Here is a 57,671-nt window from a genome sequence, read left to right as displayed (position 1 = left end):
GAATATGACCAAATTAAAATTACAAGATGCTCAATTTGATTTGGATTTAGAACGCGTTCAATTGAAAAATAAAATCAATGCGCAGCAAGCAGAAATTACTTCATTGGAAAAACAAAAAGGCTACATCGACCAATTAGTAACCGATTATACCACAATGCTTAACTCCGAAGAAAGACTTTTTTCATTTGGCGAAAGCTCCATTTTTTTGATAAATAGCCGCGAAAATAATTTGGTCTCAGCACAACTATCACAGCTTTCTGTTGAAAATAAAATCTTTGAATCCAATGCTTCGTTGTTCAAAATCATGGCAAATCCGGAATAATGATTAAAAATAACTACTTTTGCAGACTGAAAAATTAGAAAAATGATTATTCCAAAAACCTCAGAAGAGATTGAATTGATGCGTCAAAGTGCTTTATTGGTTTCTAAAACCTTAGGCATGATTGCTACCGAGATAAAAGAAGGTGTAACCACTTTAGAACTTGATAAAAAAGCCGAAGAATTCATTAGAGATAACGGTGGAATTCCGGGATTTCTTGGTCTTTATGGATGTCCGTCAACTTTGTTAACTAGCGTTAATGAGCAAGTTGTTCACGGTTTACCAACCAATCGTCCAATTGAAGATGGCGATGTTGTTTCGGTAGATTGTGGTGTTTTGATGAACGAATTTTATGGCGATCACGCTTATACTTTTGAAATTGGAAACGTTGCTCCAGAAACCAAAAAGCTGTTAAAAGTAACCAAAGAAAGTCTTTACATCGGAATTCGTGAATTCAAAGCTGGAAACCGTGTGGAAGATGTTGGAAATGCTATTCAAAAATATACAGAAAGCTTTGGTTATGGTGTTGTTCGCGAGTTAGTTGGTCATGGATTAGGAAAGAAAATGCACGAAGGTCCAGAAATGCCAAACTACGGAAAACGCGGTCGCGGAAAATTATTTATCGAAGGAATGGTTGTTGCCATCGAACCGATGATTAACATGGGAACCAAAAATATCAAAACCCTAAAAGATAATTGGACAATTGTTACTGCCGACAAAAAACCAAGTGCGCATTTTGAACATAATGTAGCTTTAGTCAATGGAAAACCAGAATTACTTTCTACATTTCAATATATTTATGATGTTTTGGGGATAAAATCTGAGGAAGAAAATGAATTTAGAAAAAATCCATTGGTTTTATAATTTATTACACTAATTTCACTAATTCGCACTAATTTATTTTTGCGCTCGAATTTCACAAATTTAGTTATAATGGAAGAACTATATTTTAAAGAAGAAGTCTATAAAATTATTGGTTTATGTATGGAAGTACATAAAATTTTAGGAAAAGGACATAGTGAAGTTGTATACAAAGATGCGTTAGAATACGAATTTAAAATAAATGGAATTCCATTTGAAAGAGAGAAAGAATATATAATCCAATACAAAAACATTATTCTTCCAAGAAAATATGTAGCAGATTTTGTGGTTTATGATGAAATAATTTTTGAAGTAAAAGCAATTTCTCAACTCACAATAAGTGACACTAAACAAACACTAAACTATTTAGCTTCTTCTAAAAACAAACTTGGTTTATTAGTTAATTTTGGAGAAGATAGTTTGAAATATAAACGAATAATTTTATAAATCAATTTCCACACGAATTTCACAAATTAACACTAATAATATAAAACGAAGTTTTAAGATTAGTGAAATCAAACAACCAAAACTAATTTGTGAAAATTTGTGAAATTAGTGTAAAAATCAACCAAATGAAAAAAGCATTCAAATTTATATTAAACACCATTCCAAGACCAATCCTTATTCGTTTGAGTATTGTAGTTCGTCCGATTTTGGCATTTCTGTTAAAAGGAAATCGATTTACCGATCCAATTGATGGAAAAAGTTTCCGAATGTTTTTGCCTTATGGTTATGGAACACAACGAAACAATGTTTTATCTCCTAGCACACTTTCATTAGAAAGACATCGCTTGCTTTGGTTATATCTTCAAAATGAAACTGATTTTTTTACTTCAAAAGAAAAGAAAAAAGTTTTGCATTTTGCTCCTGAACAAGAATTTTACAAAAGGTTCAAAAAGCAAACTAATATTGAGTACACAACAACTGATTTACTTTCGCCGTTGGCAGATGTAAAAGCAGATATTTGTAATTTACCGTTTGAAGACAACAGTTATGATATTATTTTTTGCAATCACGTTTTAGAACATATTCCTGATGATACTAAAGCGATGCAAGAATTATATCGCGTTTTAAAACCTGGTGGAATGGGAGTCTTTCAAATCCCACAGGATTTATCAAGAGCAACAACTTTTTCGGATGATAGTATTGTTGATCAAAAAGAACGTGCCAAAATTTTTGGGCAATACGATCACGTTCGCGTATATGGACGAGATTATTTTGACAAACTGAGAAGTATTGGTTTTAAAGTTGTCGAAGAAGATTATACTAATAAAATTTCAGCTGATTTAGTAGAAAAATACTGTTTGGCAAAAGGAGAAATTATTCCGGTTTGCTTTAAGTAATATACTTTTTTGGCACAATTTTAGTTAAAAAAATTACTATATTTACCATTCTGATTTTTATTAAATTATGTCAAAAATATCATTCTTGTCAATTCTGCTTTTTTTAATAAGTTTAATTTCATTTGCTCAAGCAGAAAAAGAAATTGCACCACCATATAACATCAAAACAGTCACTTTTGTTCAAAATAATCAAAATACTATTCCAATTTTTAGACTTGGAGATAGTTTTGAATTTCAATTCGATGATTTATATGGAACAGAAGCCAATTACTTTTATACCATTACGCATTGTGATTATGACTGGAAACCATCACAGTTAGTTAAAAATGAATATTTAATTGGATTTGACGACCAACGAATAATTGATTATTCAAATTCATTGACTACGCTTCAGTTGTATTCTCACTATAAATTGGCTTTCCCAAATCGATTGACACAATTTAGAGTTAGCGGAAACTACATCATCAAGATTTTAAACGATGATAAAGAAGTCGTTTTTGCTCGAAAATTTATCTTGTATGAAGAATTAGTTTCTGTTCCAATGCAGGTAAAAAGACCACGAAATTTATCGGTTATTGACCAAAAACACAATCTTGAATTTAGCATAAAATCGGCAACTATTAATTTTCAAAGTCCATTACAAAATGTAAAAGTTATGTTGTTGCAAAATGGAAGATTTGATACTGCAATTACCAATATCAAACCACAATACACTATTGGTAACGATTTGATATATCGATATGATTCTGAAACGCAATTTTGGGCTGGAAATGAATTTCTTTTCTTTGAAAACAAAGACATTCGCGCTGCCAACAACAATATTGCGCGGATTGACACCAACGGCGGAATTTATAATTCTCATCTTTACACCAATCAAGCCAGAGCAAATGTTCCTTACACCTATTTTCCTGATATAAACGGAAATTTTGTAGTCAAAAACATCAATGCACAACGCGATGAAATCGAAGCCGATTATGCTTGGGTTTTCTTTACGCTTTCGGCTCCAAACTATTTTGGCAAAAAATCAATTTACATCAATGGAATGTTCAACAATTTTGCCATTGGTGACGAAAACAAAATGGATTACAATGCCGAAAAAGGAGTCTATGAAAAAGCTTTGATGATTAAGCAAGGTTTTACCAATTATCAATATGTAATTTCAGACAGTAAAAAAAATATTGACGAAGAAAATGCAATTGATGGAAACTTTCAACAAACTGAAAACAACTACATTGGATTAGTTTACTATAAAGAAAACAATCAGCGATACTATCGAATTATTGGTCGAGGAATTGCTAGTTCGGTTGACATGACCTATTAAAAAATTAACTTTAGTTTGACTTTACAGATTGTATTTTTTTGTAATTTTGACATCGTTATTCAATTTTGTTTATGGTTACTCAAATAACGCGAGGCATAAAAATTTCTGTCACTACTAGTTTTGAAGGTACATACTTCAAAAACTACAAGATTCATTTTGCCTTTAGTTATGAAATTACAATCGAAAATCACAGCAAAGATTCTGTTCAATTAGTAACTCGCCATTGGGAAATATTTGATTCACTAAATAATCTTGAAGTTGTTGATGGCGAAGGTGTTATAGGGAAAAAACCTGTTTTAAAACCAGGAGAATCACATACTTATAGTTCTGGATGCTTGCTTTCGTCTCCATTTGGTGCAATGCGTGGTCATTTTAATATGGTCAACTTTACTTCTACCCGAAATTTTAAAGTGATTGTTCCTACATTCAAATTAAGCGCACCTTTTGCTTTGAATTAATTTCAATTGAAAGCAAACAATCTTTGATTTCTTCTTAACAATAATTCAAAAATTCCTTTGTACTTTTGTATAAAATTAAATTATTCTCAATAATTGAGTAATCTAATTATCTAAAGTCTAACATTTTTAAACCAAATATTATGCTAAAAGGATTTTTTAATGTCCCAAAAGCGGTCAATGAACCCGTAAAATCATACGCACCTAATTCACCCGAAAAAGCAGCAGTTTTAGCGGCTTACAAAAAAATGTGGAATGAAACAATCGACGTTCCAATGTATATCGGGAAAGAAGAAATTCGTACTGGAAATACCAAAACTATGTCTGCGCCACATGATCACCAACACATTGTTGGAACCTATCATTTGGCAGAAAAAACTCATGTTGAAAAAGCCATTTCATCAGCACTTGAAGCAAGAACTGCATGGGCAAATTTAGCTTGGGAACAACGTGCTGCGATTTTCTTAAAAGCTGCCGAATTAATTGCTGGTCCATATCGTGCTAGAATTAATGCCGCAACAATGATTGCACAATCAAAAACTATTTTTCAAGCTGAAATCGATGCTGCATGTGAATTGATTGACTTTTTGCGTTTTAACGTAGAATTCATGACACAAATTTATCAAGATCAACCAAAATCAGTTTCAGATGTTTGGAATCGTGTAGAATATCGTCCGCTTGAAGGATTTATTTATGCCATTACACCGTTTAACTTTACAGCGATTGCTGCCAATCTTCCGGCAAGTGCAGCTTTGATGGGAAATACTGTCGTTTGGAAACCTAGTGATAGCCAAGTTTTTTCGGCAAAAGTAATCATCGATGTTTTCAAAGAAGCTGGCGTTCCAGATGGTGTAATCAATGTAGTTTTTGGCGATCCAGTGATGATTACCGATACTGTTTTGGCACATCCAGATTTTGCTGGAGTTCATTATACAGGTTCGACATTTGTATTCAAAGAAATTTGGAAAAAAATTGGAAACAACATTCATACGTATAAAACCTATCCAAGAATAGTTGGTGAAACTGGCGGAAAAGATTTCGTCATGGTTCATCCAAGTGCTAACGTAAAACAAGTTGTTGCTAATACTATTCGTGGTGCATTTGAATTCCAAGGACAAAAGTGTTCCGCTGCTTCGAGAGCATATTTCCCAAAATCACTTTGGAATGACATCAAAGAAGAAATGGGCAAAGAATTAGCTTCAATCAAAATGGGTTCACCAGAAGATTTTAGCAATTTTGTAACGGCAGTTATTCACGAAGGTTCTTTCAACAAATTGACTTCGTATATCGACCAAGCCAAAAAAGATGCTGATGCCGAAGTTATTTTTGGTGGGAATTATGATAAATCAAAAGGTTATTTCATTGAACCTACGGTTATTTTAACAACCAATCCAAAATATACAACAATGGAAACTGAACTTTTTGGTCCGGTTTTAACGGTGTATGTTTATGAAGATGCAAAATGGTCAGAAACATTGAAATTGGTTGATCAAACATCAGAATATGCTTTAACTGGAGCAATTTTCAGTCAAGATAGATATGCCATTGAAGAAGCAACTATCGCTTTACAGAACAGCGCTGGAAACTTCTATATAAACGACAAACCAACTGGAGCTGTTGTTGGTATGCAACCCTTTGGTGGCGCAAGAGCTTCGGGAACAAATGATAAAGCAGGTTCAATGCAAAATTTATTACGCTGGGTTTCTCCAAGAACTATCAAGGAAACATTTGTTACACCAGTTGATTACAGATATCCGTTTTTGGGAGAATAAAATCAATTTTGTCTTTATGACGAATAAAACCTAAAAGTTCAAGTGAAAGCTTGGACTTTTTTTATTGCTTTGAAAATGAAATTTTTGTACCTTAGATTAAAATTTAAGACTATGAAAACAAAACTACTTTTACCGCTATTTATTATTTCATTTTTAAGTTTTGCGCAGAACCCGATTAACTCGTTTTATGGCGCTGACAACTCTACGTTTGATATCGTATCGAGTACAAATCCTCTAGATCATGCTGCAACTGGCGCTAATCAAACATGGAATTTTACTAATTTAACTTCAATTGGTAATTCCATACGAAATTATGAATCTCCAACTTCTAGCGAACTCACAACTTATCCAGGAACCACTTTGGTAATAGTAAACAATAGTTCCGTTGGAAGCACAAACAACATTGGTTACATGTATACCAAAAATACAGCTAACACTATTTCTATCACTGGGATTTCTGCCGATGATTTAATTGTTAATTTTGCTACAAACAACGCTACTTTAGGTTTATTTCCAATGAATTTTGGCTATTCTAACAGCGATACTGTTGCTGGAAATTATACCTATACAACCTATTCGGGAACTTTTACTGGAACATTAGTAACAACCGTTGATGCTCATGGAACTTTGAATTTAAACAACACAAGTGGCGGATTTTACACTGGAAACATTACTCGATTAAAAACCGTTTTAAATCTTTCTTTAAACTACAGTTTTTTCAATAATGCTGGAACTGTTACACAGACAACCTACAGCTATTATGCCGATAATCTAGGAAATAACAATCCGATTTTTAGAAGTATAAAAACCGACGCAGTAGTTTCGCTTTTAAATATAAATGAGAGCAATACTACATTAGAACTTTTTGCAGGTTCACTTCTAGAAAGTAACAAAAACAAATTAGAAAACATTTCAATTCAAAACCCTGTAGCAGATTACATTACAATTTATTCTCCGCAAAATATTGATAATGCAACCGTTCAAATAATCGATATGCTTGGAAAAGAAATTATCACAAAAACAAATCAAACTATTGATGAAAATTATCAAATACAAACCAATTTAAACAAAGGAATTTACTTAATAAGAATTTTTGACCAGGAAAAAAGCATCACAAAAAAAGTTAACAAACAATAAAAAAACGCTCGGTTGAGCGTTTTTTTATGCTTTAAACTTTAGCGGCAAATGAACCACTTTTTTAGTTTCAAAAAATTCATCTGAGAAAAAATTTGAAATATTATATTCAGTAGCTTTAGGGAAAGCAGCCAATTCTTCGGTTAAATCGCCGCCTTTTAGATATAGGATTCCGTTTTTTAATTCGTGTTTATTTTGCTTTTTGATTTTGTCTTTAACCCAAGAATAAAAATCGGGCATATTCGTCACAGCACGACTTACAATAAAATCAAAATCGCCTTTTACATTTTCAGCACGCAGCTGTTCTGCTTTTACATTTTTTAGTTCCAATGCATCGGCAACTGCTTGAACCACTTTTATTTTTTTGGCAATAACATCAATCAGGAAAAATCGGGTTTCCGGAAATAAAATCGCTAACGGAATTCCAGGAAAACCACCACCAGTTCCAACGTCAAGAACAAATGTTCCGGGTTCAAAGGGTTGAACTTTTGCAATAGCCAACGAATGTAAAACGTGTTTGGTATATAATTCGTCTATATCTTTTCTAGAAATCACATTGATTTTAGCATTCCAATCGTGATATAATGCTTCTAGTTTTTGAAATTGTTGTACTTGATTATCAGTAAGGTTAGGAAATTGTTTGATAATTTCTTCCATGAATTCTATTTTTCAACAAAAATACTGTTTTAGTTGATAAAAAATGACTAATATCAGTTTTAAAAAAATTATAATAATTACATTTGGGAAAAATTTTGAATACACAATATGAATAACACATCACCTACATTTTCAACTAAAGACAGCTTAAAATTCTTTAGAACGTTGAATTCTCGTGTAAACGCATACTTTAAAGAAAACAATTTAAAAAAGACTGGAAACTGGAAACTGCATTTAAAAACCATAGTGATGTTTAGCATTTTCCTAACGCCATATTTCTTTTTATTGGCAATGGATATGCCTTTTTGGGTTTACTTGTTATTAAACATTGTTATTGGAATTGGAATGGCTGGCGTTGGAATGAACGTAATGCACGACGGAAATCACGGTTCCTACTCTAGTAAATCTTGGTTAAATAAAATCATGGGCGGAAGCATTTACATTCTTGCTGGAAATGTTTACAATTGGCAAGTACAACACAATGTTTTACACCATACTTACACCAATATTCTTGGTCACGATGAAGATTTAGAAGCAGGAAGAATTCTACGTTTTACCAAAGAAGCAAAATGGTACAAACACCACAAATTTCAACATTTCTATTCTGTTTTTCTTTATGGTTTATTAACTTTCAATTGGGCAATCACTACTGATTTCCTTCAAATGAAACGCTATTTGAAAAGAAATTTATCGTATGGTGAATTTAAAAAACCTGCTATCCGTTGGACAACTTTAGTGATTACAAAAGTTATCTACTTCTCAATTTGGTTAGTTATTCCAATGGTATTAGGAATTACATGGTGGAAAGTTTTACTAGGATTTTTAGTAATGCATTATACCGCTGGAGTTATCCTTAGTGTTGTATTTCAATTGGCACACGTTGTAGAAGATACGCACAATCCTATTCCTGATGAAAACGGAGAAATGGAAAACACTTGGGCAATTCACCAATTATACACCACCGCAAATTTTGCTCCAAAAAATTGGTTAATCAACTACTATACTGGCGGATTAAACCACCAAATTGAGCATCACATTTTCCCAAATATTAGTCATATTCACTACGGGAAAATAGCCGAAATTGTAAAACAAACAGCCAAAGAATGTGAACTTCCTTACTACGAATTTAAAACAACACGAGAAGCTATCATATCACATTTCAAACATTTAAAAGAACTTGGAAAACAGCCACAGTTAGCTTAATAAGGACAAAAAAAATTACAAACCATTAAGAATGAAGTCAATAAGTTCAAACCTTACCTTTCTTACATTCTTAATGGTTTACTATTTAAACAATAATTTACAACAACACAACAATGAGCAACGGATTATCAGACAGAATTAACAATCTTTCTACATCTCAAACCTTGGCAATGGCAGCATTGGCAAGAGAATTAAAAGCACAAGGAAAAGACATCATCAGCTTAAGTTTGGGTGAACCCGATTTCAATACACCCGATTTTATCAAAGAAGCTGCCAAAAAAGCCATCGACGAAAACTACTCAACCTATTCACCCGTTGATGGTTATCTTGAATTAAAAGAAGCCATTTGCAGAAAATTCAAACGCGATAACAATTTAGATTACAAACCGGCAAACATTGTAGTTTCTACCGGAGCAAAACAATCGTTATACAACGTTGCTCAATGCATGATTAACGATGGCGACGAGGTAATTCTTCCTGCACCATATTGGGTTTCCTATTCAGAAATTATAAAAATGTCGGGCGGTATTCCTGTGGAAGTGTCTACTTCAATAGAAAACGATTTCAAAATCACACCACAACAATTAGAAGCAGCAATCACACCAAAAACTAAAATGATTTGGTACAGTTCGCCTTGTAATCCTAGTGGTTCTGTTTATTCTCGCGAAGAATTTACAGCCATTGCCGAAGTCTTGAAAAAATACCCAAACATATACGTTGTTGCCGACGAAATCTACGAACACATCAATTTCTCGGGAACATTTTGCAGCATGGCTTCCATTCCTGGAATGTTTGAAAGAACGATTACCGTAAACGGAGTTGCCAAAGCTTTTGCCATGACTGGTTGGAGAATTGGTTACATTGGCGCACCAGAATTTATCGCAAAAGCTTGTACCAAAATGCAAGGACAAGTAACCTCTGGAGCCAATTCTATCGCACAAAGAGCTACCATTACTGCCGTTGATGCTGATCCAAGCGTATTGAACGAAATGGTTGCCGCCTTCAAAAGCCGTCGCGATTTAGTAGTGGGATTAATCAAAGAAATTCCGGGATTGAAAATCAACGTTCCCGAAGGTGCATTCTACGTTTTCCCAGATGTTTCCTCGTTTTTTGGAAAAACATTGCGCGGAACAGTAATCAACAATGCCGACGATTTCTCGATGTACTTACTATCCGAAGCTAATGTTGCCACGGTAACTGGAGACGCTTTTGGCAATCCAAACTGCATCCGTTTTTCTTATGCCACCAGCGAAGAACAACTTACCGAAGCCATGAGAAGAATAAAAGAAGCTTTAGCATAAAGAGACATAATTTTCACAAACAAAACCAATAAGGTATTAAGTTTCATTAAGTGTAAAATCTTAATTTTCTTAATACCTTAATGGTTTAAAATAATATCCAAATGTCAAAAATACTACTACTTGGCTCAGGCGAACTTGGAAAAGAATTCGTCATTGCAGCACAACGCATTGGGCAAACCATTATTGCAGTTGACAGTTATGAAAACGCTCCAGCTATGCAAGTGGCTCACGGGTTTGAAGTCATCAACATGCTTGATGGAGCAGAACTCGACCGAATTGTAGCCAAACACAATCCCGACTTTATTGTTCCCGAAATTGAAGCCATAAGAACCGAGCGTTTTTATGACTACGAAAAACAAGGCATTACCGTAGTTCCATCGGCAAAAGCGGCCAATTTTACTATGAACCGAAAAGCCATCCGCGACCTTGCAGCTAAAGAACTAGGACTTAAAACTGCCAATTACCGCTATGCCACCTCAGCCGAAGAGCTACAAAAAGCCGTGGCAGAAGTTGGAATTCCGTGTGTGATTAAACCCCTAATGAGCTCATCAGGAAAAGGTCAATCGACTATAAAATCTCAAGAAGACATAATCAAAGCTTGGAACTATGCTGTAGAAGGTTCGCGCGGCGATGTGGTTGAAGTTATCGTGGAAGCGTTTGTAAAATTTAATTCAGAGATTACCCTCTTGACCGTAACCCAAAACAACGGTTTGCCTACGCTTTTTTGCGCACCCATTGGTCATAGACAAGAACGCGGTGATTATCAAGAAAGTTGGCAACCCGCTAGAATTTCCGACAAAGACTTGTTCGAAGCCCAAGATATGGCAGAAAAAGTAACCGAAGCCCTTGGCGGCGCAGGAATTTTTGGGGTAGAATTTTTCTTGGCCGATGACGGTGTTTATTTCTCAGAATTGTCACCAAGACCACACGATACCGGAATGGTTACACTGGCTGGAACTCAAAACTTCAACGAATTTGAACTCCATCTTAGAGCTATTTTAAGTTTACCAATTTTTGAAATTACCTTAGAAAAAAAGGGTGCCAGCGCCGTGATTTTGGCAGCTGAAAACTCAAACCATCCCACCTACGCGGGGATTGATACCGTAGCTGCACTACCTAAAACCGATTTTCGTATCTTTGGAAAACCTACTTCAAGACCATACAGAAGAATGGGCGTTGTTTTAACCAGCGACACCTTGGACACTTCTATTGAAGAGGTAGTAGAACGAGCCAAAACAGCAGCACAATTAGTAACCATAAATTCATAAACCATGAAAAAAATAATAACTGTTGCCTTCTTCCTTATCGGAACGGCATCGATGAATGCACAAGAAAAAAAGACTGAACAAAAACCCCAAGTAGTGGAAGCATCTTGCGGGCAATGCCAGTTTGGGATGAAAGACAAACCAGGATGTGACCTTGCTGTTCGAATAGACGGTAAAAGCTACTTTGTAGAAGGAACCGACATCAACAAGCATGGCGATGCCCATGCACACGATGGCTTTTGCTCCGCTATCCGTCAAGCCGAAGTTGTGGGCGAAGTAAAAAACAACAAGTTTGTAGTGTCGCAGTTCAAATTACTTCCGCAAAAGAAATAATTTTGGCACAAATCCTTGAAAACATCAACAAAATAGTAACGCTTTCTCCCGAGGAAGAGTTACTTTTTTTGTCTAAAATAGAAATTAAAACGTATAAGGCTAAAACCGTCCTTGTAAACGCTGGGGAGATAAGCCAGTATTCTTTTTTCGTCAATTGGGGTTTGTTGCGCAGTTTCAACATCAATGATAATATAGTAGAACACGTGTTGAGTTTTGCCTGCGAAGGCTGGTGGATTGGCGACATGTATAGTTTAATTTCCCAAAAACCCGGCAACCTTTTCATTGAAGTTCTTGAAGATGCCGAAGTAGTTTTACTTTCAAGAGAAAACCAAAACGAACTCTTTACTCAAATTCCAAAGCTAGAACGCTTCTTTAGAATTCTTACCGAAAACTCGCTCGTAGCCCACCAAGAACGATTGATGGACAACCTTAGTCTTACTGCCGAAGAACGTTTTGATAAATTTTGCAAACGCTACCCAACCATCATTCAGCGTGTACCTCAGAAACAAATTGCGTCCTATATAGGCGTTACCCCAGAGTTTTTTAGCAAAATGAAAAGCCGACTGTTAAAAAAATAACACCTTTGGGTTACGCCCCGAGAGTTTCGGGTTACGCCCCGAAGGTTTCGGGTTACGCCCCGAGAGTTTCGGGGAACTCCCCAAAGGTTTCGGGTTACGCCCCGAAGGTTTCGGGGAACTCCCCAAAGGTTTTGGTATCAATACCGTAGCTTTGGGGATAAATACCGCTGGCTTCGGGATGAATACCGCTAGCTTCGGGATGGATACCGCTGGCTTGGGGATAGATACCGCTGGCTTCGGGAAGCATCCCGAAATATTGCAATATTATGATTAAGTGAGTGTTTATGGGTAGAGCGATTTTTTTTGATTAAAAAAACTTGGGCAAGGCTGTTGTATTACTTTGGAAAAAAATAGTCTGTAGTAGTGTTTTTATTAGCAAAACGCTGGGTTATTTTTAGGCTTATACTAATGATTTTTGCTGGCTTTCTTTACTTTCTTAATCTAGGTTAAGTACAAATGGATAGTGGCGGGTGTACCTTTGTATCATAATAATTAATACCTTTATATATTATGAAAAATACAGTTTTACACAAAGCCAATACTCGTGGTCATGCTAATCACGGATGGTTAAATGCCTATCATAGTTTCAGTTTTGCAAGTTGGTACAATCCGGACAGAGTTCAGTTTGGAGTGTTACGCGTTTTGAACGACGACACTGTTGCTGCTGGAATGGGTTTTGGAACGCATCCGCACGATAATATGGAAATTATTACAATTCCATTAGAAGGTGATTTGGCTCACAAAGACAGCATGGGCAATGCGGCTACGATAAAAACGGGCGATGTTCAGGTGATGAGTGCTGGAACGGGTATTCAACATAGTGAGTTTAACCCCAATGCTGACCAGCAGACTAAGTTGTTTCAAATTTGGTTGTTTCCAAAATACAGAAATGTGGAGCCACGCTACCAACAAATTACGCTTGACGTAACAAAACAAAAAAATGATTTTGCACAAATTCTTTCGCCAAATGCTGATGATGAAGGCGTTTGGATACATCAAGATGCGTGGTTCTTTTTGGCTGATTTTGATAAAGATTTTGCTAAAACGTATCGGTTGAAAAAAGCGGGTAACGGGATGTATGTTTTTGTGATTTCGGGAACCATTACTGTTGACGGACAAGAATTAGAAACCCGCGACGGACTGGGCATTACCGATTTTGAGACCTTAGAGATTAAGGCTTCTACCGATGCCAAATTTTTGTTGATGGAAGTTCCGATGGAGCAGTAAATAGTGTTCAGTAAACAGTTTTTAGTATTCAGTTAAAAAACAAAACAAATAAGTAACAAAATGGACAACAAAGCACAACTAAAAATAGAAGGTAACAAAGGTTATTTCTATATAGAAGTAGCAGGAAAACAAGAAGCTAAGATGACTTTTGTTTTTGCTGGTGAAGATAAAATCATCATTGACCACACTGAGGTAAACCCCGGCAATAATGGCAAAGGTTTTGGTAAAATGATGGTGATGAAAGCCGTAGATTTTGCCAGAGAAAAAGGAATAAAGATATTACCCTTGTGTCCATTTGCTAAAAGTGTTTTTGACAAAACTCCCGAAATTAGAGACGTATTATAACAAAAAGAAACAAACCTGCTAGGTTGAAAAGCCTTGCAGGTTTATGGTTTAACGCTATGGAAACACTATTAGAAAAAAACATCGAAGGCAGTATTGGCACACAAAAATACTTGTGTACAATCAATTGGCGCAATGGTCAATTGATAATGGACGAAACAACCCGTATTGAAGGCAAAGACCTTGGTCCTGATCCTTATACTACTCTTTTAGCCTCGCTCGCGGGATGCACACTATCCACTTTACGAATGTATATCGATAGAAAGGGATGGGATATTCCGGAGATAAAAATTTCGATGAACATGTATCAAATCAACAACCCAGAGCTGGAAACGGTAATGACGCGAGATATTTCTTTTTCAAACGAGGTAGATGAAGATACCAAACAACGATTATTGATAGTAGCCGAAAAATGTCCGGTTTCCAAAATATTAAAAAACAAAATCACCATACCAACAACCCTATAATTATGGACGCTAATAACCTAACCAAAGAATATAGCAATGGCGAAGTAACCATTGTTTGGCAATCGAGCAAGTGTATTCATGCTGCCCAGTGTGTTAAAAATAACCCTGCGGTGTTTAAACCCAAGGAAAAGCCGTGGATTATTCCCGAAAATTCTACCACCGAAGCGATAGTAGAAACGGTAAAAAAATGTCCTTCGGGTGCATTAACCTATTATTTAAAATCATAAACCATGAAAAAAATACTGGCTTTTGGAGCTTCCTCAAGTAGAAATTCCATCAACAAACAATTAGCAACTTATGCTGCAAGTTTATTTCGAGATGCCACCGTGGAAGTATTGGATTTAAACGACTATGAAATGCCTATCTATTCTATTGATAAAGAGAAGGAAAATGGCATTCCTCAACTAGCTATTGATTTTTATAATAAAATTACCAATACCGATTTGCTGGTTGTATCTATGACGGAACACAACGGCGGATATTCTAGTGCTTTTAAAAATATTTTGGACTGGACATCGCGTTACAACAATGCTGTTTTTCAAGAAAAGACCATGCTATTGATGGCAACTTCTCCGGGTGCACGAGGCGGAAGTTCAATATTGGATATTGCAAAGAACCGTTTTCCAAGAAATGGTGCCAATGTTGTTGCTACTTTTTCTCTACCAAGTTTTAACGATAATTTTAGCAAAGACAACGGCATTATCAATGAAGATTTAAAGAGCCAATTGGTAGCTATAGTAAACGGTATTGATAGGTAAGCCAATACTAAAAGTAACTCGAGAAGCCTATTGAAACGTATTAGCCCTGATTGGCGCAATCCGCCGTGCGGTGCAGAAAGCAGGAAAATGGATAGCAAAAAGGTAGAAGCCATTGCGCTGCTAAAAAAATTAGTATTTTTGCGACTTTAAGTAGTTTTACTTATTCTTTTAAACACGAAATATTTAATTTATGAAAGCATACGTTTTTCCAGGACAAGGCGCACAATTTACCGGAATGGGTAAAGATTTATACGAGAATTCGGCAGAAGCCAAAGCCTTATTTGAACAAGCCAACGAAATTTTAGGCTTTAGAATAACCGACATCATGTTTGAAGGCACCGCCGAAGAGTTAAAAGAAACCAAGGTAACACAACCGGCAGTTTTCTTGCACTCAGTAATATTAGCAAAAACCCTAAACGTAAAACCCGATATGGTTGCTGGACATTCGCTAGGCGAATTTTCGGCGTTGGTAGTAAATGGTGCATTATCATTTGAAGATGGATTGCAATTGGTTTCAAAAAGAGCGTTGGCCATGCAAAAAGCTTGCGAAATTACACCAAGTACTATGGCTGCGGTATTGAATTTAGACGATAAAATTGTAGAAGATATTTGTGCTTCTATAGATGGCGTTGTTGTAGCGGCAAACTATAACTGTCCGGGACAATTAGTGATTTCTGGCGAATATAAAGCGGTAGAATTGGCTTGCGAAAAGATGAAAGAAGCTGGCGCCAAGCGTGCTTTAATTTTGCCAGTTGGTGGAGCATTTCATTCCCCAATGATGGAACCAGCCAGAGAAGAACTAGCTGCAGCAATCGAGGCAACAACATTTTCAACCCCAAGCTGTCCGGTATATCAAAATGTAACAGCAAATGCCGTTTCGGATGCAGAAGAGATTAAAAAGAACTTAATTTCTCAACTAACTGGTGCCGTAAGATGGACACAATCGGTACAACAAATGATTGCCGACGGCGCAACAAGTTTCACCGAAGTTGGACCAGGAAAAGTATTGGTTGGATTAGTAAACAAGATTAATAAAGAAGTAGAAACGATTTCGGCTTCACTTTAAAATTTATTTAGTATAAAAATTTATTTTTATCATTAGCCTTAGTAACAGTACTGGTTTCGTGTAAAGAAGAAACCAAAGAAAAGCTTGACGCAGCCAAAGATGCTGTAACCGAAGAAATGAAAAACAATATTGATTCGGCAAAAATAAAAGCCGCTATTGAATTGGATAGTTTGAAACAAAAAACCAAATCTAAAGTAGATAGCTTAAAAGTAAAAAGCGCCGAACAAATGGAAGAAACGGCAAAAAAGCTAAAAGAAAGCGTAAAGAAATAAAGCAAAAAAGTCCTCAAGTTGAGGACTTTTTAATTTATAATAACTATTGCAAATTAACTTCTAATTTTCTGTTCCCATTTCCAGGCAGAAGCCAGACTTTCTTCTAGTGAAAGTTCTGCTTTCCAGCCCAAAACTTGGTTGGCTTTATCGGTATTAGCATAAGCTGAAGTAATATCGCCTTCTCTTCTACCCACGATTTTATATGGTAATTTTTTGCCCGATACTTTTTCAAAAGCATTGATCACTTCCAGCACTGAACTTCCTGTTCCGGTTCCAAGATTGAAGGTTTCTACTTTTTCAAGGTTTTTATTTTCCACCAATCGGTGCATAGCTACAACGTGTGCTTTTGCTAAATCAACTACGTGAATATAATCACGAATTGCCGTTCCATCTGGTGTTGGATAATCATCGCCATAAACCGAAAGTTGTTCGCGAAGTCCAATTCCAGTTTGCGTAATAAACGGCACTAAATTTTGTGGAACACCAATTGGCAATTCACCTATTTCAGCACTTGAATGTGCGCCAACCGGATTGAAATAACGCAATAAAATGGCTTTCACGGAAGAAACTTTGGCAACATCGTTTATGATTTCTTCGCCAATTTGTTTGGTATTTCCATAAGGAGAAGCTGCGGGTTGAACGGATGCATCTTCGGTAATTGGCATTTTTTCGGCTTGACCATAAACAGTACACGACGAACTGAAAATAAAGTTTGCCGAAGGCATTTTAGTTAATTCTTGTAAAACATATACTAATGCATTGATGTTGTTTTCGTAATACAATAATGGATTTTCAACGCTTTCACCAACGGCTTTACTAGCAGCAAAGTGAATAACACCTACAACATCGTTGTATTTTGAAAAGAAACCTTGTACTGCTGATTTATCTCTTAAATCAAGATTTTCAAAAACTGGTTTTTTACCAATAATTCGTTCTATTCCATCTAAAACTTCTATTGAAGAATTAGATAAATTATCAATAATAATAGCTTCATATCCTGCATTGTGTAGTTCTACAACGGTATGCGAACCTATGAAACCTAATCCGCCAGTTACTAATACTTTTTTCATACTTTAAAAGATTACAGTAATTATGATTATTTAAAAAACTCTAAAACACTATTGGTGATGAATTCAATTTGCTCATCGTCAAGTTCTGTATGCATTGGTAATGAGATTACTTCTTTTACCAATTGATTGGTTACTGGAAAATCTTCTTCTTTGTAGCGACTATCAATATACGCTTTTTGGCTATGCAACGGAATTGGGTAATAAATCGCACATGGAATGCCTTTGCTTTGCAAATGTTCCATTAACTGGTCGCGTTTTCCGTTAGTAATTCGCAATGTATATTGGTGGAAAACGTGACAATCGCAAATATCACAAATTGTTGGTGCTACAATATTAGCATGACTTTCAAAAGCTTTTGAATATTTACGTGCAGCATCTTGACGCGCTTGACTGTATTGATCTAAAAATGGTAATTTAGCATCAAGAACTGCTGCTTGAATGCTATCCAAACGCGAATTTACACCAACAACATCATGATGGTAACGAACGTACATTCCGTGGTTTACTATTCCGCGAATTTTGTGTGCTAATGCATCGTCATTGGTGAAAATTGCTCCGCCATCGCCATAACATCCTAAGTTTTTACTTGGAAAAAATGAAGTTGAAGCAACATGACCAATAGTTCCAGCTTTTTTCTTTGTCCCATCAGAAAATTTACAATTGGCTCCGATAGCTTGTGCATTATCTTCGATTACATATAAATTATGCTCGTTGGCAATGCGCATAATCGCTTCCATATTTGCCGCACGACCAAACAAATGCACCGGAACGATGGCTTTGGTTTTTGGTGTGATTGCTTTTTTAATCGCATCAATGGAAATATTCATATTTACTAAATCGACATCGACTAAAACTGGAGTTAATTGAAGCAACGCAATCACTTCAACTGTTGCAGCAAATGTAAAATCGGCTGTAATAACTTCGTCACCAGGTTTTAAATCCAATCCCATCATGGCTATTTGCAAGGCATCGGTTCCGTTTGCACATGGAATAACATGTTTTACATCAAGATATTGCTCCAGATTTTTTTGGAATTCGTGAACTTTTGGTCCGTTAATGTATGTTGTTGTGTCTAAAACTTCTTGGATAGAAGCATCAACGGTAGCTTTTATTTTTTCGTATTGACTTTTTAAGTCAACCATTTGTAATTTTTTCATTTGGGAAAATTAATTGTGAAGCAAAACTACTAATTTAATGACTTATTCCAATGAAAATTCTACAAACTGATGTATTTTAGCGACACAATTAAAACGATATGCTTTTTCTCTATTCGATAGTAACCCAAATTGTACAATTTTTACTTCCTATTTTTGGTTTTTTTAGTCCAAAAATGAAACTTTTCATTGATGGTAGAAAAACGGTTTTTGGAACTTTGGAACAAAAAATTAATTCTTCTGATAAAACGATTTGGTTTCACGCTGCATCACTTGGCGAATATGAACAAGGTTTGCCTGTAATGGAAAAAATCAAAGAAAAATTTCCCAATCATAAAATTGTGGTTACCTTTTTTTCGCCATCGGGATATGAAGTTCGAAAAAACAACAGCATTGCTGATGCAACGGTTTATTTGCCTTTGGATACCAAATCGAATGCAAAACGTTTCTTAAAACTTGTTCATCCTGAAATGGTGTTTTTTATCAAATATGAATTTTGGCCCAATTATTTGAATGAGTTAAAAAAATCCAATGTTACAACGTATCTAATCTCAGGAATTTTTAGAGAAAATCAGGCGTTTTTCAAATGGTATGGCGGATTTTATCGAAAAGCGTTAAAAACGTTTGAGTACTTTTTTGTGCAAAATGAAAGTTCCAAAAAATTACTTCAAAGCTTAGGATTTCAGAATGTAAAAATTTCGGGCGATACACGATTTGATCGAGTGGTTGCTATTTTGGAAAAAGATAATTCGCTGGATTTTATTGCAAATTTCAAAGACAACAAAACGACAATTGTCATTGGAAGTTCGTGGCCAAAAGATGAAGAATTATTGATAAATTACATCAATCAATCTTCGGAAGAAATTAAATTTATTATTGCGCCACATAATATAAAGGAAGCACAAATTTCAAATCTCAAAACACAAATCACAAAAAAAACAGTTATATTTTCAGAGAAAAACAACCTTGATTTATCAAATTTCAATGTTTTCATCATCGACACTGTTGGAATTTTGACCAAAATTTATTCCTATGCTGATATTGCTTATGTTGGCGGCGGATTTGGAAATCCTGGTGTTCATAATCTTTTAGAACCGGCAACTTTTGGTATTCCGATTATTGTTGGACCAAATTATTCTCATTTTGCCGAAGCAACGGCTTTGGTTCATCAAGAAGGTTGTATTTCAATTAACAATCAAAACGAACTAAACGAAGCTTTTGACAATTTGATTTCCAACGAAGATATTCGTCACGAAAAAGGACATATTTGTGAAACTTTTGTCCAAATGAATAAAGGTGCTACACAAACCATAATGAGTCATATCCAACAATAGTCGAACTTAAATTCCTTAGATGGTTCAATTTAAATCTTTGCAAAAATCAGATATAGAAATCGTTACCAAAATGATGCAAGATTTCTATGCGATAGACAACTATCCTATTGACATTGAAACTTCAAAAAAATTGTTTCACGAATTCATTGCTGATGAAAATTTGGGTAAATGTTGGCTTATTTATCATGAAGAAGAAATTGTAGGTTACGTAATTTTAACTTTTATCTTCAGTTTTGAATACAAAGGTCGAATTGCTTTTCTGGACGAATTATATCTAAAAGAAACCGCTCGTGGCAAAGGAATTGGTAAAATTACTATTGACTTCATAAAAGAGCAAGCGACTATTTTAAATGTTAAATTAATCTATCTAGAAGTCGAAAATCATAACGAAAAGGCGCAAAAATTGTATCTTGCCAACGATTTTGAAATTCATAATCGTAAAATTTTAAAACACAAACCACACTAAACAAATATGAAATACATTAAATTACTTTTATTGTTCGTTTTCATTCAAACACAAGCGCAACAAGGCGGAATGTGGATTCCTTCTTTATTAAAAGGAATGAACGAAAGTGAAATGAAAAATCTTGGTATGAAAATTTCTGCCGAAGATATTTATTCTGTAAACAAGTCGAGTTTAAAAGATGCCGTTCCTCACTTTGATGGCGGTTGTACTGCCGAAATGATTTCGGATAAAGGTTTGCTTCTAACCAATCATCACTGTGGTTTTGACAACATTCAAAGCCATTCTTCGGTTGAAAATGATTATCTGACCAATGGTTTTTGGGCTTATAAAATGGACGAAGAATTACCAAACAAAGATTTATTTGTAACCTTCATTATCAGAATTGATGATGTAACAACAAAAGTTTTGGAAGGAACAGAAACAATGACTTCTGAAGGTGAAAAACAGAAAAAAATTCAAGCAAACATCAGTTCATTGACTAAAACTTCGCCTAAAGAATCGTGGCAAGAAAATAGTATTAAAACATTTTATGACGGAAATCAATACTTATTATTTGTAACCGAAAAATATACTGATGTTCGTTTGGTTGGTGTGCCGCCAAGTTCGATTGGAAAGTTTGGTTCAGATACTGATAACTGGGTTTGGCCAAGACATACTGGCGATTTTGCTCTATTTAGAGTTTATGCTGACAAAAACAATCGTCCAGCGGAATATTCAAAAGATAACGTTCCATACAAACCAAAACACTTCTTCCCTATTTCTGCTAAAGGAATTTCGGAAAATGATTTCACGATGGTTATGGGTTATCCTGGAAGAACTCAGGAATATTTACCTGCTGTTGCTGTGGAACAAATTGTAAACACAACAAATCCAGCAAAAATTGAAGTTCGCGATGCCGCTTTAAAAGTGCAAGATGGTTTTATGCGAAAAGACAACGCTATTAAAATTCAATATGCTTCCAAATATGCAAGTGTTGCTAATTACTGGAAAAAATGGATTGGAGAAACGAAAGGTTTGAAAAAATCAAATGCAATTGGTGTAAAACAAAAATTTGAAAAGGAATTTCAAGAAAAAGTTATCAAAACCGGAAAACAAGCTGAATATGGTAACTTATTGAGCGATTTTGAGAAAAATTATGCAGAAATAAAAGATTATGCTTTGGCTCGTGATTTATTTTCTGAAGTTGCAATGCGAAACACCGAATTATTGCAAAATGGTTATCGTTTATACCAATTAGAGCAGTTATTGACCACCAAAGGCGAACAAGCTTTTACCGATAGAAAAAATAATTTATCAAAAGGAATTGATGCATTCTACAAAGATTTCAACCCAACAGTTGACAAAAATGTATTCGAACAATTGATTACTATTTATGCTAAAAGATTGCCAAGTCAATTTTTACCAAATGAATTGAAAAATTTAGATGCCAATAAATTAGCAAATGATATATACACTAACTCAAAATTACTTAATCTTCAAGATTTCAGAAGTTTGTTAGAAGGCGACTCCAAAACAGTTTTAGAAAAAATAAACAATGATAAAGGTTATCAAATTTTGAAAGCGATGGCCGATTCTTACACAAAAAGTGTGGTGCCAAAATATGACGAAATCAATTTGAGAAATATTGCTACACAAAGAACCTATATGAAAGCTATTTTGGAGTTAAGTCCAAAATCTGATCGAATTTTTCCTGACGCCAATAGTACTTTACGTGTAACTTATGGAAAAGTAAAAGGATACAAACCAAGTGATGCTGTGACTTATGAACCTGTTACTTATCTTGATGGTGTAATGGAAAAATATATTCCAGGCGATTATGAATTTGATGTTCCAAAGAAATTAATCGATTTGTATAACACAAAAGATTTTGGAAAATACAGTCACAAAGGAAAAATGCCAGTTTGTTTTATAGCAACAAACCACACGACTGGAGGAAATTCTGGAAGTCCAGCTTTGGATGCCAATGGAAATTTAATTGGCTTAAATTTTGATAGAGTTTGGGAAGGAACAATGAGTGATATTTATTATTCGCCTGAAATTTGTCGAAACATAATGGTTGATGCTCGATACATTTTATTTATCATCGATAAATTTGCTGGCGCTCAGAACATTATAGACGAATTAAAAATAATTTACCCAAAATCAAAAAAATAATTTAAAAAATAGAGTTTGGCACAATTATTGTTACATAAATAATCGGAATTCGAGGATAGAATTTTTAAAAAAAGTTAAATAAAAATTTTTCCGATTGAAAAAATTTATATCTTTGCTCCGAATTAATAATTAACCTTTTATAATTAAGTAAGATGAAAAAAGTATTTTTAAGTTTAGCTGTTGTTGCTACATTAACTGTAGTATCTTGTAAACAAGCTGATGCTGCTCCAGCTGATGCTGTTGACACTACTGCTACTGAAGTAGTTGATACTACTGCTGCTCCAGCTGTTGACACAACTGCTGTTGACACTGCTGCTGCTCCAGCTACTGAAGCTCCAGCTACTGAAGAAGTAAAAAAATAATTAGAAATTAATTTCTAATTTTAAGCTCTGCAATGCAGAGCTTTTTTTTTGGAAAAAAATTACTCACTTCCAAAAATCTCCTCCGCAGGAGGAAAAGCAAAATCTTGTACACTAAAATCCAATACTTCCGATTTTGCTACACTTCTAGTTATTTCGTCAATTCCTTTTTGAAGTAACAACTGCGTAGTATATTTTCGACTAACTGCTATTTCTTTTTCTTTTAGAATAATTTTAAAAAAGAACTTTCCGTTTTTTGACTTAAACTTCATAAAAAAAACAGCTTCAATATTGTTACGAAATTCCTCAATTGCATCTTCGCATTCAAATCGCAATTCAAAATCATCGCTCATAAAAATGGTTTTACCTTTCCTAGAGGTAAATTCATATTTATAATATCCATTCTGTCTTTTCGTAATTACAAATGTTCCCATTAAAAATTCAGCTGCTAATTGCTATAAAAATTCATTAATTCCACTCTCATCTCTAGAGAAAATATTGTACCGCAAATTCGCAAATTAAAAATGCAAAACAAAATGTTTTATTCCTTTACTATGAAAAATTAAAAACAAAATGAAAATAAACAAAAAAAGCTCCAAACATAGTTTGAAGCTTTTGTACTCAAGGCGGGACTTGAACCCGCACGGGCATTACTACCCACTGGATTTTAAGTCCAGCGTGTCTACCAATTCCACCACTCGAGCATATTGCCTTTGTTTTGATAAAACTAATTTTTAGAAAAAATTAATTAAATATATCACCACTCGAGCATTATATAGTAGTTGAGCGAAAAACGGGGTTCGAACCCGCGACCTCGACCTTGGCAAGGTCGCGCTCTACCAACTGAGCTATTTTCGCATTATCAATTTTTGTTAGAACAACAATACTTATCCCGTATTGCGGATGCAAATGTAACACTAAAAATGAATATTGCAAACCTTTTTAGAGAAAAAAAATTCAATATTTTATAATCCATTGATTGCAAAAAGAATAGAACTTATTTTTTCAACAACATTCTTTTCAGTTCGTTCAATTTCATCAATGCTTCCACTGGCGTTAGCGTATTAATATCCAAACTCAAAATGTCTTCTCTGATTTCTTCCAACAGCGGATCATCCATACTGAAAATGTTGAGTTGCATTTCGTCCTTAGCTGATTTAATAGTATTCAATGCATCACTAGAATGATTTTTCTCCAGTTTCTTCAACAATTTTTGTGCTTTTTGAATAACCGTTTGCGGCATTCCAGCCATTTTTGCTACATGAATTCCAAAACTGTGCGCGCTTCCACCTTTTACCAATTTACGAATAAACAAAACATTATCTTTTAATTCCTTCACCGAGACATTATGGTTTTGAATTCGAGGCAAAAGTTCAGACATTTCATTTAATTCGTGATAATGTGTTGCGAACAATGTTTTTGGTCGGGCTGGATTTTCGTGTAAAAATTCGGCAATTGCCCAAGCTATGGAAATTCCGTCATACGTGCTGGTTCCACGACCGATTTCGTCTAACAAAACCAAACTTCTATCGGAAATATTATTCAAGATTGAAGCCGTTTCGTTCATTTCGACCATAAAAGTAGATTCGCCCATCGAAATATTATCGCTTGCTCCAACTCGGGTAAAAATTTTATCTACAATTCCCATTCGAACTTTTTCGGCTGGAACAAAACTTCCCATTTGTCCTAACAATACAATTAAAGCCGTTTGTCTTAAAATTGCCGATTTACCCGACATATTTGGTCCAGTAATCATAATTAGCTGTTGCGTTTCTCTATCCAGAAAAATATCATTTGCCACATAAGGAACGCCAACTGGAAGCTGTTTTTCAATAACTGGATGTCTTCCGTTTGTAATTTCCAATTCAAAAGTATCATCCAAAATTGGACAAACATAATCGTTCTCAATAGCCAACTGTGCAAACGAAGTCAAACAATCTAATTGTGCTACCAAATTAGCATTCATCTGAACTGGTTTTATGTAAGTTCCAATCCAAACTACTAATTGTTCAAAAAGACGGCTTTCTATTTGATGAATTTTTTCTTCGGCACCAAGAATTTTCGTTTCATATTCTTTTAACTCTTCGGTGATATATCGTTCCGCATTAACCAAAGTTTGTTTTCTAATCCATTCGGTTGGAACTTTATCTTTATGTGTATTTCGAACTTCGATATAGTAACCAAAAACATTATTAAACGATATTTTTAGCGATGAAATTCCTGTTCTTTCTGATTCGCGTTGTTCAATTCCTTCCAAATATTCTTTACCTGAAAAAGCAATGTTTCGCAATTCATCCAACTCAGGATGAACTCCTGTTGCGATTGCATTTCCTTTAGCAATAGCAACTGGCGCATCTTGATTAAGTGTTTCTTTAATTTTTTCGCGAAGCAAATCACAAGCATGCAAACTATCACCAATCACACGAACGGCTTCTTGCTCACTTTCAAGTGCAATATTTTTTATTGGGATAATTGCATCCAACGATTCTTTAAGATAAATAACTTCTCTTGGTGAAATTTTACCCGTTGCCACTTTTGAGATCAATCGCTCCAAATCAGAAATTTGCTTAATCTGATATTGGATTTTCTGTAAAATTTCGGTGTTTTCCTTTAAATAAGAAACCACTTCGTGACGACTTCTTATCTTATTTATATCTTTTAAAGGCAATGCCAACCAACGTTTCAACAAGCGTGAACCCATTGGGGAAATAGTTTTATCGATTACGTCCAAAAGTGTTACTGCATTTTGAGAATGGCTATGATACAATTCTAGATTTCTAATAGTAAATCGATCCATCCAAACATAAGCATCTTCTGCTATTCGATGAATGTTTGTGATATGTTGTACTTTATTATGTTGCGTTTCGGATAAATAATAAAGTATCGCACCCGAAGCTATAATTCCATCGGGTAATTCTTCTATCCCAAAACCTTTCAAAGAATTTGTTTGAAAATGATTGGTTAATGTTTCAACTGCATAATCTTCTTTGTAAACCCAATCTTCCAGATAAAACACATTAAAATCTTCACCAAAAGCCGATTTAAAATCAGATTTATTGTTTTTTTGAATTAAAATTTCACTCGGCTGAAAATTTTGCAAAAGCTTGTCAATATATTCCTGATTTCCTTGAGAAGTTAAAAATTCTCCTGTAGAAACATCCAAAAAAGCGACACCAAGCTGTTTTTTACTAAAATAAACCGATGCTAAAAAATTATTCGATTTAGAATGCAAAACCTCATCATTCATCGAAACTCCAGGCGTAACCAATTCCGTTACTCCACGTTTCACAATGGTTTTGGTCATTTTTGGATCTTCCAATTGGTCACAAATCGCTACTCGAAGTCCGGCTTTTACTAATTTTGGCAAATAAGTATTCAACGAATGATGCGGAAATCCAGCCAAAGCGGTTTCGGTTTCACTTCCTGCGCCACGTTTGGTTAAAACAATCCCTAATATTTTTGAAGCTCGAATAGCATCTTCTCCAAAAGTTTCATAAAAATCACCTACACGAAACAATAAACACGCATCGGGATATTTACTTTTTATCTCGTTGTATTGTTTCATCAACGGAGTTTCTTTTGGTGCTTTATCTTTTGATGCCAATGTAAAATAATATTAAAATGATTTTGTGACAGCGAATTTAATTATTTTTGAAACGATAGCCATTTTAAATTTTAATTTAATATTAAGATTAAAAAAAGGAGGCGAATATTTTTTTTAAATAGATTTGTACCATAATCATAAAACACAATAAAAATGAAAAAAATAATTTTACTTGCTGCAATCACTTTCTTCGGTGTTGCTACTACAAATGCTCAAACTGCAAAAAAAGCAGTTAAAAAAGAAGTTACTAAAACTGAAGCTCCAAAAGTTGACGGTGCAGGATTAGTTTTCGAAAGCGAAACTATCGATTATGGAACAATCCAAAAAGGTGCTGACGGAAAAAGAGAGTTCGTTTTAACTAATAACGGAAACAAACCATTAACAATCACTAATGCACAAGGTTCATGCGGTTGTACTGTTCCAACAAAACCTGATGGTCCAGTTGCTCCAGGAGCAAAAGCTGTTATTGGTGTAAAATATGACACAAACAGACCTGGTCCATTTACTAAAACAATTACTATTACATCAAATGCTTCAGAAACTCCAAAAGTATTGACTATTAAAGGAAATGTAGTAGATTCTGCTCCAGCTGCTGAACCAGTAAAAAGTTAATTATTAATTACTGATTTTTTATAAAATCTCGTCTCGTTGTAAAAAATGAGACGAGATTTTTTTTGAATATCTTTGCAAAAAATTTCAAAATGAGAAAGCTCGAAAACAAAGAACTAGAACGCAAAACTGTTGATGATTTTAAACAAGCCGAAAAAACGCCCATTATTATTATTCTTGACGACATTAGAAGTTTGCACAACATTGGTTCAGTTTTTAGAACTTCGGATGCATTTCTTATCGAAAAAATATATTTATGTGGCATAACAGCAACTCCGCCAAACAAAGAAATACATAAAACAGCACTTGGCGCAACTGAAACCGTAGCTTGGGAATATCAAAAAGATGTACTTTCAGTTATAGAAAAATTGAAAAACGAAAGCGTAGAAGTCTTTGCCATTGAACAAGTAGAAAATGCTGTTTTTCTTCAAAATTTTGAAATCGATAAAACTAAAAAACACGCTTTAGTCTTTGGAAATGAAGTCTATGGTGTAAACCAAAAAGCGATTGAAATTTGCAATGGAACTATTGAAATTCCTCAACTTGGCACAAAACATTCACTAAATATTTCGGTTAGTGCAGGAATTGTGGTTTGGGATTTATTTCAAAAAATAAAATTCTAACAAATCTTTAGCAAACTATAAGTCTAAATTTTTCTATTTTTAAGCCATGTATAAAAAAATCATTCTAGCCTTAATTTTCATTTCTTCAATTTTTGGATACAATTCATTTGCTAATCCAATAAAGTTCAATAATGAAAATCCAGTTTTTAGACAAAAAAAACAGAAAAAGTTTATTCTAAATAATGCTCCTGTTTTATCTGCTACTGGAAATCAAATTTATTGTCCACAAACCCAAATGAAAATCGTCACTGATTTCAATATTGTTGACGATGATCCAGGAATTGATGCTATTTATGTTCAAATTTCTTCGGGATATGTAAGTTCGCAAGATGTTTTACTTTTAACCGGAAATCATCCAAACATTACCACATCTTGGAACCAAACTACCGGAAAATTAACACTTACTGGAGTTTCTGGACAACCAACATATCCACAAATTATTGCAGCTGTTAAAGACATCGTTTATCAAAATAATTCTGCTAATCCGCAAGCTAACACTAAAACATTTTCTATAACCGTTGGTCAAGCGAATTATTTACCTTCCAACGGACATTATTATCAATACATTCCAAACGTTGGGATAACTTGGTCTAGTGCAAAAACTGCTGCAGAAAACAGTACTTACTATGGACTTCAAGGTTATTTAGCCACAATTACCGCTGTCGATGAAGCACAACTTTCAGGCGAACAAGCAGCTGGCGCAGGTTGGATTGGCGGAAGCGACGAAGCTACCGAAGGTGTTTGGCGATGGATGACTGGACCAGAAACAGGAATGATTTTTTGGAATGGCGGCGTAAATGGTTCAAGTCCAAATTTTGCCAATTGGAATAACGGCGAACCTAACAACATGAACAACGAAGATTATGCTCACGTAACAGCTCCAGGTGTTGGAATTCCTGGTTCGTGGAATGATTTATCAAATACTGGAGATGTAAGCGGCGATTATCAACCAAAAGGTTATATCGTGGAATATGGTGGAATGCCTGGCGATCCAGTTTTGAGTATTTCAACTAGTACAACCATTACAATTCCTGCTATCAATCCTGTTTCGACTTATGCCATTTGTAATTCGGCATCGGTAAACATGTCGGCAACCGCAACTGCTGGAACGATAAATTGGTATGATGTTTCAACTGGCGGAACCGTTCTAGCTTCAGGAAATAATTTCATAACACCTACATTAACAACTACCACAACCTATTATATTGACGCATTTCCGATAGGTTGTACAACTGGAACTCGAACTCCAATAACGGTAAATGTAAACCAAACACCATCGGTTACTGCACCAAGCTCAACTTCAACTTGTGAAGCTACATCAGTTACATTAACCGCATCAGCAACTACTGGAACTATTCACTGGTACAACAGTCTAACTTCTACAACGCCAATTGTCACTGGAAACACATTTACAACACCAACTTTAACACAAACAACAACTTACTACATCGAAGCCAATAACAACAATTGCATTTCAACACCTAGAAATTCGGTAACTGTTACAGTAAACCCAAAACCTGCAACTATTGCTGATAGTGAAATAGCCATTTGCGAAGGAACAAGTACAACTTTAACCGCTGGAATTTCAGGAATGGATTATGATTGGACAACTGGAGAAACTACTCAAAGTATTCCAGTTTCAACGCAAGGACAATATTCAGTTGAAATGACCAATGTTTTTGGCTGTTCGTCCACACAAAATTTTACCGTTAATGTAAAAGCAAAACCAATAATTTCAGATGTAATCATTACAGGAAATACAGCAACAATTTTAACCAATTCTGGGGATTTCGAGTTTTCAATTGATGGAGTTAACTATCAGTCTTCAAATGTTTTTCAATTACAAAGTGGTGGAATTTACATGGCTTATGCAAAAGATAAAGATTTTTGTGGAAATGATGACTTTCAATTTGTCTATATAACTTATCCAGCATTTTTTAGCCCAAATGGTGATGGCTTTAATGATTTTTGGACAATTAAAGGAATGAGTTTTTATCCTAATCCAGAAGTAACCATTTTTGACCGATATGGAAAAGTGATTGCTTTTATTAATATACAAAATCCTATTTGGGATGGAACTTATAACGGAAGACAACTTCCTGCTGATGATTATTGGTTTGTTGCCAAAGTAAGCAACATTTTACCCGAACACAAAGGTCATTTTAGTTTATTACGATAAAATTAGGATTGTAATTTCTTTTGAATTTCGTCTAAAATAAAAGCATAATCCGATTGATTTTCGACAAAATCTTTATCAGAAACATCGATGATTAAAACATTCAAATCCTTTTGAGATTTGATGTAATCAAGGTAACCGCTATTTATTTTTTCAAGATATTCTGCTGGAATTTCCTGTTCGTAACTTCTTCCTCGTAATTTTATATTTTGAAGTAATCGTTCGGTATTTTGATACAAATAAATATACAAATCGGGTTTTGGCATTTCTTTATAAATGATATCAAACATCGTTTTATATAATCGAAATTCGTCTTCAGCAAGGGTAACTTTAGCAAAAATCAAGGATTTAAAAATATGATAATCGGCTACGACAAAATCTTTAAATAAGTCAAATTGCGCTAAATCATCTGAAATTTGTTGATATCTATCGGCTAAAAAAGACATTTCGAGCGGAAAAGCATACCGACTTTGATCTTCATAAAATTTTGGTAAAAACGGATTATCCGCAAAACGTTCCAAAACCATTTTAGCATTAAAATCTTCGGCTAATTTATTGCTCAACGTTGTTTTTCCAGCACCAATATTTCCTTCGATAGCGATATAATTAAAATTGTTTAAAGGAATTTTTGTAATTGGATTTTCAAGCGATTGAATTACTTTAATATTACTTTTATCTTCGGAAAGCAGTAATAATTCATGAAGATATTTTTGTAAAATTGGATGACGCCAATCTAAATTCAAATCGCGCATTGGAACTAAAACAAACAATCTGTTTTGCATTTCAGGATGTGGAACTTTCAATTTTTCTGAAGCGATAATTTCTTCATCAAACGAAATCACATCAATATCGATAATTCTGGCTTGATAACCTTCAACATCGGAACGAATTCTACCCAAAGCTTCTTCGAGCAACAACACTTCGTCTAAAACCTGATGTGCTGATTTATGAGTATGAACCACAACCGCACAATTATAAAACGGTCCACTTTCAAAACCCCAAGCTGGCGTTTCAAAAAGTCGTGAAACCTTGATAACTGCGCCAATTTCACGATGAATTGATATAATGCAACGCTCAATATTCTCAAGGCGATTTCCTTGATTACTTCCTAACGATAAAACGACTTGATGCTGCTTATTCATACCAAGCGCAAATTAAATAAAACTATTTTAGAATAAAAGAAAAAACAAACCCGCTGTTGATAACTATTTTTTTACGCTAGAAATCATAAAACTAACCTAAATTTTATACAGCATTAGTCAAAAAGGCACTATTTTTGTAAGTATCATTGTAACAAAATTATTCGTTATGCTAAAGAAAATTTTAAAAATCGTTGGAATTGTTCTTCTATTATTGGTTGTTGCAGCTTTTGCAATTCCTTATTTTTTTAAAGACCAAATCAAAGCCAAAATCCTTACTTCCATCAATGAAAATGTAGATGCAAAAGTTGCTTTTGCCGATGCTGATTTGAGTTTGTTTAAAAATTTTCCAAATGCAAGCGTAACTATTGATAAACTTTCAATTATCAACAAAGCACCGTTTGAAGGCGATACTTTGGTTTCTTTTGAAGAATTAAACCTTAAAATGTCTATCAAAGAATTATTCAAAGGAGAAAATGAACCGATGAATATTGACGGAATTTCATCCAAAAACGGTTTGATAAACATTATTTTCAATAAAGATGGCGTTGGAAATTTTGATATTGCTTTGAAAAACAAAAAAGAAGACCAGAAAGACGACAATAAAAGCAAACCTTTAGCCTTAAAAATAAAAGAATACGAAATCGAGAATTTTAGATTTCAATTTTATGATGAAAAGTCAAAAATGAAAATGGTTCTTGATAGCATTAACCACGAAGGAAAAGGCGATTTTACTTCAACAAAATTAGATTTAGATACCAAAACTACAACCAAAGTTTCACTTTCGATGGATAAAGCCAACTATATGAAAAATGTGGCGCTTTCGTTGGATGCTGTTTTGGGAATTGATTTAGAAAAAAGCAAATATACGTTCAAAGAAAACAAAGCAAAAATCAACGAATTGCCATTAGAATTCGACGGTTTTATTCAAATTGTTGAAGCCGGACAAGAATATGACTTAAAGTTCAAAACGCCAACTTCGTCGTTCAAGAATTTCTTAGGATTAATTCCGGCGCAATATGCTGCGAGTTTGGATAATGTAAAAACCACTGGAGATTTTACCGTTGCAGGTTTTGCTAAAGGTTTATATTCTGAAACTACTGTACCAAAATTCAACATCGAAATTGCTTCCAATAATGCTTCATTCCAATATCCGGATTTACCAAAATCGGTTCGAAATATTGTGATTGACACCAAAATCATCAACGAAACTGGTGTCATGAATGATACTTATGTGAATTTGGACAAATTATCATTCCAAATTGACCAAGATGTTTTCAATGCGAAAGCTAACATTAATAACATAGCCGAAAATGCTTTGGTAAACGCTGATTTGAAAGGAACAATCAATTTGGCTAATGTAACAAAAGCTTATCCGGTAAAGCTTGACAAACCTTTAAGTGGAATTTTGAAAGCCGATGTAAAAACGGAATTCGACATGCAATCGGTAGAAAAAAGCGATTATGCACGAATTAAAAATGCCGGAACAATCGATTTGTCAGGATTTAATTATACCGATGAAAATGGCAAAACGATAAATATCAGTAAAGTTTTAGTGGCTTTCAATCCAAACACTGTAAACTTACAACAGTTTAACGCTAAAACAGGAAAAAGTGATATTGCTGTGAATGGAGTTTTGGAAAATTTCTACGGATTTGTATTCAAAAATCAAGAGTTGAAAGGAAATTTTAACCTGAATTCTAACCAATTAGCGGTTAATGATTTTATGACAACGGAACCTGAAACCGATAAAAAAGAAGAAGCTAAAAAATCGGAAGCCATGAAGATTCCAGCGTTCTTAAATTGTTCTTTAACGGCAAAAGCCAATATGGTTTTATACGATAATTTGACATTGAAAAATGTTTCTGGAAAAATCATCATTAAAGACCAAAAAGCAACCTTACAAAACGGAAAAACCGATATTTTTGGCGGTTCGATTGCATTTGATGGCGATATTTCTACCAAAGAAAAAACACCAAAATTCAATATGGATTTAGGATTGAATACCGTTGATATCATGCAAACGTTTACCCAATTGGATATGATGAAAAAAATTGCACCAATTGCAGGCGTAATTAATGGAAAATTGAACTCAAAAATTCATTTATCAGGTAATCTGAATGAAACCGAAATGACACCTGTTTTAAGTAGCTTATCTGGAGATTTATTAGGACAATTGCTTTCAACGACTGTGAATTCTAAAAATTCAACATTATTATCAGCATTAGACAGCAACCTGAATTTTGTGGATTTGACTAAGTTAAATTTGAATGATTTAAAAGCTGCTGTCACTTTTAAAGACGGAAAAGTAAACGTAAAACCTTTTGATATTAAATACCAAGACATCAAAGTGAATGTTGGCGGAACACACGGTTTTGACCAAAACATGAATTATAATTTAAAACTAGATGTTCCAGCAAAATATCTTGGAACCGAAGCCAATAATTTAATCGCAAAATTATCGCCAGCCGATGCTCAAAAAGTAGAAAGCATTCCGATTAATGCTATTCTTGGCGGAAGTTTTTCGTCGCCAAAAATCACTACCGATGTGAAACAAGCCACAACTAACTTGGTAAATAATTTGGTAAAACAACAAAAAGACAAATTGGTTACAGGTGGAAAAGATGCTTTGAGCGGAATTATTTCTAATGCTACAAAACCAAAAACAGACACAACCAAAACCGATGTCAAAAAAGATGTTCAAACCAAAGCCAACAGTTTGATTAAAGACATTTTTGGTAAAAAGAAAAAAGAAGAACCAAAGAAAACGGAATAGTTTTTTTAACCACTAAGACACAAAAAAAGCACAAAGTTCACTAGAATTTTGTGCTTTTTTTTACTAAATGATTGTCATTCCGTAGGAATCTCAAAATTGCTATGAGATTCCTACGGAATGACAAAGTTTAAGGTTATAATTTTATTTTTATATCGAAATCTTCACTACATAACCTTCAAAAGTTCGAATGTTAAAAACTGTTCCGTCATCAAAAATTAAATATTGCCCTTTAATTCCTGTTAGCTTTCCTGAAAAATTAGGAGATTTATCCAAATTCAAGCTAGTTACTTTCTTAGGATATTCTAAAACTGGAAAATGCAATTCGTATAAATCGTTTTTATCAACGTCATAATATTCCTGAACTTCTTTTGGTATCAAATATTTTAATGATGCTTTTTCTTTTAGCAAATCTACATTTGGAATATCATTTTTCAACATTTTTTGCCAATTGGTTTTATCGGCAAAATGATTTTTCAATGCGACTTCGGTAATTCCTGCCAAATAACGATTGGGAACTTCAACAATTGGAATGGCTTGAATTGCACCTTGATCTATCCAGCGTGTTGGTACTTGAGTTTTTCGCGTCACACCAACTTTTACTTCACTCGACAATGCTAAATACACGATATGTGGTTGTAATTGCACTTTTTTTTCATACTCCAAATCGCGATCTTCAATGTCTAAATGTGCTGTGGAAAGCTCGGGTTTCATAATCCAATCGCCAGCCGAAGCCGAACTCATGAAACAATCATAGCAAAATCCTTGTCGGAAAATTTTTTTCTTTTTACCACAATTCAAACATTGATAACCCACGAAATTGATTTCCATCGATTTGTCTAAAAGTTGGTTTAAGCTCAAAAAACTATTCTCAAATACCAAATAATATTGAATTGGATTTAAAAATTCGGTTTGCATTTTGGTAAGAACGCCTTCGTATGTCATACTATCGATTTTCAGATTTTTGGCTAAATTTATAATAATTTTAGTATTTTAGCGTCATTCAAATAGTATTAAACCAAATTTTGAACCATGAAAAAACTACTTATTTTGTTTTGTTTTGTTGTTATGTCTTCGTTTTCAATACAATCAGACTTGAGAAAACTTCCTGACGGAAATTATGTTGCTGTATTGGACAAACAATACAAAGACAATGGATTAGTGGATTATGAATTCACCATCAAAAACGATAAGTTTATCATCAAAATTGGGAATACCACCGAAATGCTAGACATCAATTGGATTGATGAAAACTCATTTATTGTAAAAGGTTATACCGAACCTTCATCACCTTCAAAAACCACAAAAAATGTTGTATCAGCATACAGAATCTCTTTCAATATTACCAAACAAGAAGGAAATGAATATCATTTCAACTTAGGTAAAGAATCTGAAAATGATCCTGTTTATTCCGGAAAGTTTGTAAAATTTAACTAACCAAAATCCCTAACCATGAAAAAACTATTCAAAGCTTTACTTCTCGTTGTTGCTTTTGCAACCGTTTCGTTTATTTCTTCTGAAAAAGAAACAATTACCGTGGTTGTCGATGCTGGTCATGGCGGACATGATTTTGGCGGAAAACACGATGATATGCTAGAAAAAGATTTGGCTAACGCTATTTCTAAAAAAATTGAAGCGCTAAATTCTGATAAAAATATCAAACTTCTTTTTACTCGTGATGACGATAAATTTGTAGAATTAGCTGAACGAACAAACTACATCAATAGCGTAAAACCCGATTTAGTTTTGTCGTTACACGTCAACAATAATAAAAATATAACAACTAGTGGTTTTGAAATTTTTGTTTCCGATAAATCGGTTGCTTATGAAAAATCAAACGAATTGGCACAAAAATTAGTTTTAGACTTCGAAAAAAATATTCCACTAAAAAATCGCGGTGTAAAAACAGCACCTTTTTTCGTTTTGTCAAAATCAGAAGTTCCAGCATTAACGCTAGAAATGGGTTTTATTTCTAATCAAAATGATAGAAACTACATTACTAGCGAAGAAGGTCAAAACCAAATTGCACAAACAATTTTAAACTTTGTTTCTGGTTTGAAGTAATTAGTAAATAGTTGACAAAATTCTAAATTTAAAACATGTTCTATCCAATAATAAATTCGATTGCTTCATGGGTTTTGAAACAGCGCATTCATCAGATTGAGTTGTTTTTAAAATATCCTAATGAAGTTCAGGACGAATTATTGATGAACTTGCTTCGCCAATGTGAAGAAACAGTTCTTGGAAAAAAATATGATTTTGAAAGCATAAAATCCTATCGAACTTTTGCCGAACGAATTCCGATTTCTTCCTACGAAGATTTGGAACCCATGATTGAAGAAACGCGCAAAGGTTATCAAAATATTTTTTGGAACACACCCATAAAATGGTTTGCCAAGTCAAGCGGAACAACCAATGCCAAAAGCAAATTTATTCCCGTGAGTAACGAAGCTTTGGAAAATTGTCATTACAAAGCTAGCAAGGATTTGCTTTGTATGTATTTGAACAACAACGAAAACTCCGAAATGTTTTTGGGCAAAAGTTTGCGTCTTGGCGGAAGTTCACAAATCCACGAAAATAACAATACGTTTTTTGGTGATTTATCGGCGATATTGATTGAAAATATGCCAATGTGGGCAGAATTTAGCAGTACGCCAAGCAATAAAACATCGCTAATGAGCGAATGGGAAAGCAAACTAACGGCAATCATCAACGAAACCAGAACCGAAAACGTAACCAGTTTTGCTGGCGTTCCATCTTGGATGTTGGTCTTGTTAAACCGAATTTTAACCGAATCAGGGAAAGAAAATCTTTTTGAACTTTGGCCAAATTTAGAAGTCTATTTTCACGGTGGCGTAAGTTTTGAACCTTATCGCGAGCAATACAAAAAGATTTTACCAAATTCTAAATTCAAATATTACGAAATCTACAATGCTTCCGAAGGATTTTTTGCCATTCAGGATTTGAATTATTCCAATGATTTATTGCTGATGTTGGATTACGGAATTTTCTATGAATTTATTCCGATGGATACTTTTGGCACACCAAATCAAAAGATTGTTCGTTTAGCCGATGTAGAATTATTCAAAAATTATGCGGTTGTCATCACTACCAATGCTGGTTTATGGCGATATCTGATTGGCGATACCGTTCGATTTACCTCATTAAATCCATACAGAATTCGAGTTTCAGGACGAACGAAACATCACATTAATGTTTTTGGCGAAGAATTAATGGTTGAAAATACCGATTCGGCAATTGCAAAAACGTGTTCTACTTTACACTGTGAAGTAAAAGATTATACCGTTGCGCCAATTTTTATGAAAGACAAAGAAAAAGGAGCACACGAATGGATAATTGAGTTTAAAAAACATCCTGAAGATATTCATTTGTTCCAAAAAGTTTTGGACGAAAATCTGCAATCAGTCAATTCTGATTATGAAGCCAAACGCTACAACAACATGACATTAAATCAATTGAAAATTAATGTAGCGCGAGAAAATCTTTTTTATGATTGGCTAAAAGACAACAACAAACTCGGCGGACAACACAAAATACCGAGACTTTCCAATCAACGAGATTATTTGGAACAATTACTTGAAATGCAAAATATAGTAAATTCCAAATTTTAAAAATCCAAAATCCGAGTGAAAAAGCTATTAATCTCAATACTTCTAATTTGCTTATTAACTTCTTGCGGACCAAAAAGAATGGGTTGCGGACCAAGAAGTTGTTCCATTGAAAAAACTGCTGCGCAAAAAAATATTTGCTAAAAAATCACTTTGGATTGTAACATTTTCATTCGATTAAAGTCTTACTGATAATCATCAATCTGAAATTAATCAAAAATGAAATCATTCTTTATGGCTGCATTATCCTTTGCAGCAACAACCGTTTTTGCGCAAGAAACAAAAACAGAAAACGACACCATTAAACCCAAAGAGCTTAACGAAGTTACCATCACGCAACAGAAAAAATTCATCAAAGTTGATTCTGACAAAACAACGGTAAACGTAAAAGACAACCCAATGTTAAGCACCGGAAATGCTTTTGAAGCTGTAAAAAGACTTCCTGGTGTTATTGCTTCGCCAACTGGCGGATTATCACTAAACGGAAAAGGCGTAACAATTTATATTGACGGTGCGCCAAGTACATTAAGCGGTAGCGATTTGGAAAATTATTTGTCGTCACTTCCAGCAAATGCTATCGAAAAAGTAGAATTGATATATAATCCTGGAGCAGCTTTTGATGCCAATGCTAGCGGTTCAATCATCAATTTAGTTACCAATTCTAAGCGTATGAAAGGCGTAAATGCTAGTTTTAATATCAACTACAATTTCAACAAATACCAAAAACCAAGTCCGCAGATTTTACTCAACGGAAAAGAAAAAAACTTGAGTTGGCAAACCATGATTGGTTACAATTACATCGAATGGGAACAACAATCAAATAATGGTCAAACGTTCACTTCTTTTGATCCTGATAAATTCATCAATCAAAACCGACTAAATGTAAACACTAACCGAAATTTTTACGCTCGCGTTGGAACCAATTACAAGTTAAGCGAAAAATCGAATTTGTTGTTCAATTACAATACAACTTTTGCTAACGATAGAGGTGATTTTGAAGGAATTACTAATGGTTCGGAAATTTCAGATTATTTCAACAACGGAATTTCCAAAACAAAAGCAAGCAATCACGAAGTAAGTTTACAGTTTAAAACCAAGTTAGACACCATTGGAAGAACGCTTGATATTATTGCGTTTACCAATACTTTTAACCGAAATCCAGACACAAAAACTAATGCTGTTGAAGACAACGTTTCGAGTTTTAATAACTTCAAAAACGATTTTGGATTGCTGAATTATTATTTGAAATATGATTTTGCTATTCCGTTTGAAAAGTTAAATCTTTCGGTAAATACAGGTGGAAAATTCAATACGATTAAAGTTGACAACATTGGAAGTTACAATTTGAATTCGGCTACAACCGATATTATCGACTTTGATTACAAAGAAACCAATTTGGCTTTTTATGCCGAAGTTCGAAAGAAAATCAAGAAATTACATTTAACCGCTGGATTGCGATTTGAAAATTTTGAAGTTGACAGAGTTGGAATTGTAGATGATGTAAAAACCAATATCGATTTTAAAAACAACAATTTGTTTCCAAATGTCAGCGCGATGTATGAAGTAACCGACGATATCAATCTTACGGCATCATATTCAAGAAAAATTTCGCAACCGAGTTATAGTGTTTTGGATCCAAATGGTGGAAATTTTGACCAATACAACTCTTCGGGAGGAAATTTATTGTTGAACCCAAGCTTTTTTGACAATTTTGAATTCAAAATTTCGGCGTTGCAATTTGTTCAATTAGGCGCCAATTATACCGTTGCAAAAGACCACAATTTATTCTTGATGACGGCTGAACCAGGCGAATTGGTTAGCACGCAAACGTTCCAACAATTCGACCGATTTAAAACGTTCAGTGCTTATGCCAATTTCCCAATTCCGTTGGATTATTTCTTCAAAGGAAAAGAAGAATTCCAAAAGCGAATGAACAATATCGACAAGATGAATTACATATATTTGAATATAAATTACGTTAAAAATTTAACCGAAGGTTATGATTTTTCGTTTGATGCTTCACCAGTTTGGAATTATGGTGCACAAGCTCAAATCATGTTGCCTTGGGATATAAAAAATACCATGAGTTATTTCATTTTGCCAGAAGGTGGCGTTTGGGAAATTTACAAAATCACCAAACCAATTCAGCAGTTTGATATTTCGTTTAATAAAGATTTCATGAATAAAAAGTTGAAATTGGGTTTACACATGTTTGATGTTTTCAATCAAAACGAAGTAAATGCTTTGATTTCTTCGACCAATTTGCAAACACGTTTCTATGAAAAAAATGACACGAGACATTTTAGAATTTCGTTGACCTATAACTTTGGAAATTTAAAACTACAAAACGAAAACACTACTATCGAAACGGAGAAAGTAAATAGTGGTGGCGGTTTTGTAAAATAAAAACAAGTTGTTTTGAAGAAAAACACGAATTACACCAATTTTCACGAATTATTTTTTTAAAAAATTGAAGCTAAAAATCCCTTAACTTGAGGGATTTTTGGTTTTAAAAAGTGTTCTTATAATTTTGAATAGTTTTGTATATTTGGGTATTCAGGCTAACGATTGAATATTGAAAAAATGAAAAAAGAACTAACTAAAACTTACTTTAATATACTCGTTATTTTACTTGTTCCATTTCTGTTTAGTCATTGTAAACAAAAAGATACTGAACTTAAAACAACAAAAAAATGGGAAAATTTTAATGTCGATAATAAGATTTCTGAAAATGAAATATTCAAAAAATTAGACAACGAAAAAGAAATTTTTTCAGCTTTAGAAAAAGACACACTAATGAAGAAGTCAAGTGCTGTATCTTATATAAATAACCGAAATGAGGATTATGACATGAAATATTCGAATTTTAATAATTGTCGTTCTTATTTTTGGAAAAAGGATACGCTTTCTATAAACATTGGAATCGGTAACGGTTTTGGTGGTCATGGATTTATAATATTAGTAAAAAACGGCAAGTTCTATACTGAACCCTATTATTCAACTGACGTAGTAACTGAAGGAGAAAAAGAATCAGTATATAAAATTATTTATCAAAAATTAACATTAAACCATTCAAATTTTAAAATTGGTGATAGTATTTATGGAAAAATAGATTTCAAATCCATTGAAACCGACAATCAAAACAAAACAATAAACCATACAGGAGTTGGTTACTTTAGAACAAAAGTAAAAGAATTATAATCATATTTTTACAAATCATAATTAAAAAAAGTTTCAACAACATAAAAAAAACCACTCCAAATAGAGTGGTTTTCTTTGTATTCCGTCAAATTGAAATGATTTTTAAGACGCTATTTCCAATCGTTTTAATAAATTTTTACCCAAAGCATCTTCGGTGTATTCTTTATCAATATGAAGTGTTTTTTCATTACTACTTGGTAAATCATACATGGCATCGGTTAAAATGGCTTCACATAGTGAACGCAAACCTCTTGCGCCAAGTTTGTATTCTAATGCTTTATCCACAATAAAATCCAAAGCTTCATTTGATATACTAAACTTCACATCATCCATAGCAAATAGTTTTTCATATTGCTTGATTAATGCATTTTTAGGTTCGGTTAAAATAGAACGCAAAGTTTCTTTGTCTAACGGATCCATGTGAGTAAGCACTGGCAAACGACCAATAATTTCAGGAATTAATCCAAAATCTTTAATGTCTTTTGGAATAATATATTGCAGTAAATTATCTTTATCGATGTTCTCACCGTTTTTAGCAGAACTATATCCAACGGCTTGTCTATTCAATCGTTTTGAGATAATTCGTTCTACTCCGTCAAATGCACCACCAGCAATAAACAGGATATTTTGAGTATTTACTTCCACAAATTTTTGGTCAGGATGTTTTCTTCCACCTTTTGGCGGAACATTTACAATCGTTCCTTCCAATAATTTCAGCAAAGCTTGTTGCACACCTTCACCCGAAACATCTCGCGTTATCGACGGATTATCGCTTTTGCGAGCAATTTTATCAATTTCATCAATAAATACAATTCCTCTTTCGGCTTTTGGCACATCATAATCGGCAGCTTGAAGCAAACGTGTCAAAATACTTTCTACGTCTTCACCAACATAACCTGCTTCGGTTAAAACGGTTGCATCAACAATAGCTAACGGAACATCAAGCATTTTTGCAATGGTTTTTGCTACCAATGTTTTTCCTGTTCCAGTTTGTCCAACCATAATGATGTTAGATTTTTCAATTTCTACATCATCAACAGCGCTATGTTGCATCAATCTTTTGTAGTGATTGTAAACCGCAACTGCCATCACTTTTTTAGTTTGGTCTTGTCCAATTACATATTGATCAAGGAATGTTCTAATTTCTTTTGGCTTTCGCAAAACTAAATCGGAAGAAACCTTAACTTTTGAATTGGTTTTCAATTCTTCTAGCACAATTCCGTGAGCTTGTTCAATACATCGGTCACAAACATGTGCATTAATTCCAGCAATCAATAGATTGGTTTCTGGTTTTTTTCTACCACAAAACGAGCATTCTAATACTTCTCTTGCCATTTTTTATAGGTTTATTTGATTTTTATGGGGAAAAAATCTTTTAATTAACTTCTTCTCAACACTTCATCAATCATTCCGTATTCTTTGGCTTCATCGGCAATCATCCAATAATCGCGTTCTGAATCTTTATAAACTTTATCAAAAGTTTGTCCAGAATGTTGTGAAATGATATTATATAATTCGTCTTTTAACTTCAATGTTTCTCTCAAATTGATTTCCATATCTGTTGTTACTCCTTGAAAACCTCCTGATGGCTGGTGAATCATTACTCTTGAATGTGGCAACGCTGAACGTTTTCCTGCTGCACCAGCACAAAGTAAAACTGCTCCCATTGAAGCTGCCATTCCTGTACAAATTGTTGCTACATCTGGCTTGATGTATTGCATTGTATCATAAATTCCAAGTCCAGCATAAACGCTTCCGCCTGGAGAATTGATGTAGATTTGAACGTCTTTTGACGCATCAACGCTTTCTAAAAACAGTAATTGCGCTTGGATAATGTTTGCCACATGATCGTCAACACCTGTTCCTAAAAATATAATTCTGTCCATCATCAAACGTGAAAAAACGTCTAGTTGGGATACATTCAACTGACGTTCTTCAATGATATATGGTGTCATGCTGTTTACAATCTTATCATAATATAAGCTGTTAACACCATGCTTTTTTGTCGCAAATTTTTTAAATTCTTTTCCGTAGTTCATTTTTTTAAAAAAAAGTAATTATGTTAAACTCTCTTTGAATTTGAATGGTCAAAGCCGAAAATTAGCCTTAAAACAAGCAAAAAGCGTCAAATCTATTCAGAAATGACGCTCAAAGATACTAATTTTTTAATTAAATCTCACCATACATCGCTTTGATGAAATCATCATAAGAAACTTCTTTAGATTTTGCTTTAACTTTTTCTTTATATAAGTTTAGCATTTTCTCGTTCATTACTTGTTCTGACAAACGACGCACTTCGTCTTGATTTGACATAACGCGAGCAACAATTCCTTGTACATCTTCATCTGATGGATCCATTTGACCAAATTGTGCCATTTGTTTTTTTATCAATTCAGAAGTGTATGCTTTTAAATCTTCGAAAGTGATTTGTAAACCATTTTCTGTAATGATTTTACCTTCGATTAATTGGTAACGTAAACCGTTTTCTGATTTTGTAAATTCAACTTCAGCTTCTTCTGCAGAAAGAGGATTTTCACCTGCTGATTGTATCCATTTTTTTAGGAATTCAGCTGGTAAATCAAATTTCGTATTTGCAATCAAAAACTCCGTAACATCGTTTAAGAATTTTTGATCTGCTTGTTGAGCAAATTGTTTTTCGGCATCTTCTTTGATTTTTGCTTTCAATTCGTCAACTGAAGTTACCACTTTTGGTCCAAATAATTTATCGAATAACTCTTGGTCTAAAACTGCTGGTTCATGTGTTGTTACTTCATCGATTGTAAAAGTCACTTCGATATCTAAACCGTGAACGTCATCATGTCCAACTGCTAAATAATCCATCAATTTGTGATCGTCGTCAAATAAACCTTTGGTTTTTAACGTTACCACATCACCTACTTTTTTCCCAATGAAAGCTTTCGCTGTTTTTTTATCTGCAAAAACATCTAATGAAAGTGTCGTTCTGTTGTTGATTGCTTTTTCTTCGTTAGCAAAAACACCAGAAACATCGTTTCCTTCTTCCACTACGTCTTTTGCGATTAATTTTCCGTATTGTTTTTGAATTCTAGCCACTTGGTCATTCAACATTTTGTCATCGGCAACGATAGTATATTTTACCAAATCATTTTTTGCTGTTAAATCCACAGTGAATTCTGGCGCTAAACCTAATTCGAATTCAAATTTATAATCTTCAACATCCCAATTGAAATCTTCGGTTACTTTTGGTAGCGGATTTCCAAGGATATCTAATTTTTCTTCTACTAAATATTTGTTTAAATTATCTTGCAACAATTTGTTTACTTCATCCAACAACACTGCTTTTCCATATTGTTTTTGGATTAAGCTCATTGGAACTGCTCCTTTTCTAAAACCAGGAATTGAAGCATTTTTTCTATAATCTGCTAAAACTTTTTGTACTTTTTCGGCATAATCTGCTTTGGATACTTCTACTGTAACTACTGCATTTAAAGCATCTACGTTATTTCTTGTGATATTCATTTCTTGTGTTTTTTACATACTAAAATTGGGTTGCAAAAGTACAACTTTTTCACAACCCAACAAAGTTTTTAAATATTTGAATTTTAGCTTTTTATTTTAGTCATTATTTGTCAATTTAAAGACGATTGATTGTGATAACGAAAGTATTATACTGAAAAGCATTGCTGTCCAAAATGTACTTACTTTAAATCCGTCGATAAAATGGTCGCAAACCAAAATCATTGCGGCATTGATAACCAAATAGAAAAAACCCAGCGTAAAGATAGTTACCGGCAAGGTTAAGACAACCAATATTGGTTTTACAAAAAGATTTAGCAATGCTAAAACAACTGCAACGGTTAATGCTGACATGAATTCGTCAACAATTACACCTTTCATTAAGTGTGAAATTATCATTACTAAAACAGAGGTAACGAGTAATCGGATAATTATTTTCATAGTTTATTTTAAAAAGTTACTAGTTTCTTCAAAAAACAATTTTGGATTTTCGGCATGAAGCCAGTGTCCAGCGTTTGGAATTGTTGCGAGTTTAAAATTAGGGAAATGATTTTGAATTTCGGGTAAATCGGTATCCAAAATATACCTGGAATTTCCACCACGAATAAAAAGCGTTGGTTTTTCAAAACGTTTTTCACTTGGTAAAGCCACGCCAATTTGTTCGATTTTTTCATTAAAAACAGACAGGTTAAATCGGAATGCTAATTGTCCAGGTTCTTTCCAATACAGACTTTTCATTAAAAATTGTCTTGTTCCAAAATCGGGAATAAACGGATACAACGTTTCTTCCACTTGACTTCTATCAGGTTTTTCAGAAAAATCAACTGCGTTCAATCCGGCTAAAATATCTTGATGATGTGGCGCATAATATTTTGGACCAATATCAGCTACGATAAGTTTTTCAACCAAATCAGGATAAGTTGTTGCAAAAAGCATCGCTACTTTTCCACCCATCGAATGACCAATTATTGAAACCGATGATAAATTATGATGTTGGCAATAGTTCAAAACATCGTTTACCATGATTTCATAACTAAATTCATCGGAATGAAAACTTTTTCCATGATTTCTTAAATCGAGCATGTGAACTTGAAAACCTTCGGCAGCATAAAGCGAACCAAATGATTTCCAATTATCGCTCATTCCCAGAAATCCGTGAATGATTAAAAGCGGCTTGCCTTCGCCTTCTATTCTTGAGTATAACTTATTCTCCATTTTCTAATTCAAAAAGATGTCTATCTTGTTCTATGATCTGTTTTAACTCTTCTTCTTTTGGCATATATAACAAATATTGACTTGCAAAAACGCTTTTTTTATCTGCTAATACCGAATATTTGACTATTGTTTCATCTTTCTCTGAACAAAGTAAAATTCCAACGGTTGGATTATCACTTTCTGACTTCTTCAAATCATCATACATTCGAACATACATATCTATTTGTCCGATATCTTGATGCGAAAGTTCTCCTGTTTTTAAATCAATAATTACAAAACATTTTAAGATGTAATTGTAAAAAACCAAATCGATATAAAAATCTGAAGTATCGGTAACGATATGTTGTTGTCGTGCTACAAATGCAAATCCTTTTCCAAATTCTAACAAAAACTTTTGAATATGATCTATTATTGCGGTTTCGATATTTTTTTCGCTGTTTTTAATATCATTTGGCAATCCAAGAAATTCGAAAATATAAGGATCTTTTATTAAATTTTGAATGGTTGGTTTTTCAGAAACATCTTTTTTATGTTCTAAAATTCGCTCAAAGGCTAATGAATTAATTTGTCGTTGTAGCGTTCTACTATTCCAATTATTATCAACACTTTCTTTAAGATAAAAATTTCTTTTCTCTTGAAAATCTATTCTAGAAAGCAATCTATAATGTGTCCAACTCAATTCTTGACGCAATGCGTCAAGAATTGGAAAAGCGAGGTAGAACTTTCTCATATTGGTAAGATTTGTATAGTCAAACCCTTTCCCAAATTCCAATGTAAGTTGACCAGCTAACGTTTTTAAAACCGCTTTACCATATTCCGCTCGTTCTTTTCCTTGTTGTTCATCTTCAATAATTAATTTTCCTATTTGCCAATAGGTTTCAAGCAAAACAGAATTTGCCATTCTAAAAACTCGCTGACGAGACAGAAGAATAATTTCTTTTATTTCAGAAAACAACATGTTTTTATCGGTCTCCATACACTATATTTTAAATTCTAATCTCAAAGTTTCAAGATTGAAATTCTATTTTAATCTATTCAAATACATATTCACAACATTGTCCAAACCTAAATATAACGCTTCAGAAATCAAAGCATGGCCAATGGAAACTTCTAATAAATTTGGAATATTTTCTTTGAAAAATTTAATATTATCCAAACTCAAATCGTGTCCGGCATTGATCCCTAAACCCAGTTCATTGGCTAAAACAGCAGCTTTTGTATAAGGTTCGATTCCTTTTTCATTTCCTAAATCATATTGATGTGCAAAACTTTCGGTATATAACTCAATTCTATCGGTTCCGGTTTTTTTGGCGCCTTCAATCATTTCCAGAATTGGATCAACAAAAATGGAAGTTCGAATTCCGTTTCGTTGAAATTCTGAAATTACTTCGGTTAAATAATCCTGAAATTTTATCGTATCCCAACCTGCCGAAGAAGTTATCGCTCCAATCGCATCGGGAACAAGCGTTACTTGTGTTGGTTTACACTCCAGAACCAAATCGATAAAATTATGTTGCGGATTTCCTTCAATATTATATTCGGTGTAAACAATCGATTTCAAATCGCGTGCATCTTGATAGCGAATATGTCTTTCATCTGGTCGCGGATGAATGGTTATTCCTTGTGCGCCAAATTTTTGAATATCGGTTGCAACCTTTAATAAATCGGGCACATTTCCACCACGAGCATTTCGTAACGTTGCTATTTTATTGATGTTTACACTTAATTTTGTCATTTTTTTTCAACTTTTAGCCACAGATGCACAGATTACTATTTTTTGAAGTTAATCCTAAAAAATCAGTGAATCTGTGGCTATTAATAAATTTCAGCAAAAATACAAAGTTAAAGCAAGTCAACATGTCCGAAATTTTGATTATTTTGCAGTCGATTAAAAAATGAATACATGAGAGTACTTTCTGAATACATTAACAACGATTTTAAACCTTTTTCGATTAACGAAACCGTTGCCGAAATTCAAGATTTTTTTGCCGAAAGTACTTTTTCACATTTTCCAATTTTAAACGAAGGAATTTATCAAGGTTGTATTTCATCAGTTGATGCTGAAACGTTTGATTTTCAAAAAACCATACTCGATTATCGCTATGCTTTGGAAGGTTTTTTTGTTAGAAATTCCATGATTTGGCTTGATGTTTTAGAGATTTTTGCGCGAAACAATGCTAATCTTGTTCCTATTTTGGACGAAAACAACAACTATGTTGGCTATTATGAAATAACCGATGTGATAAAGTTTTTAAACGAGACGCCTTTTCTAAAAGAAACTGGAGGAATTATTGTGGTTGAAAAAGCCGCTATCGATTATTCGATGAGCCAGATTGCTCAAATTGTAGAAAGTAATAACGGAAAATTGTTAGGTCTTTTTGTTTCGGAAGCCAATAATGAAAAAGTTCAAGTTACCGTAAAAATTACACTTGGCGGTTTGAACGACATTATCCAAACGTTTAGACGATATAACTACGAAATTATCTCTGAACATCACGAAGATAATTATATGAATAATTTAAAAGAACGTTCGGAATATTTGGACAAATACTTAAATATGTAATCTTATGAAAGTTGCCATTTTCGGACAATATTATCAAAACGACACGCGACCAATTATTAAAGACATCTTTGTTTTTTTTAACAGAAACAACGTGGAAATGGTTATCGAAGAGAAATTTTTAAAAATTCTTTACGAAGAAAAAATCATTGAAAAACAATACAACACGTTTTCCTCTCACGAAGATTTAAACAGCAGTTTTGACATATTAATTAGTATTGGTGGCGACGGAACAATTTTAAGAGCAGCAACTTTTGTTCGTGATTCAGGCATTCCAATTCTTGGCGTGAATGCTGGAAGATTGGGTTTTTTAGCCAAAGTTCAAAAAGAAAACATTGAATCGTTCCTAAAAGTTGTTTTAGAAAAAAAATACACTATTTCCGAACGAACACTTTTAACGATAGATTGTTCAACCAATGAAATTGGGATGGACATTAATTTTGCAATGAACGAAATATCGGTAAGCCGAAAAGACACCACTTCAATGATTACAATCGAAACTTTTCTAAACGACGAATACTTAAATTCCTATTGGGCAGATGGCTTAATCATCTCAACACCAACAGGTTCAACAGGATATTCACTTAGTTGTGGCGGACCAATTTTAACTCCCGAAGTAAAAGGATTAGTAATAACACCAATTGCGCCACACAATTTAAACGCTCGACCATTAGTAATTCCTGATGACACCATTATTAAACTAAAAGTTTCTGGAAGAGAAGAACAATACTTGGTTTCGTTAGATTCTAGAATGGTATCGGTAAACAATAATGCCGAATTAACCATCAGCAAAACACCTTTCAAAATTAAAATGGTAGAAATTCCAGAAGAAACTTTTTTTAAAACATTAAGAAACAAACTTCTTTGGGGTGAAGATAAAAGAAATTAGAAAAAAAGAACCAAAAAATATACTACAACACATTTTTTTTCGTTTTAAAAACATCACAGTTCAAGTTCAACAAGCTGACTACTTTAACATTATTTGTGATAAATCTACTTTTGATGTTTCATAAGTAGTGAGAATTGTTATATTTGCACGCTATTTTCAATTGAATGAAAAAGACTTTAGTACTGTTTTTTTGTATATTGTTTCAAAACTTTTCAAATGCACAAATCCATGAGATTGGTGCTTTTTTAGGTGGAAGCAACTATGTTGGCGATGTTGGGAAAACAAATTATGTTAATCCAAATGAATTTGCCTTTGGAATTTTGTATAAATGGAATAAAAGTCCGAGACATTCCTATCGATTTTCGTATATGCAATCATCGATTACTGCGAATGACTTAGATTCAAATGTTCCTAACCGAAATTTGCGTGGTTATAAATTTGGCAACAGTATTAAGGAATTTTCAGCAGGATTAGAATTCAATTTTTTTGATTTTAATCTTCATGATGCTTTGAGAAGAAAAACAACGCCTTATGTTTTTTCAGGTTTGTCCTATTTTATATATGATGAGCTTTTTGTGTTAAACGGGCAAACTAAAAAAGATTATCGAGAAGGTGCTTTAGCCATTCCAATGGTTGTTGGAATAAAAAGTAATCTTATTGAAAACTTTGTCATTGGAGTTGAAGTTGGCGCAAGATATACATTTACCGATAATTTGGACGGAAGCAATCCAAAAAATGAAAATTTGGCACCGTTAAAATTTGGAAATATTAACAGTAATGATTGGTACTTTTTTTCGGGAATAACGATAACGTACACCTTTGGAGAAAAACCATGCTATTGTGCAGAGTAAAAAAATGAGTTTGAACACTACTATAGATAAAGACAATTTACCCAAACACCTTGCCATCATCATGGACGGAAATGGTCGATGGGCAAAACAAAAAGGATTTCTAAGAGCTTTTGGTCATGAAAATGGGACAAAATCGGTTAGAACTACAGTGGAAAGTTGTGCCAAACTAGGAATAGAAAATCTTACACTTTATGCCTTTTCTACCGAAAATTGGAATCGTCCAAAGTTGGAAGTAGAAACATTAATGAAATTACTCATTTCTTCCTTAAAAAAAGAACTCGACACACTACAAAAAAACAATATCAGATTGAATGCTATAGGCAATTTAGATTTGCTTCCTTCATCTGCCAAAAAAGAATTAGTAACAGTTATAGAAAAAACAAAAAACAATAGCCGAATGACGCTAACACTAGCGCTAAGCTATGGTTCAAGAGAAGAATTGTTAAATGCTGTTAAAAATATAAGTAGTAAAGTTAAAAATAATATAATTTCTCAAGACGATATTGATGAATCAATTATTAATCAGCATCTTTACACACACAATTTACCCGATGTTGATTTGGTAATACGAACCAGTGGCGAACACAGAATTAGTAATTTTTTGCTATGGCAAATAGCCTATGCAGAGTTTTATTTTACTGATGTTCTTTGGCCCGATTTTAAAGAAACCGATTTATATGATGCCATCATTAGCTATCAAAAAAGAGAACGAAGATTTGGAAAAACAAGTGAACAAATTAAATAGATTTTCAGTGCAAATAAATACCCTAAAAATATTTTTAATCGCTTTATGTATTGGGAATATTTTTCAATTACAAGCCCAAGAAGAAAGATTACCGTTTTCTCAAGGAAGAAAATATATTTTAGCCGATGTAAATGTGGTTGGAAAAATCAGCTACAATCAGCAAACCGTTGTTACCTTTACTGGACTTGAAAAAGGCCAACAAATCACTGTTCCTGGAGAAGAAATTAGTAACGCCATCAAAAAATTAGGTAAACTAGGACTTTTTAGCGACATCGATTTTTATGTAAATAAAACTGAAAATGACAGTATTTGGCTTGATCTTTTCATCACTGAACTACCAAAATTGAGTGATGTAAAAATTCAAGGAGTAAAAAAATCAAAAATCGAAGGACTTATCAAAGATAACTCGTTAACAAAAGGCAAAATTGTAAACGAAAACCTTATCACGACTACTAAAAACTACATTGAAAATAAGTATAAAAAAGACGGTTTTTTTAATACCAAAGTTTTCATCACTACAACTCCAGACACAACCGAAGGCAACTTGGTTAAAATGCTGGTTAATATTGACAAAGGAGACAAACTTAAAATCTCAAAAATAACGTTTGACGGCAACGAAAAATTCTCGGATAAAAAGCTGCGTGGTGCGATGAAAAACACCAAACAAATCAACCCTATCCGAATTTTTAAATCTTCAAAATTTGTAAAAGACAAATACAAAGAAGATTTAGTTTCTATCGTATCTAAATACAAAGAAAAAGGATATCGTGACGCAAGAGTTGTATCGGATTCAGTATTCTTGAATGAGAAAAAATCAAAATTAGCTATCAATATTAAAGTTGAAGAAGGAAGAAAATATCATTTTGGTGATATTAAATTCCTAGGAAACTCAGTATATTCTGATCAACTTTTAAGTCGTGTTCTTGGAATCAAAAAAGGAGAAACTTATAACGGAGTTTTACTTGAAAAAAGAATTGCCGATAAAACAAAACCTGATGCTGATGATTTAACCAATTTATATCAAAACAATGGTTATCTATTCTCAAACATTAATGCCGTTGAAGTAAAAACAGAAAACGACACTATTGATTTTGAAATAAGAATTACCGAAGGCCCAATTGCCTATTTTAACAACATTACCGTTGTTGGAAATGACAAAACCCATGATAGAGTAATTTACAGAGAATTAAAAACACATCCTGGTGAAAAATATAGCAAAGATGCTTTGGTTAGAACTATTCGTGAAATTGGACAATTGGGTTTCTTTGATCCAGAAGCAATCGATCCGAAATTCAAAAACGTCGATCCAGCAGCAGGAACAGTTGATATTGAATACAACTTAGTAGAAAAAGGTTCTAGCCAAATTGAGCTTCAAGGTGGTTATGGTGGCGGAGGTTTTATTGGAACACTTGGACTTTCGTTCAACAACTTCTCAATGCGAAATTTATTCAATAAAGAAGCTTACAAACCATTACCAATGGGCGACGGACAACGAGTATCATTGAGAGCACAAGCTAGTTCATTCTTTCAAACGTATAGTTTATCTTTCTCTGAACCATGGTTTGGCGGAAAAAAACCAGTTAATTTCTCGACTTCATTGTCTCATAGTAAACAATTTTTATACACAGGAAGATCAAGAGATGTTGACAGAACTAAAAGTTTTAACATTACGTCACTTTCTGTAGGTTTAGCAAAAAGATTAACAATTCCTGATGATTATTTTGTATTATCTGGTTCAACAAGTTTCCAATATTATGATTTAAATAATTACAACACTGGATTATTTTCTTTTGGAGATGGTGCTTCAAGAAACTTAGCTTTTACAGTAGGTTTAACTAGAAACAATAAAGGTGTAAATCCAATATATCCAACATCTGGAGCAGAATATAGCGTTTCAGCAAAATTTACATTACCTTATTCGCTTTGGAACGGAATTGATTATGGTGACTTGGAAAATCAAGAAAAATATAAATTAAAGTATACTGCTGGAATGGAGAATGTTTACACAAATAGCGAAGGTTACTTTCCATTAGAAGGCGATTATCTAGGAATTAAAGAAACATTTCCAAACGGAACTGTACACTACCAAGCTGTAGATAATTATACTGATGCTGCTGCAGACAAATCAAAAGTTGACCAAGAAAGGTTCAATTGGTTAGAATATTACAAAGTAAAATTCAAAGTTGACTCCTACACAAAAATTGCTGGAACACCACAAAAAGCGTTAGTTTTAAGAGCTTTGGGAGAATTTGGTTTCCTTGGCGCGTACAACAGCGCAAGAGGAATGGTTCCTTTTGAACGTTTCTTCCTTGGTGGTGATGGATTGGCTAACTTTGCGCTTGACGGTCGAGAAGTGGTGCAATTAAGAGGTTATCCAAACCAATCATTATCTGATATTAATGGTGGAACAATCTATAATAAATTCTCGTTAGAACTTAGATATCCATTAACGTTAAAAGCTGCTGCGTCAATTTATGCATTAGGATTCCTTGAAGCAGGTTCGTCGTTCAACAACTTCCAAGAATACAATCCATTTGTGCTACAACGTTCGGCTGGATTTGGTTTAAGAATATTTATGCCTGCATTTGGATTACTTGGTATAGACTTTGCTCATGGATTTGATGCCGTGCCAGGTTCTGGAACAACACAAAAGAACGGTTGGGAAACACATTTTATTATTGGTCAACAATTTTAATTATATTTGATACATATTTTAAAATCATAATAATATGAAAAAATATTTTTTAGCATTACTACTTCTTACTTCATTTGCAATGAATGCTCAAAGTAGAGGAACAAAGATAGGTTTTATTGATATGGAATATATTCTACAAAACGTTCCTGATTATACAGAAGCTAAAAGTCAATTAGAACAAAAAGCACAAAAGTGGAAACAAGATATAGAAGCAAAAAAAGTTGAAATAGCTAAACTTAAAGATGCTTTAAAAACTGAAAAAGCACTTCTAACGCGTGAATTAATTGAAGAAAGAGAAGAAGAAATTGCTTTCCAAGAAAGTGAACTTATCGACTTTCAACAAAAGAAATTTGGACCAAATGGCGATTTAATCACTCAAAAAGCCGTTTTGGTAAAACCAATTCAAGATCAAGTTTTTACTGCAGTTCAAGATATAGCTGAAGCCAAAAAATTCGATTTCGTTTTTGACAAATCATCCGATTTAACCATGCTTTTTGCAGCAAAAAGACACGATATCAGCGAGCAAGTTATTAAAACAATAACAAGAGCAGAAAGAAGAGAACAGCTTACAAAAAAACAATTAAAAGATCAAGAAGCCAAAGAATACAAAGAGGATTTAGAAGATGAAAATCCTGCTCTAGCAGAAAGAAGAAAAGCATTAGAAGAAAAAAAAGCTGCTAGAGACAAACTTGTTGAAGATAGAAAAGCGGCAAACGAAGCTAAGAAAAAAGAACTTCAAGATAAAAAAGATGCTGCAGCTGCCGAAAGAGAAGCAAAAAAATCTGGCACGGTTTCTGCAACTGACAAAAAAGAAGACAACAAAGAAACTAAAGACGCTGAAAAAACAACCGATGGAACTGCTACTGCTAAAGAAGACAAAGCAGCCGAAAGAGCAAAAACATTAGAAGACAGAAAAGCGGCACTTGAAGAAAAAAAGAAAAAAATATTAGCCGATAGAGAAGCGGCAAAAAAAGCAAGGGAAGAGAAAAAAAATCAACCTAAAGAAGAACCAAAAAAAGAAGAATAACAATAATTAATTAATACTTTTAAAACAATGAAAAGATTGAAATCATTACTAATCGCTGGAGTTGTGTTTCTAGGAACAATGCAAACGATGAATGCTCAAGCAAAAACTGCACACGTAGATGTAAATGAAATTATTTCTAAAATGCCTGCAGTAATAGAAGCTAAAAAACAATTAGAAAAATTAAGCTCTACCTATGATGCTGAATATAAAATAATGATTGACGAGTACCAAGCTAAAATGAAAAAATACGAACAAGAAGCAGATACCGTTGGTGACGCTGTAAATGCAACTCGTCAAACAGAAATGCAAGATTTAACTAAGCGTATTACAGATTACAGAGAAAATGCTCAAAAAGAACTACAAAAGAAAGAAACTGACTTAGTAGCACCTTTATACGACAAAGTTAGAGCTTCTATTGAAAAAGTAGGAAAAGCAAAAGGATATCAATATGTATTAAACGCAGCTGACTTACTTTTAAAAGATGGTCCAGATTTAACTGCTGATGTTAAAAAAGATTTAGGTTTTTAATCAAAAGCTTAATTATAAAAGTAAAAAACTGCTCAACCTTTCAACAGGATTGAGCAGTTTTTTTTTATTTTTGTTACTTATGACAAACAACAACCCAATAGGACTATTTGATTCAGGCATCGGCGGAACTTCCATCTGGAAAGAAATTCATGAACTCATGCCAAACGAAAACACCATTTATCTAGCCGACAGCAAAAATGCACCTTACGGACAAAAATCAAAAGAAGAAATCATCCATTTAAGCAATAAAAACACCGAGTTTCTGCTCAATCAAAATTGCAAAATTATAGTCGTTGCCTGCAACACAGCCACAACCAATGCCATCAAAGAACTAAGAGCAAAATACCAAGTTCCGTTCATTGGCATTGAACCCGCAATAAAACCAGCAGCATTACATTCAAAAACCCAAACCATTGGAATTCTCGCCACACAAGGAACCTTAAACAGCGAACTATTTCATCAAACAGCCCAACAATTTCAAGACACTAAAATCATCGAACAAATTGGCCATGGACTCGTTCCACTAATCGAAAAAGGAAAAATCAATTCACCTCAAATTAAAGAATTACTCAACAATTACCTTCAACCCATGATAGAAGCGAATATCGACTATCTTGTGCTAGGCTGCAGCCATTACCCATATCTTTTGCCACAAATCAAAAAAATCCTCCCAAAGCACATTAAAATCATCGATTCAGGCGAAGCCGTTGCAAAGCAAACCAAAAACATCCTATCCGAAAAAAACAACTTAAACCAAGAAAGCCATCAACCAAAGAACATTTTCTACACTAATGCCAACCCAACTGTTCTCGAAAAAATTCTAAAGCACAATTATCCAGTAATAAAAAAAGATTTCTAGAAGCCAAACTTCCAAAAATCTTTTAAACCATTTTCCCGCTTTCCGCTACAATCTGTCATTGCGAGGAACGAAGCAATCTCACAAACAACAGTGAAGCAATGACAGGATTTCCGCTTCAATCGGGGCTAAAAACCAACTTTCGGCTTCTTTTACTCTTCCTTAAACCAACTCGAATACATTACATAATTATTCGAAATACGTTCAATCTCGCCAGCAAAATCCGACTGATCAATATCCTTAACTTTCTTAGCAGGAACACCAGCATAAATCGTCCCCGATTCTACAACCGTGTTTTGCGTAACCACAGCACCGGCAGCAACAATCGAGTTACTTTGAATAACACAATTATCCATTACAATTGCACCCATTCCAATCAAAACATTATCATGCACTTTACAACCGTGAACAATAGCATTATGACCAATAGAAACATTATTCCCAATTTCCGTTGGATGTTTTTGATACGTACAATGAATAATGGCACCATCTTGAATATTTACCTTATCGCCTATTTTGATAAAATTAACATCGCCACGTACTACAGCATTAAACCAAACACTACATGATTTTCCAAAAGAAACATCACCAACAATCGTTGCGTTTTCAGCAACATAACAATCCTCCGGAATTTGAGGAGATTTTCCATTTACAGCTTTTATAACCATTACTTAAAAAAAAGTCCCATCTTTTTTGACGGGACATTATTTGAATTATTAATTAATCGCAGGACAATTACAGTGGTATTTCTCTCTTTTACAGAACAAGTTAAGACCTAATGTAATTTGGTGAAATCCACCAGCATCAAACTTAATGTCACCTAATAAATGAGAATAAGTATAAGAAATCATATAACTATTGAAATTTAACCCAATAATTGGAGTGATGTATTGTAACTTTTGATCGCCAATACTTTGTTGACCTTCAACAAACTGCGCCCCATCTAAACTTCTTCTATAAGACAATCCTCCCCAAAGTCTTCCAAAATCAAGTTCCTTATAAGCTTTGATATTCAAATCTACCGTTTTCTCTTGAGTTTGAGTAACTAACTGAAACATGAAAGATGGTTCCCAAACAATCTTATCAGGATCACCAAAAGTATACCCTGAATTCAAAATAAAACGTCTTAAATTAACTGGTTCTCTATCGGTATACAATTTTCTATCACTAGCCAATGCATTTTTAACTGTAGCATGTACATAAAAATCCAAGAAATTATACGATGCTCCAATATCTACATTAAAGTAAGAAGCTCTTTGTATGTCGCCAAAAGCAACTGGATCAAACGAAGGATCATTAGTATAAAAAGAACTCTCATCAAGACTACTTTGCACAAAACCTGCACTCATACCAAAAGACAATTGATTCAAATCAACATTGTCTCTTGAAAACATAATATGATGTGCATAAGTCAACTTCATCCCTGTTTGTGAATGATAACCGTTTTTATCATTAAAAACAATAACTCCACCACCCGATCTTTCACCTAAAGAACCATTTATACTCAAAGTTTGCAATGCCGGCGCATCATCTTGACCAAACCATTGTTGTCTTGCTGTTAATCTAACTTTGGTACAATTAGCAGCTCCAGCCATAGATGGATGAAGCAAATAATAATTATCCGAAAGATAGTCAGAATATACAGGCAATCCTTCTTGAGAAAACGATACCTGAGCTACCGCAAATAATAGTACTAAATAAACTTTTTTTAAATTCATGGTTTTTTATCTTTTCAATGAGAAATGGGCTTTAAATTCTTTCATAACACCTGCTTCAGGATATTCTACCTTGAACCAGTAATCGGTTGATGGCATTAACTGTCCGTTGAACGTTCCGTCCCAACCG

At 33.8% G+C, this 57,671-nt stretch carries 60 protein-coding genes and 2 tRNA genes (1 of these 62 running past the window's edge); 42 read left to right on the top strand and 20 right to left on the bottom strand.

Annotated features, from left to right (window positions below; all coding sequences use genetic code 11):
* The 8 genes from G6042_RS09040 to G6042_RS09005 form a co-directional block, all read left to right on the top strand.
* On the top strand, nt 1–322 hold the end of the coding sequence (locus tag G6042_RS09040) for a TolC family protein (RefSeq protein WP_169524084.1). It extends 1,064 nt beyond the left edge of the window; the window shows 322 of its 1,386 coding nt (coding positions 1,065–1,386); its start codon lies beyond the left edge, outside the window; it ends in the stop codon at nt 320–322.
* A 42-nt stretch (nt 323–364) separates the two neighbouring features.
* Nucleotides 365–1,183 (top strand): type I methionyl aminopeptidase, encoded by an 819-nt coding sequence (gene map / locus G6042_RS09035; RefSeq protein ID WP_169524082.1) that lies wholly within the window; start codon nt 365–367, stop codon nt 1,181–1,183.
* 69 nt (nt 1,184–1,252) lie between these two features.
* Nucleotides 1,253–1,627, top strand: a complete 375-nt coding sequence (locus G6042_RS09030) for a GxxExxY protein (RefSeq protein WP_169524081.1) — start codon at nt 1,253–1,255, stop codon at nt 1,625–1,627.
* Nucleotides 1,628–1,752: 125 nt separating this feature from the next.
* Entirely contained in the window at nt 1,753–2,523 is a 771-nt protein-coding gene (locus tag G6042_RS09025; protein WP_169524079.1) for a class I SAM-dependent methyltransferase, read from the top strand.
* A 67-nt stretch (nt 2,524–2,590) separates the two neighbouring features.
* A complete protein-coding gene (locus G6042_RS09020) occupies nt 2,591–3,844 on the top strand; it encodes a type IX secretion system plug protein (RefSeq protein ID WP_169524077.1) in 1,254 nt (417 codons plus the stop codon).
* Between the two features lie 71 nt (nt 3,845–3,915).
* Nucleotides 3,916–4,302 carry a Co2+/Mg2+ efflux protein ApaG gene (gene apaG, locus G6042_RS09015; protein WP_169524075.1) on the top strand — a complete coding sequence of 129 codons (387 nt, stop codon included), beginning with the start codon at nt 3,916–3,918 and terminating at the stop codon, nt 4,300–4,302.
* A gap of 140 nt (nt 4,303–4,442) precedes the next feature.
* Entirely contained in the window at nt 4,443–6,071 is a 1,629-nt protein-coding gene (gene pruA, locus G6042_RS09010) for an L-glutamate gamma-semialdehyde dehydrogenase (protein ID WP_169524073.1), read from the top strand.
* A 111-nt stretch (nt 6,072–6,182) separates the two neighbouring features.
* Complete coding sequence (locus G6042_RS09005) at nt 6,183–7,208, top strand: T9SS type A sorting domain-containing protein (protein ID WP_169524066.1); 1,026 nt, start codon at nt 6,183–6,185, stop codon at nt 7,206–7,208.
* A gap of 24 nt (nt 7,209–7,232) precedes the next feature.
* Here G6042_RS09005 and rsmG read toward each other — a convergent pair whose 3' ends face one another.
* Complete coding sequence (gene rsmG / locus G6042_RS09000) at nt 7,233–7,862, bottom strand: 16S rRNA (guanine(527)-N(7))-methyltransferase RsmG (protein ID WP_169524064.1); 630 nt, start codon at nt 7,860–7,862, stop codon at nt 7,233–7,235.
* Between the two features lie 108 nt (nt 7,863–7,970).
* On the opposite strand from rsmG, the gene G6042_RS08995 reads away from it, so the two are divergent.
* The 5 genes from G6042_RS08995 (at nt 7,971) to G6042_RS08975 (ending at nt 12,542) form a co-directional block, all read left to right on the top strand.
* Nucleotides 7,971–9,065 (top strand): fatty acid desaturase family protein, encoded by a 1,095-nt coding sequence (locus G6042_RS08995; RefSeq protein ID WP_169524062.1) that lies wholly within the window; start codon nt 7,971–7,973, stop codon nt 9,063–9,065.
* Between the two features lie 113 nt (nt 9,066–9,178).
* Complete coding sequence (locus G6042_RS08990) at nt 9,179–10,366, top strand: pyridoxal phosphate-dependent aminotransferase (RefSeq protein WP_169524061.1); 1,188 nt, start codon at nt 9,179–9,181, stop codon at nt 10,364–10,366.
* Between the two features lie 101 nt (nt 10,367–10,467).
* A complete protein-coding gene (gene purT / locus G6042_RS08985; protein WP_169524059.1) occupies nt 10,468–11,634 on the top strand; it encodes a formate-dependent phosphoribosylglycinamide formyltransferase in 1,167 nt (388 codons plus the stop codon).
* 3 nt (nt 11,635–11,637) lie between these two features.
* On the top strand, nt 11,638–11,964 hold the full coding sequence (locus tag G6042_RS08980) for a DUF6370 family protein (protein WP_169524057.1): 327 nt from the start codon (nt 11,638–11,640) through the stop codon (nt 11,962–11,964).
* Nucleotides 11,965–11,966: 2 nt separating this feature from the next.
* Nucleotides 11,967–12,542, top strand: coding sequence for a Crp/Fnr family transcriptional regulator (locus tag G6042_RS08975; protein WP_169524056.1), 576 nt, complete (start codon nt 11,967–11,969; stop codon nt 12,540–12,542).
* Between the two features lie 94 nt (nt 12,543–12,636).
* On the opposite strand, the gene G6042_RS08970 is transcribed toward G6042_RS08975, so the two are convergent.
* Nucleotides 12,637–12,789 carry a hypothetical protein gene (locus G6042_RS08970; RefSeq protein WP_169524054.1) on the bottom strand — a complete coding sequence of 51 codons (153 nt, stop codon included), beginning with the start codon at nt 12,787–12,789 and terminating at the stop codon, nt 12,637–12,639.
* Nucleotides 12,790–13,052: 263 nt separating this feature from the next.
* On the opposite strand from G6042_RS08970, the gene G6042_RS08965 reads away from it, so the two are divergent.
* The 7 genes from G6042_RS08965 to G6042_RS08935 all read left to right on the top strand — a co-directional run bounded on the left by G6042_RS08965 (nt 13,053) and on the right by G6042_RS08935 (nt 16,674).
* Nucleotides 13,053–13,769: a pirin family protein gene (locus G6042_RS08965; RefSeq protein WP_169524052.1), complete on the top strand. Its 717-nt coding sequence runs from the start codon at nt 13,053–13,055 to the stop codon at nt 13,767–13,769.
* A 60-nt stretch (nt 13,770–13,829) separates the two neighbouring features.
* Nucleotides 13,830–14,114 carry a GNAT family N-acetyltransferase gene (locus G6042_RS08960; protein WP_169524051.1) on the top strand — a complete coding sequence of 95 codons (285 nt, stop codon included), beginning with the start codon at nt 13,830–13,832 and terminating at the stop codon, nt 14,112–14,114.
* Nucleotides 14,115–14,170: 56 nt separating this feature from the next.
* A complete protein-coding gene (locus G6042_RS08955) occupies nt 14,171–14,578 on the top strand; it encodes an OsmC family protein (protein ID WP_169524049.1) in 408 nt (135 codons plus the stop codon).
* Between the two features lie 2 nt (nt 14,579–14,580).
* Complete coding sequence (locus tag G6042_RS08950) at nt 14,581–14,805, top strand: (4Fe-4S)-binding protein (RefSeq protein WP_169524047.1); 225 nt, start codon at nt 14,581–14,583, stop codon at nt 14,803–14,805.
* Nucleotides 14,806–14,808: 3 nt separating this feature from the next.
* Nucleotides 14,809–15,336 carry an NADPH-dependent FMN reductase gene (locus G6042_RS08945; RefSeq protein WP_169524046.1) on the top strand — a complete coding sequence of 176 codons (528 nt, stop codon included), beginning with the start codon at nt 14,809–14,811 and terminating at the stop codon, nt 15,334–15,336.
* Between the two features lie 190 nt (nt 15,337–15,526).
* Nucleotides 15,527–16,402: an ACP S-malonyltransferase gene (gene fabD, locus G6042_RS08940; RefSeq protein WP_169524044.1), complete on the top strand. Its 876-nt coding sequence runs from the start codon at nt 15,527–15,529 to the stop codon at nt 16,400–16,402.
* Nucleotides 16,403–16,518: 116 nt separating this feature from the next.
* The gene (locus G6042_RS08935; RefSeq protein ID WP_169524043.1) at nt 16,519–16,674 is read left to right on the top strand and encodes a hypothetical protein; all 156 of its coding nucleotides are present in this window, start codon (nt 16,519–16,521) and stop codon (nt 16,672–16,674) included.
* Nucleotides 16,675–16,727: 53 nt separating this feature from the next.
* Here the strand turns inward: G6042_RS08935 and galE are convergent, their stop codons facing one another.
* Both galE and G6042_RS08925 read right to left on the bottom strand, forming a co-directional pair.
* Nucleotides 16,728–17,744, bottom strand: coding sequence for a UDP-glucose 4-epimerase GalE (gene galE / locus G6042_RS08930; RefSeq protein ID WP_169524041.1), 1,017 nt, complete (start codon nt 17,742–17,744; stop codon nt 16,728–16,730).
* 26 nt (nt 17,745–17,770) lie between these two features.
* Complete coding sequence (locus G6042_RS08925) at nt 17,771–18,901, bottom strand: DegT/DnrJ/EryC1/StrS family aminotransferase (protein ID WP_169524040.1); 1,131 nt, start codon at nt 18,899–18,901, stop codon at nt 17,771–17,773.
* A 98-nt stretch (nt 18,902–18,999) separates the two neighbouring features.
* Between G6042_RS08925 and G6042_RS08920 the strand changes: the two genes are divergently transcribed.
* The 4 genes from G6042_RS08920 (at nt 19,000) to G6042_RS08905 (ending at nt 23,214) form a co-directional block, all read left to right on the top strand.
* On the top strand, nt 19,000–20,232 hold the full coding sequence (locus G6042_RS08920) for a 3-deoxy-D-manno-octulosonic acid transferase (protein ID WP_169524038.1): 1,233 nt from the start codon (nt 19,000–19,002) through the stop codon (nt 20,230–20,232).
* A gap of 19 nt (nt 20,233–20,251) precedes the next feature.
* Nucleotides 20,252–20,698 carry a GNAT family N-acetyltransferase gene (locus tag G6042_RS08915; protein ID WP_169524036.1) on the top strand — a complete coding sequence of 149 codons (447 nt, stop codon included), beginning with the start codon at nt 20,252–20,254 and terminating at the stop codon, nt 20,696–20,698.
* 6 nt (nt 20,699–20,704) lie between these two features.
* Entirely contained in the window at nt 20,705–22,852 is a 2,148-nt protein-coding gene (locus G6042_RS08910) for a S46 family peptidase (protein ID WP_169524035.1), read from the top strand.
* Between the two features lie 152 nt (nt 22,853–23,004).
* Nucleotides 23,005–23,214 carry a hypothetical protein gene (locus G6042_RS08905; RefSeq protein WP_169524033.1) on the top strand — a complete coding sequence of 70 codons (210 nt, stop codon included), beginning with the start codon at nt 23,005–23,007 and terminating at the stop codon, nt 23,212–23,214.
* A 59-nt stretch (nt 23,215–23,273) separates the two neighbouring features.
* Here the strand turns inward: G6042_RS08905 and G6042_RS08900 are convergent, their stop codons facing one another.
* The 4 genes from G6042_RS08900 to mutS form a co-directional block, all read right to left on the bottom strand.
* Nucleotides 23,274–23,645, bottom strand: coding sequence for a DUF1508 domain-containing protein (locus G6042_RS08900; RefSeq protein ID WP_169524031.1), 372 nt, complete (start codon nt 23,643–23,645; stop codon nt 23,274–23,276).
* Between the two features lie 184 nt (nt 23,646–23,829).
* Nucleotides 23,830–23,915: transfer RNA gene (locus G6042_RS08895), tRNA-Leu, on the bottom strand.
* Nucleotides 23,916–23,996: 81 nt separating this feature from the next.
* Nucleotides 23,997–24,069, bottom strand: a tRNA-Gly gene (locus G6042_RS08890).
* 139 nt (nt 24,070–24,208) lie between these two features.
* On the bottom strand, nt 24,209–26,815 hold the full coding sequence (mutS, locus tag G6042_RS08885; RefSeq protein ID WP_169524030.1) for a DNA mismatch repair protein MutS: 2,607 nt from the start codon (nt 26,813–26,815) through the stop codon (nt 24,209–24,211).
* 153 nt (nt 26,816–26,968) lie between these two features.
* Between mutS and G6042_RS08880 the strand changes: the two genes are divergently transcribed.
* From G6042_RS08880 to G6042_RS08870, 3 genes are all read left to right on the top strand, one after another.
* Nucleotides 26,969–27,427 carry a DUF1573 domain-containing protein gene (locus G6042_RS08880; RefSeq protein ID WP_169524028.1) on the top strand — a complete coding sequence of 153 codons (459 nt, stop codon included), beginning with the start codon at nt 26,969–26,971 and terminating at the stop codon, nt 27,425–27,427.
* Between the two features lie 89 nt (nt 27,428–27,516).
* The gene (locus G6042_RS08875) at nt 27,517–28,047 is read left to right on the top strand and encodes an RNA methyltransferase (protein ID WP_169524027.1); all 531 of its coding nucleotides are present in this window, start codon (nt 27,517–27,519) and stop codon (nt 28,045–28,047) included.
* 46 nt (nt 28,048–28,093) lie between these two features.
* Nucleotides 28,094–30,226 carry an Ig-like domain-containing protein gene (locus G6042_RS08870; protein WP_169524025.1) on the top strand — a complete coding sequence of 711 codons (2,133 nt, stop codon included), beginning with the start codon at nt 28,094–28,096 and terminating at the stop codon, nt 30,224–30,226.
* Between the two features lie 2 nt (nt 30,227–30,228).
* Here G6042_RS08870 and folK read toward each other — a convergent pair whose 3' ends face one another.
* Nucleotides 30,229–31,365 carry a 2-amino-4-hydroxy-6-hydroxymethyldihydropteridine diphosphokinase gene (folK, locus tag G6042_RS08865; protein ID WP_169524024.1) on the bottom strand — a complete coding sequence of 379 codons (1,137 nt, stop codon included), beginning with the start codon at nt 31,363–31,365 and terminating at the stop codon, nt 30,229–30,231.
* A gap of 166 nt (nt 31,366–31,531) precedes the next feature.
* On the opposite strand from folK, the gene G6042_RS08860 reads away from it, so the two are divergent.
* Nucleotides 31,532–34,138 (top strand): AsmA-like C-terminal region-containing protein, encoded by a 2,607-nt coding sequence (locus G6042_RS08860; RefSeq protein ID WP_169524022.1) that lies wholly within the window; start codon nt 31,532–31,534, stop codon nt 34,136–34,138.
* A gap of 147 nt (nt 34,139–34,285) precedes the next feature.
* Here G6042_RS08860 and G6042_RS08855 read toward each other — a convergent pair whose 3' ends face one another.
* On the bottom strand, nt 34,286–35,080 hold the full coding sequence (locus tag G6042_RS08855) for a DUF2797 domain-containing protein (RefSeq protein ID WP_169524020.1): 795 nt from the start codon (nt 35,078–35,080) through the stop codon (nt 34,286–34,288).
* A gap of 87 nt (nt 35,081–35,167) precedes the next feature.
* Between G6042_RS08855 and G6042_RS08850 the strand changes: the two genes are divergently transcribed.
* From G6042_RS08850 to G6042_RS08830, 6 genes are all read left to right on the top strand, one after another.
* Nucleotides 35,168–35,572 carry a hypothetical protein gene (locus G6042_RS08850; RefSeq protein ID WP_169524018.1) on the top strand — a complete coding sequence of 135 codons (405 nt, stop codon included), beginning with the start codon at nt 35,168–35,170 and terminating at the stop codon, nt 35,570–35,572.
* Between the two features lie 15 nt (nt 35,573–35,587).
* Complete coding sequence (locus G6042_RS08845) at nt 35,588–36,199, top strand: N-acetylmuramoyl-L-alanine amidase family protein (protein WP_169524016.1); 612 nt, start codon at nt 35,588–35,590, stop codon at nt 36,197–36,199.
* 35 nt (nt 36,200–36,234) lie between these two features.
* Nucleotides 36,235–37,767 carry a GH3 auxin-responsive promoter family protein gene (locus G6042_RS08840; RefSeq protein WP_169524014.1) on the top strand — a complete coding sequence of 511 codons (1,533 nt, stop codon included), beginning with the start codon at nt 36,235–36,237 and terminating at the stop codon, nt 37,765–37,767.
* A 15-nt stretch (nt 37,768–37,782) separates the two neighbouring features.
* Nucleotides 37,783–37,908 carry a hypothetical protein gene (locus G6042_RS14450; protein WP_262887311.1) on the top strand — a complete coding sequence of 42 codons (126 nt, stop codon included), beginning with the start codon at nt 37,783–37,785 and terminating at the stop codon, nt 37,906–37,908.
* Nucleotides 37,909–37,983: 75 nt separating this feature from the next.
* Nucleotides 37,984–40,170 (top strand): TonB-dependent receptor domain-containing protein, encoded by a 2,187-nt coding sequence (locus G6042_RS08835; protein WP_169524012.1) that lies wholly within the window; start codon nt 37,984–37,986, stop codon nt 40,168–40,170.
* Nucleotides 40,171–40,347: 177 nt separating this feature from the next.
* Complete coding sequence (locus G6042_RS08830) at nt 40,348–40,965, top strand: hypothetical protein (protein ID WP_169524010.1); 618 nt, start codon at nt 40,348–40,350, stop codon at nt 40,963–40,965.
* Between the two features lie 102 nt (nt 40,966–41,067).
* On the opposite strand, the gene clpX is transcribed toward G6042_RS08830, so the two are convergent.
* The 7 genes from clpX to G6042_RS08795 all read right to left on the bottom strand — a co-directional run bounded on the left by clpX (nt 41,068) and on the right by G6042_RS08795 (nt 47,410).
* Nucleotides 41,068–42,300 carry an ATP-dependent Clp protease ATP-binding subunit ClpX gene (clpX, locus tag G6042_RS08825; RefSeq protein WP_169524009.1) on the bottom strand — a complete coding sequence of 411 codons (1,233 nt, stop codon included), beginning with the start codon at nt 42,298–42,300 and terminating at the stop codon, nt 41,068–41,070.
* 44 nt (nt 42,301–42,344) lie between these two features.
* Nucleotides 42,345–43,004 carry an ATP-dependent Clp endopeptidase proteolytic subunit ClpP gene (gene clpP, locus G6042_RS08820; RefSeq protein ID WP_169524007.1) on the bottom strand — a complete coding sequence of 220 codons (660 nt, stop codon included), beginning with the start codon at nt 43,002–43,004 and terminating at the stop codon, nt 42,345–42,347.
* Nucleotides 43,005–43,134: 130 nt separating this feature from the next.
* Nucleotides 43,135–44,463, bottom strand: coding sequence for a trigger factor (tig, locus tag G6042_RS08815; protein WP_169524005.1), 1,329 nt, complete (start codon nt 44,461–44,463; stop codon nt 43,135–43,137).
* Between the two features lie 96 nt (nt 44,464–44,559).
* On the bottom strand, nt 44,560–44,901 hold the full coding sequence (locus tag G6042_RS08810; RefSeq protein WP_169524003.1) for a phage holin family protein: 342 nt from the start codon (nt 44,899–44,901) through the stop codon (nt 44,560–44,562).
* A 3-nt stretch (nt 44,902–44,904) separates the two neighbouring features.
* Nucleotides 44,905–45,675: an alpha/beta fold hydrolase gene (locus G6042_RS08805; RefSeq protein WP_169524002.1), complete on the bottom strand. Its 771-nt coding sequence runs from the start codon at nt 45,673–45,675 to the stop codon at nt 44,905–44,907.
* The gene (locus G6042_RS08800; RefSeq protein ID WP_169524000.1) at nt 45,665–46,651 is read right to left on the bottom strand and encodes a PDDEXK nuclease domain-containing protein; all 987 of its coding nucleotides are present in this window, start codon (nt 46,649–46,651) and stop codon (nt 45,665–45,667) included. The genes G6042_RS08805 and G6042_RS08800 overlap by 11 nt, the downstream gene beginning before the upstream one ends.
* A 45-nt stretch (nt 46,652–46,696) precedes the next feature.
* The gene (locus G6042_RS08795) at nt 46,697–47,410 is read right to left on the bottom strand and encodes a pyridoxine 5'-phosphate synthase (RefSeq protein WP_169523997.1); all 714 of its coding nucleotides are present in this window, start codon (nt 47,408–47,410) and stop codon (nt 46,697–46,699) included.
* A 168-nt stretch (nt 47,411–47,578) separates the two neighbouring features.
* Between G6042_RS08795 and G6042_RS08790 the strand changes: the two genes are divergently transcribed.
* From G6042_RS08790 to murI, 8 genes are all read left to right on the top strand, one after another.
* Nucleotides 47,579–48,238, top strand: a complete 660-nt coding sequence (locus tag G6042_RS08790) for a CBS domain-containing protein (RefSeq protein ID WP_169523995.1) — start codon at nt 47,579–47,581, stop codon at nt 48,236–48,238.
* Nucleotides 48,239–48,242: 4 nt separating this feature from the next.
* On the top strand, nt 48,243–49,124 hold the full coding sequence (locus tag G6042_RS08785) for an NAD kinase (protein WP_169523994.1): 882 nt from the start codon (nt 48,243–48,245) through the stop codon (nt 49,122–49,124).
* A 164-nt stretch (nt 49,125–49,288) separates the two neighbouring features.
* Nucleotides 49,289–49,975 (top strand): type IX secretion system protein PorG, encoded by a 687-nt coding sequence (porG, locus tag G6042_RS08780; protein ID WP_169523992.1) that lies wholly within the window; start codon nt 49,289–49,291, stop codon nt 49,973–49,975.
* A 4-nt stretch (nt 49,976–49,979) separates the two neighbouring features.
* Nucleotides 49,980–50,720 (top strand): isoprenyl transferase, encoded by a 741-nt coding sequence (locus tag G6042_RS08775; RefSeq protein WP_169523990.1) that lies wholly within the window; start codon nt 49,980–49,982, stop codon nt 50,718–50,720.
* The gene (locus G6042_RS08770; protein WP_169523988.1) at nt 50,653–53,415 is read left to right on the top strand and encodes a BamA/OMP85 family outer membrane protein; all 2,763 of its coding nucleotides are present in this window, start codon (nt 50,653–50,655) and stop codon (nt 53,413–53,415) included. Before G6042_RS08775 ends, G6042_RS08770 begins: the two co-directional genes overlap by 68 nt.
* A 34-nt stretch (nt 53,416–53,449) precedes the next feature.
* On the top strand, nt 53,450–54,442 hold the full coding sequence (locus tag G6042_RS08765; protein ID WP_169523986.1) for an OmpH family outer membrane protein: 993 nt from the start codon (nt 53,450–53,452) through the stop codon (nt 54,440–54,442).
* 27 nt (nt 54,443–54,469) lie between these two features.
* Nucleotides 54,470–54,970 carry an OmpH family outer membrane protein gene (locus G6042_RS08760; RefSeq protein ID WP_169523984.1) on the top strand — a complete coding sequence of 167 codons (501 nt, stop codon included), beginning with the start codon at nt 54,470–54,472 and terminating at the stop codon, nt 54,968–54,970.
* Between the two features lie 79 nt (nt 54,971–55,049).
* Nucleotides 55,050–55,829 (top strand): glutamate racemase, encoded by a 780-nt coding sequence (gene murI, locus G6042_RS08755; RefSeq protein WP_169523982.1) that lies wholly within the window; start codon nt 55,050–55,052, stop codon nt 55,827–55,829.
* Nucleotides 55,830–55,978: 149 nt separating this feature from the next.
* Here murI and G6042_RS08750 read toward each other — a convergent pair whose 3' ends face one another.
* From G6042_RS08750 to G6042_RS08740, 3 genes are all read right to left on the bottom strand, one after another.
* The gene (locus tag G6042_RS08750) at nt 55,979–56,494 is read right to left on the bottom strand and encodes a gamma carbonic anhydrase family protein (protein ID WP_169523980.1); all 516 of its coding nucleotides are present in this window, start codon (nt 56,492–56,494) and stop codon (nt 55,979–55,981) included.
* Nucleotides 56,495–56,542: 48 nt separating this feature from the next.
* Nucleotides 56,543–57,544, bottom strand: a complete 1,002-nt coding sequence (locus G6042_RS08745) for a PorP/SprF family type IX secretion system membrane protein (protein WP_169523978.1) — start codon at nt 57,542–57,544, stop codon at nt 56,543–56,545.
* Nucleotides 57,545–57,550: 6 nt separating this feature from the next.
* Nucleotides 57,551–57,671: T9SS type B sorting domain-containing protein (locus G6042_RS08740; RefSeq protein WP_169522387.1), on the bottom strand; the 121-nt coding region annotated here is incomplete at its 5' end.

The sequence above is a fragment of the Flavobacterium solisilvae genome (assembly GCF_012911605.1).
Taxonomy (GTDB): Bacteria; Bacteroidota; Bacteroidia; order Flavobacteriales; family Flavobacteriaceae; genus Flavobacterium; species Flavobacterium solisilvae.
The sequence above is the reverse complement of the archived record's forward strand: the minus strand, read 5'-3'. Positions and strand labels throughout refer to the sequence as shown.

What these genes read in the sequence shown, in the direction of transcription:
- map (WP_169524082.1), top strand. Translation starts at nt 365, where the DNA reads ATGATTATTCCAAAAACCTCAGAAGAGATTGAATTGATGCGTCAAAGT.
- G6042_RS09030 (WP_169524081.1), top strand. Translation starts at nt 1,253, where the DNA reads ATGGAAGAACTATATTTTAAAGAAGAAGTCTATAAAATTATTGGTTTA.
- G6042_RS09025 (WP_169524079.1), top strand. Translation starts at nt 1,753, where the DNA reads ATGAAAAAAGCATTCAAATTTATATTAAACACCATTCCAAGACCAATC.
- G6042_RS09020 (WP_169524077.1), top strand. Translation starts at nt 2,591, where the DNA reads ATGTCAAAAATATCATTCTTGTCAATTCTGCTTTTTTTAATAAGTTTA.
- apaG (WP_169524075.1), top strand. Translation starts at nt 3,916, where the DNA reads ATGGTTACTCAAATAACGCGAGGCATAAAAATTTCTGTCACTACTAGT.
- pruA (WP_169524073.1), top strand. Translation starts at nt 4,443, where the DNA reads ATGCTAAAAGGATTTTTTAATGTCCCAAAAGCGGTCAATGAACCCGTA.
- G6042_RS09005 (WP_169524066.1), top strand. Translation starts at nt 6,183, where the DNA reads ATGAAAACAAAACTACTTTTACCGCTATTTATTATTTCATTTTTAAGT.
- rsmG (WP_169524064.1), bottom strand. Translation starts at nt 7,862, where the DNA reads ATGGAAGAAATTATCAAACAATTTCCTAACCTTACTGATAATCAAGTA.
- G6042_RS08995 (WP_169524062.1), top strand. Translation starts at nt 7,971, where the DNA reads ATGAATAACACATCACCTACATTTTCAACTAAAGACAGCTTAAAATTC.
- G6042_RS08990 (WP_169524061.1), top strand. Translation starts at nt 9,179, where the DNA reads ATGAGCAACGGATTATCAGACAGAATTAACAATCTTTCTACATCTCAA.
- purT (WP_169524059.1), top strand. Translation starts at nt 10,468, where the DNA reads ATGTCAAAAATACTACTACTTGGCTCAGGCGAACTTGGAAAAGAATTC.
- G6042_RS08980 (WP_169524057.1), top strand. Translation starts at nt 11,638, where the DNA reads ATGAAAAAAATAATAACTGTTGCCTTCTTCCTTATCGGAACGGCATCG.
- G6042_RS08970 (WP_169524054.1), bottom strand. Translation starts at nt 12,789, where the DNA reads ATGCTTCCCGAAGCCAGCGGTATCTATCCCCAAGCCAGCGGTATCCAT.
- G6042_RS08965 (WP_169524052.1), top strand. Translation starts at nt 13,053, where the DNA reads ATGAAAAATACAGTTTTACACAAAGCCAATACTCGTGGTCATGCTAAT.
- G6042_RS08960 (WP_169524051.1), top strand. Translation starts at nt 13,830, where the DNA reads ATGGACAACAAAGCACAACTAAAAATAGAAGGTAACAAAGGTTATTTC.
- G6042_RS08955 (WP_169524049.1), top strand. Translation starts at nt 14,171, where the DNA reads ATGGAAACACTATTAGAAAAAAACATCGAAGGCAGTATTGGCACACAA.
- G6042_RS08950 (WP_169524047.1), top strand. Translation starts at nt 14,581, where the DNA reads ATGGACGCTAATAACCTAACCAAAGAATATAGCAATGGCGAAGTAACC.
- G6042_RS08945 (WP_169524046.1), top strand. Translation starts at nt 14,809, where the DNA reads ATGAAAAAAATACTGGCTTTTGGAGCTTCCTCAAGTAGAAATTCCATC.
- fabD (WP_169524044.1), top strand. Translation starts at nt 15,527, where the DNA reads ATGAAAGCATACGTTTTTCCAGGACAAGGCGCACAATTTACCGGAATG.
- G6042_RS08935 (WP_169524043.1), top strand. Translation starts at nt 16,519, where the DNA reads ATGAAAAACAATATTGATTCGGCAAAAATAAAAGCCGCTATTGAATTG.
- galE (WP_169524041.1), bottom strand. Translation starts at nt 17,744, where the DNA reads ATGAAAAAAGTATTAGTAACTGGCGGATTAGGTTTCATAGGTTCGCAT.
- G6042_RS08925 (WP_169524040.1), bottom strand. Translation starts at nt 18,901, where the DNA reads ATGAAAAAATTACAAATGGTTGACTTAAAAAGTCAATACGAAAAAATA.
- G6042_RS08920 (WP_169524038.1), top strand. Translation starts at nt 19,000, where the DNA reads ATGCTTTTTCTCTATTCGATAGTAACCCAAATTGTACAATTTTTACTT.
- G6042_RS08915 (WP_169524036.1), top strand. Translation starts at nt 20,252, where the DNA reads ATGGTTCAATTTAAATCTTTGCAAAAATCAGATATAGAAATCGTTACC.
- G6042_RS08910 (WP_169524035.1), top strand. Translation starts at nt 20,705, where the DNA reads ATGAAATACATTAAATTACTTTTATTGTTCGTTTTCATTCAAACACAA.
- G6042_RS08905 (WP_169524033.1), top strand. Translation starts at nt 23,005, where the DNA reads ATGAAAAAAGTATTTTTAAGTTTAGCTGTTGTTGCTACATTAACTGTA.
- G6042_RS08900 (WP_169524031.1), bottom strand. Translation starts at nt 23,645, where the DNA reads ATGGGAACATTTGTAATTACGAAAAGACAGAATGGATATTATAAATAT.
- G6042_RS08880 (WP_169524028.1), top strand. Translation starts at nt 26,969, where the DNA reads ATGAAAAAAATAATTTTACTTGCTGCAATCACTTTCTTCGGTGTTGCT.
- G6042_RS08875 (WP_169524027.1), top strand. Translation starts at nt 27,517, where the DNA reads ATGAGAAAGCTCGAAAACAAAGAACTAGAACGCAAAACTGTTGATGAT.
- G6042_RS08870 (WP_169524025.1), top strand. Translation starts at nt 28,094, where the DNA reads ATGTATAAAAAAATCATTCTAGCCTTAATTTTCATTTCTTCAATTTTT.
- folK (WP_169524024.1), bottom strand. Translation starts at nt 31,365, where the DNA reads ATGAATAAGCAGCATCAAGTCGTTTTATCGTTAGGAAGTAATCAAGGA.
- G6042_RS08860 (WP_169524022.1), top strand. Translation starts at nt 31,532, where the DNA reads ATGCTAAAGAAAATTTTAAAAATCGTTGGAATTGTTCTTCTATTATTG.
- G6042_RS08855 (WP_169524020.1), bottom strand. Translation starts at nt 35,080, where the DNA reads ATGACATACGAAGGCGTTCTTACCAAAATGCAAACCGAATTTTTAAAT.
- G6042_RS08850 (WP_169524018.1), top strand. Translation starts at nt 35,168, where the DNA reads ATGAAAAAACTACTTATTTTGTTTTGTTTTGTTGTTATGTCTTCGTTT.
- G6042_RS08845 (WP_169524016.1), top strand. Translation starts at nt 35,588, where the DNA reads ATGAAAAAACTATTCAAAGCTTTACTTCTCGTTGTTGCTTTTGCAACC.
- G6042_RS08840 (WP_169524014.1), top strand. Translation starts at nt 36,235, where the DNA reads ATGTTCTATCCAATAATAAATTCGATTGCTTCATGGGTTTTGAAACAG.
- G6042_RS08835 (WP_169524012.1), top strand. Translation starts at nt 37,984, where the DNA reads ATGAAATCATTCTTTATGGCTGCATTATCCTTTGCAGCAACAACCGTT.
- G6042_RS08830 (WP_169524010.1), top strand. Translation starts at nt 40,348, where the DNA reads ATGAAAAAAGAACTAACTAAAACTTACTTTAATATACTCGTTATTTTA.
- clpX (WP_169524009.1), bottom strand. Translation starts at nt 42,300, where the DNA reads ATGGCAAGAGAAGTATTAGAATGCTCGTTTTGTGGTAGAAAAAAACCA.
- clpP (WP_169524007.1), bottom strand. Translation starts at nt 43,004, where the DNA reads ATGAACTACGGAAAAGAATTTAAAAAATTTGCGACAAAAAAGCATGGT.
- tig (WP_169524005.1), bottom strand. Translation starts at nt 44,463, where the DNA reads ATGAATATCACAAGAAATAACGTAGATGCTTTAAATGCAGTAGTTACA.
- G6042_RS08810 (WP_169524003.1), bottom strand. Translation starts at nt 44,901, where the DNA reads ATGAAAATAATTATCCGATTACTCGTTACCTCTGTTTTAGTAATGATA.
- G6042_RS08805 (WP_169524002.1), bottom strand. Translation starts at nt 45,675, where the DNA reads ATGGAGAATAAGTTATACTCAAGAATAGAAGGCGAAGGCAAGCCGCTT.
- G6042_RS08800 (WP_169524000.1), bottom strand. Translation starts at nt 46,651, where the DNA reads ATGGAGACCGATAAAAACATGTTGTTTTCTGAAATAAAAGAAATTATT.
- G6042_RS08795 (WP_169523997.1), bottom strand. Translation starts at nt 47,410, where the DNA reads ATGACAAAATTAAGTGTAAACATCAATAAAATAGCAACGTTACGAAAT.
- G6042_RS08790 (WP_169523995.1), top strand. Translation starts at nt 47,579, where the DNA reads ATGAGAGTACTTTCTGAATACATTAACAACGATTTTAAACCTTTTTCG.
- G6042_RS08785 (WP_169523994.1), top strand. Translation starts at nt 48,243, where the DNA reads ATGAAAGTTGCCATTTTCGGACAATATTATCAAAACGACACGCGACCA.
- porG (WP_169523992.1), top strand. Translation starts at nt 49,289, where the DNA reads ATGAAAAAGACTTTAGTACTGTTTTTTTGTATATTGTTTCAAAACTTT.
- G6042_RS08775 (WP_169523990.1), top strand. Translation starts at nt 49,980, where the DNA reads ATGAGTTTGAACACTACTATAGATAAAGACAATTTACCCAAACACCTT.
- G6042_RS08770 (WP_169523988.1), top strand. Translation starts at nt 50,653, where the DNA reads ATGATGCCATCATTAGCTATCAAAAAAGAGAACGAAGATTTGGAAAAA.
- G6042_RS08765 (WP_169523986.1), top strand. Translation starts at nt 53,450, where the DNA reads ATGAAAAAATATTTTTTAGCATTACTACTTCTTACTTCATTTGCAATG.
- G6042_RS08760 (WP_169523984.1), top strand. Translation starts at nt 54,470, where the DNA reads ATGAAAAGATTGAAATCATTACTAATCGCTGGAGTTGTGTTTCTAGGA.
- murI (WP_169523982.1), top strand. Translation starts at nt 55,050, where the DNA reads ATGACAAACAACAACCCAATAGGACTATTTGATTCAGGCATCGGCGGA.
- G6042_RS08750 (WP_169523980.1), bottom strand. Translation starts at nt 56,494, where the DNA reads ATGGTTATAAAAGCTGTAAATGGAAAATCTCCTCAAATTCCGGAGGAT.
- G6042_RS08745 (WP_169523978.1), bottom strand. Translation starts at nt 57,544, where the DNA reads ATGAATTTAAAAAAAGTTTATTTAGTACTATTATTTGCGGTAGCTCAG.